The organism is Halalkalibacter oceani, assembly GCF_040544555.1.
Taxonomy (GTDB): Bacteria; Bacillota; Bacilli; order Bacillales; family Bacillaceae_D; genus Halalkalibacter; species Halalkalibacter oceani.
Genome location: NZ_JBEPKD010000027.1, coordinates 1 through 55,617 on the forward strand (window position 1 = coordinate 1; position 55,617 = coordinate 55,617).

52 protein-coding genes, 10 tRNA genes and 1 rRNA gene are annotated in these 55,617 nt (G+C 47.2%); 9 read left to right on the forward strand and 54 right to left on the reverse strand.

The annotated features are described in order from the left end of the window. The 14 genes from ABMB67_RS19745 to ABMB67_RS19810 all read right to left on the reverse strand — a co-directional run. Positions 1-67, reverse strand: a 16S ribosomal RNA gene (locus ABMB67_RS19745); the annotation flags it as partial. Positions 68-264: 197 nt separating this feature from the next. After that, positions 265-341, reverse strand: a tRNA-Ile gene (locus ABMB67_RS19750). 41 nt (positions 342-382) lie between these two features. After that, a tRNA-Gly gene (locus ABMB67_RS19755) sits at positions 383-456 on the reverse strand. Between the two features lie 172 nt (positions 457-628). Then, positions 629-705 (reverse strand) — tRNA-Pro (locus tag ABMB67_RS19760). A 198-nt stretch (positions 706-903) separates the two neighbouring features. Further along, positions 904-1,749: an ABC transporter permease gene (locus tag ABMB67_RS19765; protein WP_354573110.1), complete on the reverse strand. Its 846-nt coding sequence runs from the start codon at positions 1,747-1,749 to the stop codon at positions 904-906. Beyond that, positions 1,746-2,747: an ATP-binding cassette domain-containing protein gene (locus tag ABMB67_RS19770; RefSeq protein WP_354573111.1), complete on the reverse strand. Its 1,002-nt coding sequence runs from the start codon at positions 2,745-2,747 to the stop codon at positions 1,746-1,748. Before ABMB67_RS19770 ends, ABMB67_RS19765 begins: the two co-directional genes overlap by 4 nt. 416 nt (positions 2,748-3,163) lie before the next feature. Next, positions 3,164-3,248, reverse strand: a tRNA-Leu gene (locus tag ABMB67_RS19775). 28 nt (positions 3,249-3,276) lie between these two features. After that, positions 3,277-3,359, reverse strand: a tRNA-Leu gene (locus ABMB67_RS19780). A gap of 8 nt (positions 3,360-3,367) precedes the next feature. After that, positions 3,368-3,444 (reverse strand) — tRNA-Asp (locus ABMB67_RS19785). A 5-nt stretch (positions 3,445-3,449) separates the two neighbouring features. After that, positions 3,450-3,525: transfer RNA gene (locus ABMB67_RS19790), tRNA-Val, on the reverse strand. A gap of 67 nt (positions 3,526-3,592) precedes the next feature. Beyond that, positions 3,593-3,664, reverse strand: a tRNA-Glu gene (locus ABMB67_RS19795). 14 nt (positions 3,665-3,678) lie between these two features. After that, positions 3,679-3,769: transfer RNA gene (locus tag ABMB67_RS19800), tRNA-Ser, on the reverse strand. 1 nt (position 3,770) lies between these two features. After that, a tRNA-Asn gene (locus ABMB67_RS19805) sits at positions 3,771-3,845 on the reverse strand. A gap of 252 nt (positions 3,846-4,097) precedes the next feature. Beyond that, on the reverse strand, positions 4,098-4,568 hold the full coding sequence (locus ABMB67_RS19810) for a SprT family protein (protein ID WP_354573112.1): 471 nt from the start codon (positions 4,566-4,568) through the stop codon (positions 4,098-4,100). An 83-nt stretch (positions 4,569-4,651) separates the two neighbouring features. On the opposite strand from ABMB67_RS19810, the gene cmpA reads away from it, so the two are divergent. Next, positions 4,652-4,804, forward strand: coding sequence for a cortex morphogenetic protein CmpA (gene cmpA, locus ABMB67_RS19815; protein WP_251223439.1), 153 nt, complete (start codon positions 4,652-4,654; stop codon positions 4,802-4,804). Between the two features lie 137 nt (positions 4,805-4,941). On the opposite strand, the gene ABMB67_RS19820 is transcribed toward cmpA, so the two are convergent. The 14 genes from ABMB67_RS19820 to acpS form a co-directional block, all read right to left on the reverse strand. Beyond that, complete coding sequence (locus ABMB67_RS19820) at positions 4,942-7,110, reverse strand: Tex family protein (protein WP_354573113.1); 2,169 nt, start codon at positions 7,108-7,110, stop codon at positions 4,942-4,944. Between the two features lie 566 nt (positions 7,111-7,676). Beyond that, entirely contained in the window at positions 7,677-8,273 is a 597-nt protein-coding gene (locus ABMB67_RS19825) for a SpoIIE family protein phosphatase (protein WP_251223441.1), read from the reverse strand. Beyond that, positions 8,273-9,058, reverse strand: a complete 786-nt coding sequence (sigB, locus tag ABMB67_RS19830; RefSeq protein WP_251223442.1) for an RNA polymerase sigma factor SigB — start codon at positions 9,056-9,058, stop codon at positions 8,273-8,275. The genes ABMB67_RS19825 and sigB overlap by 1 nt, the downstream gene beginning before the upstream one ends. Next, positions 9,021-9,506: an anti-sigma B factor RsbW gene (rsbW, locus tag ABMB67_RS19835; RefSeq protein WP_251223443.1), complete on the reverse strand. Its 486-nt coding sequence runs from the start codon at positions 9,504-9,506 to the stop codon at positions 9,021-9,023. The genes sigB and rsbW overlap by 38 nt, the downstream gene beginning before the upstream one ends. Further along, positions 9,503-9,835: an STAS domain-containing protein gene (locus tag ABMB67_RS19840; protein WP_251223444.1), complete on the reverse strand. Its 333-nt coding sequence runs from the start codon at positions 9,833-9,835 to the stop codon at positions 9,503-9,505. Before ABMB67_RS19840 ends, rsbW begins: the two co-directional genes overlap by 4 nt. A gap of 58 nt (positions 9,836-9,893) precedes the next feature. Next, positions 9,894-10,907: a PP2C family protein-serine/threonine phosphatase gene (locus tag ABMB67_RS19845; RefSeq protein WP_251223445.1), complete on the reverse strand. Its 1,014-nt coding sequence runs from the start codon at positions 10,905-10,907 to the stop codon at positions 9,894-9,896. A gap of 12 nt (positions 10,908-10,919) precedes the next feature. After that, positions 10,920-11,333, reverse strand: a complete 414-nt coding sequence (locus ABMB67_RS19850) for an anti-sigma regulatory factor (protein ID WP_251223446.1) — start codon at positions 11,331-11,333, stop codon at positions 10,920-10,922. A gap of 2 nt (positions 11,334-11,335) precedes the next feature. Next, positions 11,336-11,692, reverse strand: coding sequence for an STAS domain-containing protein (locus tag ABMB67_RS19855; RefSeq protein ID WP_251194400.1), 357 nt, complete (start codon positions 11,690-11,692; stop codon positions 11,336-11,338). 15 nt (positions 11,693-11,707) lie between these two features. Beyond that, positions 11,708-12,526, reverse strand: coding sequence for an RsbT co-antagonist protein RsbRA (locus ABMB67_RS19860; RefSeq protein WP_251223447.1), 819 nt, complete (start codon positions 12,524-12,526; stop codon positions 11,708-11,710). A 368-nt stretch (positions 12,527-12,894) separates the two neighbouring features. Then, positions 12,895-13,245 carry a type II toxin-antitoxin system PemK/MazF family toxin gene (locus tag ABMB67_RS19865; RefSeq protein WP_251194402.1) on the reverse strand — a complete coding sequence of 117 codons (351 nt, stop codon included), beginning with the start codon at positions 13,243-13,245 and terminating at the stop codon, positions 12,895-12,897. A 3-nt stretch (positions 13,246-13,248) separates the two neighbouring features. Further along, positions 13,249-13,533 (reverse strand): CopG family ribbon-helix-helix protein, encoded by a 285-nt coding sequence (locus ABMB67_RS19870; protein WP_251194403.1) that lies wholly within the window; start codon positions 13,531-13,533, stop codon positions 13,249-13,251. A 209-nt stretch (positions 13,534-13,742) separates the two neighbouring features. Then, positions 13,743-14,870: an alanine racemase gene (gene alr, locus ABMB67_RS19875; protein WP_354573114.1), complete on the reverse strand. Its 1,128-nt coding sequence runs from the start codon at positions 14,868-14,870 to the stop codon at positions 13,743-13,745. A gap of 163 nt (positions 14,871-15,033) precedes the next feature. Further along, entirely contained in the window at positions 15,034-16,053 is a 1,020-nt protein-coding gene (locus ABMB67_RS19880) for a LolA family protein (protein WP_251223449.1), read from the reverse strand. A 183-nt stretch (positions 16,054-16,236) separates the two neighbouring features. After that, positions 16,237-16,599 (reverse strand): holo-ACP synthase, encoded by a 363-nt coding sequence (gene acpS / locus ABMB67_RS19885; protein ID WP_354573115.1) that lies wholly within the window; start codon positions 16,597-16,599, stop codon positions 16,237-16,239. Between the two features lie 111 nt (positions 16,600-16,710). Here acpS and ABMB67_RS19890 point away from each other — a divergent pair, with 111 nt between their 5' ends. Then, positions 16,711-17,460 (forward strand): rhomboid family intramembrane serine protease, encoded by a 750-nt coding sequence (locus tag ABMB67_RS19890; protein ID WP_354573116.1) that lies wholly within the window; start codon positions 16,711-16,713, stop codon positions 17,458-17,460. A 97-nt stretch (positions 17,461-17,557) separates the two neighbouring features. Here ABMB67_RS19890 and ABMB67_RS19895 read toward each other — a convergent pair whose 3' ends face one another. Beyond that, a complete protein-coding gene (locus tag ABMB67_RS19895; RefSeq protein ID WP_354573135.1) occupies positions 17,558-17,896 on the reverse strand; it encodes a DUF2325 domain-containing protein in 339 nt (112 codons plus the stop codon). A gap of 220 nt (positions 17,897-18,116) precedes the next feature. On the opposite strand from ABMB67_RS19895, the gene mgtE reads away from it, so the two are divergent. Next, positions 18,117-19,481: a magnesium transporter gene (mgtE, locus tag ABMB67_RS19900; RefSeq protein ID WP_251223556.1), complete on the forward strand. Its 1,365-nt coding sequence runs from the start codon at positions 18,117-18,119 to the stop codon at positions 19,479-19,481. A 301-nt stretch (positions 19,482-19,782) separates the two neighbouring features. On the opposite strand, the gene ABMB67_RS19905 is transcribed toward mgtE, so the two are convergent. Next, a complete protein-coding gene (locus ABMB67_RS19905) occupies positions 19,783-20,199 on the reverse strand; it encodes a universal stress protein (protein WP_354573117.1) in 417 nt (138 codons plus the stop codon). Positions 20,200-20,388: 189 nt separating this feature from the next. Here ABMB67_RS19905 and ABMB67_RS19910 point away from each other — a divergent pair, with 189 nt between their 5' ends. Beyond that, positions 20,389-20,697, forward strand: a complete 309-nt coding sequence (locus ABMB67_RS19910; RefSeq protein WP_251223453.1) for a winged helix-turn-helix transcriptional regulator — start codon at positions 20,389-20,391, stop codon at positions 20,695-20,697. Between the two features lie 129 nt (positions 20,698-20,826). Here the strand turns inward: ABMB67_RS19910 and nirD are convergent, their stop codons facing one another. The 9 genes from nirD to ABMB67_RS19955 all read right to left on the reverse strand — a co-directional run bounded on the left by nirD (position 20,827) and on the right by ABMB67_RS19955 (position 34,834). Then, positions 20,827-21,153, reverse strand: a complete 327-nt coding sequence (nirD, locus tag ABMB67_RS19915) for a nitrite reductase small subunit NirD (RefSeq protein WP_354573118.1) — start codon at positions 21,151-21,153, stop codon at positions 20,827-20,829. A 15-nt stretch (positions 21,154-21,168) separates the two neighbouring features. Then, positions 21,169-23,598, reverse strand: a complete 2,430-nt coding sequence (nirB, locus tag ABMB67_RS19920) for a nitrite reductase large subunit NirB (protein ID WP_354573119.1) — start codon at positions 23,596-23,598, stop codon at positions 21,169-21,171. Between the two features lie 44 nt (positions 23,599-23,642). Next, positions 23,643-25,118 (reverse strand): uroporphyrinogen-III C-methyltransferase, encoded by a 1,476-nt coding sequence (gene cobA, locus ABMB67_RS19925; RefSeq protein WP_354573120.1) that lies wholly within the window; start codon positions 25,116-25,118, stop codon positions 23,643-23,645. A 321-nt stretch (positions 25,119-25,439) separates the two neighbouring features. After that, positions 25,440-26,645, reverse strand: a complete 1,206-nt coding sequence (locus tag ABMB67_RS19930; protein WP_354573121.1) for a nitrate/nitrite transporter — start codon at positions 26,643-26,645, stop codon at positions 25,440-25,442. Positions 26,646-26,829: 184 nt separating this feature from the next. Continuing rightward, the gene (nasC, locus tag ABMB67_RS19935; protein ID WP_354573122.1) at positions 26,830-28,968 is read right to left on the reverse strand and encodes an assimilatory nitrate reductase catalytic subunit NasC; all 2,139 of its coding nucleotides are present in this window, start codon (positions 28,966-28,968) and stop codon (positions 26,830-26,832) included. A gap of 40 nt (positions 28,969-29,008) precedes the next feature. Continuing rightward, positions 29,009-31,360 (reverse strand): nitrite reductase large subunit NirB, encoded by a 2,352-nt coding sequence (gene nirB / locus ABMB67_RS19940; RefSeq protein ID WP_354573123.1) that lies wholly within the window; start codon positions 31,358-31,360, stop codon positions 29,009-29,011. Positions 31,361-31,710: 350 nt separating this feature from the next. Beyond that, positions 31,711-32,259 (reverse strand): LysM peptidoglycan-binding domain-containing protein, encoded by a 549-nt coding sequence (locus ABMB67_RS19945; RefSeq protein WP_354573124.1) that lies wholly within the window; start codon positions 32,257-32,259, stop codon positions 31,711-31,713. 69 nt (positions 32,260-32,328) lie between these two features. Further along, positions 32,329-34,482, reverse strand: a complete 2,154-nt coding sequence (locus tag ABMB67_RS19950; protein ID WP_390188863.1) for a heavy metal translocating P-type ATPase — start codon at positions 34,480-34,482, stop codon at positions 32,329-32,331. After that, positions 34,454-34,834, reverse strand: a complete 381-nt coding sequence (locus ABMB67_RS19955) for an ArsR/SmtB family transcription factor (RefSeq protein WP_354573126.1) — start codon at positions 34,832-34,834, stop codon at positions 34,454-34,456. The genes ABMB67_RS19950 and ABMB67_RS19955 overlap by 29 nt, the downstream gene beginning before the upstream one ends. 261 nt (positions 34,835-35,095) lie before the next feature. Between ABMB67_RS19955 and ABMB67_RS19960 the strand changes: the two genes are divergently transcribed. Both ABMB67_RS19960 and ABMB67_RS19965 read left to right on the forward strand, forming a co-directional pair. Further along, positions 35,096-36,019 (forward strand): manganese-dependent inorganic pyrophosphatase, encoded by a 924-nt coding sequence (locus ABMB67_RS19960; RefSeq protein ID WP_354573127.1) that lies wholly within the window; start codon positions 35,096-35,098, stop codon positions 36,017-36,019. A 262-nt stretch (positions 36,020-36,281) separates the two neighbouring features. After that, complete coding sequence (locus ABMB67_RS19965) at positions 36,282-36,740, forward strand: hypothetical protein (RefSeq protein WP_354573128.1); 459 nt, start codon at positions 36,282-36,284, stop codon at positions 36,738-36,740. 117 nt (positions 36,741-36,857) lie between these two features. Here the strand turns inward: ABMB67_RS19965 and ABMB67_RS19970 are convergent, their stop codons facing one another. From ABMB67_RS19970 to ABMB67_RS20025, 12 genes are all read right to left on the reverse strand, one after another. Then, the gene (locus tag ABMB67_RS19970) at positions 36,858-38,153 is read right to left on the reverse strand and encodes a globin-coupled sensor protein (protein ID WP_251223464.1); all 1,296 of its coding nucleotides are present in this window, start codon (positions 38,151-38,153) and stop codon (positions 36,858-36,860) included. A gap of 116 nt (positions 38,154-38,269) precedes the next feature. Next, positions 38,270-39,118, reverse strand: a complete 849-nt coding sequence (locus ABMB67_RS19975) for an alpha/beta fold hydrolase (RefSeq protein WP_354573129.1) — start codon at positions 39,116-39,118, stop codon at positions 38,270-38,272. Between the two features lie 20 nt (positions 39,119-39,138). After that, complete coding sequence (locus tag ABMB67_RS19980; RefSeq protein WP_251223466.1) at positions 39,139-40,194, reverse strand: Ldh family oxidoreductase; 1,056 nt, start codon at positions 40,192-40,194, stop codon at positions 39,139-39,141. 20 nt (positions 40,195-40,214) lie between these two features. Further along, a complete protein-coding gene (locus ABMB67_RS19985) occupies positions 40,215-40,943 on the reverse strand; it encodes a FadR/GntR family transcriptional regulator (RefSeq protein WP_354573130.1) in 729 nt (242 codons plus the stop codon). A gap of 217 nt (positions 40,944-41,160) precedes the next feature. Further along, positions 41,161-41,826, reverse strand: a complete 666-nt coding sequence (locus tag ABMB67_RS19990; protein WP_251223468.1) for a spermine/spermidine synthase domain-containing protein — start codon at positions 41,824-41,826, stop codon at positions 41,161-41,163. Between the two features lie 21 nt (positions 41,827-41,847). After that, the gene (locus tag ABMB67_RS19995; RefSeq protein WP_251223469.1) at positions 41,848-42,483 is read right to left on the reverse strand and encodes a DsbA family oxidoreductase; all 636 of its coding nucleotides are present in this window, start codon (positions 42,481-42,483) and stop codon (positions 41,848-41,850) included. Between the two features lie 109 nt (positions 42,484-42,592). Further along, on the reverse strand, positions 42,593-43,357 hold the full coding sequence (locus tag ABMB67_RS20000; RefSeq protein WP_251223470.1) for a sulfite exporter TauE/SafE family protein: 765 nt from the start codon (positions 43,355-43,357) through the stop codon (positions 42,593-42,595). A gap of 46 nt (positions 43,358-43,403) precedes the next feature. Continuing rightward, positions 43,404-44,498 carry a GerAB/ArcD/ProY family transporter gene (locus tag ABMB67_RS20005; protein WP_251223471.1) on the reverse strand — a complete coding sequence of 365 codons (1,095 nt, stop codon included), beginning with the start codon at positions 44,496-44,498 and terminating at the stop codon, positions 43,404-43,406. A 14-nt stretch (positions 44,499-44,512) separates the two neighbouring features. After that, positions 44,513-44,728, reverse strand: a complete 216-nt coding sequence (locus tag ABMB67_RS20010; protein ID WP_251223472.1) for a hypothetical protein — start codon at positions 44,726-44,728, stop codon at positions 44,513-44,515. Beyond that, on the reverse strand, positions 44,728-45,936 hold the full coding sequence (locus ABMB67_RS20015; protein WP_354573131.1) for a Ger(x)C family spore germination protein: 1,209 nt from the start codon (positions 45,934-45,936) through the stop codon (positions 44,728-44,730). The genes ABMB67_RS20010 and ABMB67_RS20015 overlap by 1 nt, the downstream gene beginning before the upstream one ends. Then, on the reverse strand, positions 45,933-47,492 hold the full coding sequence (locus ABMB67_RS20020; protein WP_390188862.1) for a spore germination protein: 1,560 nt from the start codon (positions 47,490-47,492) through the stop codon (positions 45,933-45,935). Before ABMB67_RS20020 ends, ABMB67_RS20015 begins: the two co-directional genes overlap by 4 nt. 288 nt (positions 47,493-47,780) lie before the next feature. Next, positions 47,781-48,632, reverse strand: a complete 852-nt coding sequence (locus ABMB67_RS20025; RefSeq protein WP_349775617.1) for a sulfurtransferase — start codon at positions 48,630-48,632, stop codon at positions 47,781-47,783. 185 nt (positions 48,633-48,817) lie between these two features. Between ABMB67_RS20025 and ABMB67_RS20030 the strand changes: the two genes are divergently transcribed. Further along, complete coding sequence (locus ABMB67_RS20030) at positions 48,818-49,774, forward strand: hypothetical protein (protein ID WP_251223480.1); 957 nt, start codon at positions 48,818-48,820, stop codon at positions 49,772-49,774. Positions 49,775-49,932: 158 nt separating this feature from the next. Here ABMB67_RS20030 and ABMB67_RS20035 read toward each other — a convergent pair whose 3' ends face one another. Then, positions 49,933-50,214, reverse strand: coding sequence for a hypothetical protein (locus tag ABMB67_RS20035; RefSeq protein WP_251223481.1), 282 nt, complete (start codon positions 50,212-50,214; stop codon positions 49,933-49,935). 53 nt (positions 50,215-50,267) lie between these two features. Continuing rightward, positions 50,268-50,960: a sporulation protein gene (locus tag ABMB67_RS20040; protein ID WP_354573132.1), complete on the reverse strand. Its 693-nt coding sequence runs from the start codon at positions 50,958-50,960 to the stop codon at positions 50,268-50,270. Between the two features lie 419 nt (positions 50,961-51,379). Between ABMB67_RS20040 and ABMB67_RS20045 the strand changes: the two genes are divergently transcribed. Continuing rightward, a complete protein-coding gene (locus tag ABMB67_RS20045; RefSeq protein ID WP_354573136.1) occupies positions 51,380-52,210 on the forward strand; it encodes a protein-glutamine gamma-glutamyltransferase in 831 nt (276 codons plus the stop codon). A gap of 95 nt (positions 52,211-52,305) precedes the next feature. Here ABMB67_RS20045 and ABMB67_RS20050 read toward each other — a convergent pair whose 3' ends face one another. Next, positions 52,306-53,952 carry a thiamine pyrophosphate-binding protein gene (locus ABMB67_RS20050; protein ID WP_354573133.1) on the reverse strand — a complete coding sequence of 549 codons (1,647 nt, stop codon included), beginning with the start codon at positions 53,950-53,952 and terminating at the stop codon, positions 52,306-52,308. Between the two features lie 247 nt (positions 53,953-54,199). Here ABMB67_RS20050 and ABMB67_RS20055 point away from each other — a divergent pair, with 247 nt between their 5' ends. Beyond that, complete coding sequence (locus ABMB67_RS20055; RefSeq protein ID WP_354573134.1) at positions 54,200-55,447, forward strand: ATP-binding protein; 1,248 nt, start codon at positions 54,200-54,202, stop codon at positions 55,445-55,447. Positions 55,448-55,617: the final 170 nt, after the last annotated feature.

A 55,617-nucleotide genomic window follows, 5' to 3' on the forward strand; every position in this document is an offset into this window, starting at 1 on the left:
GCTCGACTTGCATGTATTAGGCACGCCGCCAGCGTTCGTCCTGAGCCAGGATCAAACTCTCCATAAAAATGGTGAGCTGATTAAGCTCTTACGTTTTAAAACATTATTGACGAGATTCCTATTCCTTGTTAGCAAAGTAACAATTCTTCTCTTTTTTTCGCTTGGCTTTTGTTCAGTTTTCAAAGAACTCGTTGTCGTTTATGGCGACTTTATAATAATACAAGCCTCCCACCAAAAAATCAAGAACTTTTTCAAGTTATTTTCTGGTGGGCCTGAGTGGACTCGAACCACCGACCTCACGCTTATCAGGCGTGCGCTCTAACCAGCTGAGCTACAGGCCCTAAAAAAGGCATAAAAAAAGCACCTTGCTTTTATTTCATATTGGAGCGGGTGATGAGAATCGAACTCACGACATCAGCTTGGAAGGCTGAGGTTTTACCACTAAACTACACCCGCATGACAATTCATAATACTACACTTTGCTGAACACGCTACTTTATGCCTCTTCCTCTGCTCGTGATCAATGAAGTTCAATGCGTCGAGGCAACTCGATGCTTTTTCTTGGATGTATGGCTCGTGGCTGAGGTTTTACCACCAAACTACACCGACATTCACACTAATTCAGAGATGGTCGGGAAGACAGGATTTGAACCTGCGACCCCCTGGTCCCAAACCAGGTGCTCTACCAAGCTGAGCCACTTCCCGTTTAGATTTTCCAGTTGCTATCCAGCACATTATTCTTTCGACAAGAATTAATATAGCACGCTTCCCGCTCGAGATGCAAGCTTTTTTTTATTTAAATTAAAATCGATTTTGTTGCGCCGCTCAAAAGACTTGCCTGGCGCTTATTAAAAAGCAAGAAAGTGTATGAAAGACAGCTGCCATTCATACACTTCTTGTCAGCTATTTCTTATTCCTATATAGATACATCGTCAGTGGCGCAAATAAAATAATCAGCACAGCCGAAGCTAGCAGCACCCAGCTAATATCCTGCAGCGTAGCCGTCCCATGCATCGAACCACGAACAGCAGCGACCAACAGTGAAATCGGATTGATAGAAACAAAGCCCTGCAGCCAGCCTGGTAACGTCTCCGGCTCCACGAATACATTGCTGACAAACGTTAAAGGAAAGAGGACCATCATGCTCGCCATCATCAACGACTTTTCCGAGCGCATCACGATCCCCAGAGTCGTCCAGATCCAAGAAAGGCTGAAGCAGAAAACAATGATGAGGGCGATCGCTCCCAACACGCCAACGATCCCCCCTTCAGGCCGAAATCCCAGAATCAGCCCGAGAACAATCATGATTGATGATGCCATAATATAGCGGACGGAATCAACGAGCAACGACCCTGCCAATGCAGACGGGAGCCAGATTGGCAACGTCCGAAAACGGTCAAATATTCCTTTGCGAATATCATTATTAAGGTCAACACCTGTGTACATTGTAATTTGACAAACCGTCATGGCGAGGATACCCGGAAGCAAAAACTGCAGGTAATCACTAGTCGATCCGGCAATCGCACCTCCAAATAAATACGTAAACATTAGTAAAAAAATGATCGGAAAAGCGGTAACGTCAAATAGCTGTTCTGGAATATGCTTGATCCGCAACAATGCTCTGGTTGCAAACGCCATTGTTGAAGCAGCCGGGTTTGGCGGACTTGGTCGCTTACTTGATGCGATTGCCTTATGCAGCTTTGCGCTGTCGACACGATCCTGCAAAGGAGCAGTAGTCGGTTTGTTCAATTTGACCCCTCCTCATTTGAGCGCTCAGCCTGAAGGACTGATTCTCCAGTTAAGGTTAGAAAAACCTCATCAAGGCTTGGCTGTCCTAATGAAAAATCACTTACTCCAATATTTTCGCGAATCAAATCATTCAGTGCTTCCGCGGCAAGAGAAGGTTCATCAAGCTGTGCAAGCAATGCCGACGCGTCCGCTGTCTCGTGAAGCGTCGTGCCGAGACGTTTTTCTAAAATCGCAGTAGCGCGATCCCGCTCTGATGAATCAAGCAACCGGACATGCAATGTTCCGGAACCGACAGACGCTTTTAATTCTCCACTCGTTCCTTCAGCAATAATTTTTCCTTTGTTGATGACTGCAATCCGATCGGCAAGTTGATCGGCCTCTTCCAAATACTGCGTAGTCAATAGCACGGTCGTTCCAACCTGCGTCAGCGCCCGGACGATATCCCACACTTGGTTGCGGCTGCGAGGGTCAAGCCCGGTCGTCGGTTCATCGAGAAACAACAAGTCCGGAGTGACAACAATACTGGCAGCAATATCAATCCTTCGTCTCATTCCGCCAGAGTAGTTTTTCACCTGGCGTCTGGCAGCCTCCGTTAAATTGAAAGCCGAAAGCAATTCACGCGCCCGCGCTTTCGCTTCACGACGTGAATAACCCATTAGCCGCGAAATCAAGACCAAATTCTCCATGCCCGTTAAATCTTCATCAATAGAAGCATATTGGCCGGTCAAACTGATTCGGCTGCGAATGGCTGCGGTTTCCGTCGCAAGATCATGGCCAAAAATCCGCGCGCTTCCTCCATCTGGGGTCAGCAACGTAGCCAGCATCCGGATTGTTGTCGTTTTACCAGCGCCATTCGGTCCTAAAAACCCGTATACTGATCCTTTTCGAATCTTTAAATCAACTCCGTCCACCGCCTTAAAATTACCGAATATTTTGACAAGTCCTTTTGCTTCTACCGCCCATTCTTCTGCCAGGTTTCTTGCTTGGTTAGTTGTCATCCTTCATCACCCTTCACTTTGACATTCGCCCACGATGATGGCCTTTCCTTTCATCAAGCAGCATAATACACTCGCACCAAAAGTCAGAAACCGCGGTTTCTGTTTGTCGAAGAGACATTAAGCAAACACGTCAGATCGCCCCATTCACCCTTTCTTCCCTGCTATATTAAAAAAGGGATCCGTCAACTTTGCGGATCATCTTCCGCAACCCACTTCCCCATTATAAAATTTAACATTGAACCGAATCAATGAGAGATGGTCATTTCACACATCTTCTTTACATTCCGCCTATATTTGAGCCAATTACAGGCATCCCAATCCTAAGTCATCTGCCATAAAAAGACAGCCTTTCTCTATGCAGACAACAAAAAATACCAACGCTCAGAAAGCGTTGGTATAAATTCTTAAAAAGATGATGCGGTTGAGAGGACTTGAACCTCCACGGGATTTAACTCCCACTAGGCCCTCAACCTAGCGCGTCTGCCATTCCGCCACAACCGCTTATTCAATTCAAAAAACTAAAAACAAGTGCGGGTGAAGGGACTTGAACCCCCACGTCACAAGGACACTAGATCCTAAGTCTAGCGCGTCTGCCAATTCCGCCACACCCGCAAAAGTGTTGGCGGTCCGGACGGGACTCGAACCCGCGACCTCCTGCGTGACAGGCAGGCATTCTAACCAACTGAACTACCGGACCAAATATGGTGGAGGATGACGGGATCGAACCGCCGACCCCCTGCTTGTAAGGCAGGTGCTCTCCCAGCTGAGCTAATCCTCCATCTACTTTTCAAGGCTTGTCTCTCTAAACGTTTTGCTTATTTCTTAGCCGATCTAAAAAATGCAAATGACCCGTACGGGATTCGAACCCGTGTTACCGCCGTGAAAGGGCGGTGTCTTAACCGCTTGACCAACGGGCCAGATTTTTTAAAAGTGGCGGAGAAGGAGGGATTTGAACCCTCGCGCCGCTCGCGCGACCTACACCCTTAGCAGGGGCGCCCCTTCAGCCACTTGGGTACTTCTCCGTGGCTCCACAGGTAGGACTCGAACCTACGACCGATCGGTTAACAGCCGATTGCTCTACCACTGAGCTACTGTGGAATATATCATTGAAGTTGTTCATTCATGCGCTTGTGGTTCCTGTCTCTTCCTCTTGACAGTCTCGCTCCAATGCTAGCTGCGTCGAGACAACTCGTAGCCTCTCCAAACGAGATTTCCCTTATCACCTAGAAAGTCCAAATATCGACTTTATGTATTATATAAAATCAGTAGAAACAAGTCAACTATTTCTTCTCTCCGTTCAGCGACTTCTATAATATAGCATAGGCGTATCAAAATAGGCAATAGGTTTTTTTATATTTTTTTCAGCTTGCTGCGACATCTCCCACACACATATTTTTGTAAATTTATCCGTCGTTTCCGTTCAAAAACAAGCTCACATTTCGTGCATTGATAAATATGAGTCGTTTGCTTCTTGTTAAGAGTACCGGGGATCACCTGACAATAGCGAGGTGCTCCAACCTTCTCCAATAACTGTTTAAATTCAGGATCGCGATGCTGATAGCCCTTCCCTTGCAAATGGAGATGATAATGGCACAGTTCATGCTTGATGATCCCAATCACTTCAGCCAATCCAAAATGTTTCAGCTGCTTCGGGTTAATCTCGATATTATGACTTTTCAGCATATATCGCCCCCCTGTCGTTCGGAGCCTGTTATTAAAGAAGGCCCGGTGCACAAAAGGAAGGCCGAAGTACTCCAATGATAGTTCCTCCACTAATGACTGAAGCTGTTCATTCTCTAAATGCAAAAAATTTTTATCCATAATTTTCACCGTTTCTTCAACTTTGACAAACCTTGCTTCATATACTAACGAAAATAAGGCATGTTATAAGGAGATGGACGCTTATGCCTACTTGGCTAAGACAACAATTGAAACGTGCATACCTCCAAAAAGACAGCTACCAAATCAAAATTTTGAATCAATGCTGGTTTTATTACAAGCAAAAGTACACCCACACAAACACAAACACCAACAATAAAAATAAAGCCGGGAGATGACTCAAAAATCACCCTTTCACGCGAAAAATCCCTGCCAGGTCATCTTCCGGTGAGGAAGCAGGCAGGAATTAGAGGCCTGCTCTGCTTGCTTTGCGCCTGTCTTTTGAGCCAATCCGAACGGCTTCCCTTACTAGAGACTACGATGACTGCTTCATTGTCAGGGCTATTCTCCCCTTTTGTACATCGACCTGTTCCACCCAGACCGTGACAATTTCTCCAACAGCGACGACCTCAAGCGGATGCTTCACAAAACGATTCGTCAGCTTTGAAATATGCACGAGGCCATCCTGTTTGACGCCGATATCAACAAAAGCGCCAAAATCAACAACATTGCGAACCGTCCCTTGCAGTTCCATGCCAACTTGCAGATCCTCAAGCTGAAGCACTCCTTGCTTTAACAGCGGCTTGGCTGCTTCATCACGTGGGTCGCGCGAAGGACGGATCAGGGAATCAATGATATCCTTTAATGTTGGAACGCCAATCTCCAGCTTCTCTGCCATCTCCCTGATGTTGACCTTTTGCAGCTTTTCTTTCAACTGGTCCGTGCCGAGTTCCTTGACCGAAGAGCCGATCTCCTCCAGCAGCCGTTTTGTATCCTGATAGCTTTCCGGGTGGATCGCTGTCGCATCAAGCGGCTGACTTCCATCCAATATCCGGAGGAAACCAATCGCCTGTTCATACGTTTTCGCCCCAAGGCGCGGAACTTTCTTTAGTTGGGCACGGCTCGTCAACCTTCCCTCTTCTTCCCGGCGCTTTACGATATTTGTCGCGACCGTTTTCGAGAGCCCTGCTACATACTGCAATAAAGCGACAGAAGCCGTATTCACATTAACACCGACCTGGTTAACGACCGTTTCGACGACAAAGGTCAACGACTCATTTAAACGCTTTTGGGACACATCATGCTGATATTGACCGACTCCGACAGACTTCGGATCAATCTTCACCAGTTCCGCTAATGGGTCCTGCAGCCGTCTCGCAATCGAAGCAGCGCTTCTTTCCTCCACCTGAAGATCCGGAAATTCCTCCCGTCCTAATTCCGAGGCTGAATACACACTGGCTCCCGCTTCATTAACAATAAGATAATAAATCGAGCTGTCCAGTTCCTTCATTAGATCAGCGATAAATTGTTCTGTCTCTCTTGAGGCTGTCCCATTGCCGATTGCAATCATTTCGACGCCGTGTTTCTTGATTAACCCTTTTATCGTCGTCGCTGCTTTTTCCTTCTCATTGCGGGGAGGCGTCGGATAGACTACTGCAATATCCAATACTTTTCCGGTTTCATCAACGACTGCCAGCTTGCATCCAGTTCGGTACGCCGGGTCAACGCCGAGGACGACCTTGTCCTTCATCGGCGGCTGGAGCAATAAATGGCGTAAATTCTCCGAAAAAATATGAATCGCCTGCTCTTCTGCCTTCTCAGTCAGTTCATTGCGAATCTCCCGTTCAATCGAAGGTTCAATCAGACGCTTATAGCCTTCCTCGATCGCCTCCTTCATGATGGACGCAGCAGGGGAATGGGGCACTGATATGTACCTTCTTTCGATTTCACTAAGAATACGATCGACTGGAAAGCTGAGGCTGACACGCAAAACCCCTTCCTTTTCTCCACGATTCATCGCCAAAACCCGGTGGGGGACAATTGCTTTGATCGCTTCTTCGTATTCATAGTACATTTCAAAAACGCCTTTTTCATCCTGTTCCTTTTCCTTAACGGCCGTTTTCACTTTTCCTTCCTTGACACCAGTTAAACGAATCATTTTGCGAATGTCGGCATCATCGGAAACCCATTCAGCGATAATATCCTTCGCTCCTTGAATAACCGACTCCACATCCGGCAGCTCGTATTCTTCCGAAAGATATGCCTCAGCTTCTTTTTCAACCCTGCTTTCGAGCGGGAATGTAATCAGCCACTCAGCAAAAGGCTCCAACCCTTTTTCTTTGGCAATCGTTGCTCTTGTTCTTCTTTTTTGTTTGTACGGCCGGTATAAGTCCTCAATTTCCTGCAGCTTTTGCGCCTGCTCAATCGCCTGGCGCAGCTCAGGCGTTAACTTTCCTTGCTCATCAATTAACCGAAGCACCTCCTGCTGTCTCGTATACAGCTGGTTTGCGTACTCCCACTTCTCCATAATGGCGCGGATTTGCACTTCATCCAGTCCACCAGTCATCTCTTTCCGGTAACGGGCAATAAAAGGAACCGTATTCCCTTCCGCCACCAGTTGAATAAGCTGCTTTATGTATGTTTCCTTTATCGTAAGCTCGTCAGCAATCATTTTTACAGTCTTGCTCTCCAATTGGCTATCCATCTTCCCACACCTCTTTTAAACGGAATAAATCTATCATAGCACACAATAAGAAAGCCGCGCAGCGGCTTTCTTAGAAGCGGCGGGTGGTGCCGTTACAAGCTTGTGGAGGAGGGATGAAAGCGTTCTTCTTTCAGCCATCCGTGTAACGCGCGGTGCCGCCGCTCTTCCTCGATTCAACCCGGCATTCTTCTACCTCAAGAGCCGCGCAGCGGCTTTCTTAGAAGCGGCGGGTGGTGCCGTTACAAGCTTGTGGAGGAGGGATGAAAGCGTTCTTCTTTCAGCCATCCGTGTAACGCGCGGTGCCGCCGCTCTTCCTCGATTCAACCCGGCATTCTTCTACCTCAAGAGCCGCGCAGCGGCTTTCTTAGAAGCGGCGGGCGGTGCCGTTACAAGCTTGTGGAGGAGGGATGGGAGGGCCACTCCTGCAGGAGGGGAAGGGCAGGTTGAAATCCACCAGCGTGCCCCCATCCGGGAGTGAGGTCGAAGAGTCGAACCCTGACTACTAAACAAAAAAAAGAGTTTGTCTCAAAAGGAAGATGCCAGCGTCCCTTTGAGACAAACTCACCTTATAATTTCCCAACAAGCAATGTAACATCGTCAATCGCGTATCCGTCGGCCGGAAACAGCTCATTTGCCACCTTTTTTGGAGAAGCCATTTTCAACAGAAGATGTTTCGGCGGGGGATTTTGAATTCCGTCCGAAAACAAGAGGAAAGCACTTCCTTTTTGATACTTGAAGCACTGACTTTTTATCGTTTGCTTCTTGCCTGACAAATACCCTCGTGACGGGATCGGCTGAATGGTTTTTCCATCTGGAAAATGAAAGATAAACCCTATATTCCCGACATTGCTATAGCAAATTTCGGACTGGACGTAATCCACTTTTATAATCGTCATAACCGCTCCTCTCATAAAAAGGAGCGACTCGTTACAGGCTTCCATCATTTCTTCGACAGTAGCATGATGATTCATCTCAATCGTCTCAATTGCCGCTTTTGCCGACTGCAGGGCCCCTTCCCCGCTGCCAAGTCCGTCGGCGACAGCACACACTGTGTAATCCTCCGTATGAATCACAGTATGCGCATCTCCGCAGCAGGTCTTCCCCGGCTTGGCTTGCTCTAAAATAGCGACTTCAATTTTCCCATCATCGTAATAGCTAATCATTATAATATCTCCGTCGGTTCCATTCGAATCGACTCTCTCAGCTTTTCCAGCGCTCTTCGCTGCAGGCGGGAGACGTGCATTTGCGAGATTCCGAGCTTTTCTCCCGTTTCCTTTTGACTAAGATTGTCGAAATACGTCAAATAGAGAATCTGCTTTTCTCTTTCATTTAAAATCTGAAAAGCTTTTTCCAATAGAATTTTACGATCGGTCATTTCATATCCGGATTCTTCTTTTCCAACGAGGTCGAGCAATGTTACTTCCCCGCCCTCCTGATCCGCTTCTAAAGATCGATCAACAGATAGCGCTTGATAACTCTTGCTCATTTCCATCGTTTCGAGGACATCTTCCTCGGAAACATCTAAATAAGTCGCAATTTCATGCACTAAAGGGGAACGCTGATACTCGACCGTCAATGCTTCGACCGCTTTCTTTATTTTCGGTCCTAGTTCTTTTATCCGCCGCGGGACATGCACGCTCCATGTCTTATCGCGAATAAATCGTTTAATCTCCCCGACAATCGTCGGAACAGCAAAAGACTCAAAGCTGCGGCCAAAGGTTTCATCATACCTTTCCAAAGCAGCCAGCAACCCGACCATCCCGACTTGGAACATATCCTCATCGTACTCTCTTCCTTTGGAAAACTTACGGGCCAGCGAGCGTACTAATGCTTCATAGTGCTTTACTAAATAATATTGGGCATCTTCGTCCTTCGTATCCTGGTAACGCTTAATCCATTCATAGATTTGTTCATTGTTCTGGCTGTGCTGAAGAGACTCCGCTGACATTATGTTCCACCTCATCTCCTTGTAGGAACTTCGTCATCATTAGGACCACACCTGACTCATCATTAATCTCCACTTTATCCATGAGAGTATTAATGAGAAACAAACCGAGCCCCCCCTCTTTTAAATCCCCGACAGGCTTTGTCGAGTCTACCGGTCCTAAACGATCACGCAAGTTGTCTACATCAAAGCTTTGCCCACGATCAGCTACAACAATCTCCATTCTGTCAGGATAGAGATAAAAAGAGACATTCATCGTCCCGCCCTCTTGATAAGCATGGTCGACAACGTTCGTACATGCCTCGGCGACAGCGATCTTCATATCTTCAATATCGTCATAGGAAAACCCGAGACGATTCGCCACTCCAGAAACAGTCAAACGAACAACACCTACATACTCAGGTTTAGCAGGAATGCTCATCTGGATGTGATCGGCTTCGTGCTGCTTCATTTCATTTCCTCCTCTTCAACCTTTTCAATAGCAATGACTTCATCTAAACCCGTTATTGTAAAAAGGCGCTGCACACGCTCTGACATGCCTGTTAGTTTCAATGTTCCGTTATGGTTATGAGTCGCTTTCAACGCGCCGATAAAAATGCCAAGCCCCGTACTGTCGATATAACCGACGTCAGATAAGTCGACTGTAATATGCTGTCCCGGCTGTTCTGCCAGCGGGATAAGCGCCTCACGTAGTTTTGGCGCTGTATAGGCATCTATTTCTCCCTCTAAAAACAAAATACTGAGCCCCTCTTTATCTTCATGACGTATAGATAAATTCATCATCGATCTCCCTTCTTGCGACCTTAATATAATGAACAATACCACAATAAGCCGTAAACTAAACGTCTCTCCGCATGATCATCAGCGTAAAATCATCTCTCAGAATGAAGCCTTGCAGCTTAACAAGCTCCTGATACACATTTTCAACAAGCTGCTGGGCCGATAAGTGCATATACTTGCGAATTAAGGAAATAATTTCACTGCGTTCAATAAAATTATCCCCAACCCGGCATTCGGTTACGCCATCGGACAGAAAAATAATAAAGTCCCCTTTTTGGACTTGTACGTGATATTCAGTAAATTTTGTTTTCCGTGATACACCGAGCACAAGACCTTTCGCACGAAGCTCCTCAAATTCGTCGCGATCAGCGTGATAAAAAAAGCCCGGCTCGTGTCCCGCTCCCGAATAGCGGAATTCATGGGTACGCGGATCATAGGACCCGTACATCATCGTAATAAACATGCTATCGTCAACATTCTGCTCAACGACACGGTTTAAATTCTCTAATAATGCCCCTGGCTGCAAACGCTGCTCAGGAAGGCTGTCCATCGCATATTTAATCATCGACATACATAAAGCTGCCGGCACACCTTTGCCGATAATGTCGGCAATCGCCACTCCGAGGCAGCCATGATCATCAAGAATATAGTTATAATAATCTCCGCTCATCTTATTTGCCGGCACACTGATGACGCCAATGTCAAGCGAATCAATGTCCGGGATAGCGGCCGGCAGTAATGTCTGCTGCATATTGGCAGCTACATCAATCTCGGATTCCAGTTCCCGCTGTCTGTTTCGCAAACTTTGATGCTCTCGGTAAGCCAAGCCGTAGCCCATCATCACTTCAAGCAATAAATCAAATGAATCAATCACTTTATCCGGGACGGTTGGAAACAGCTCCTCCAACACGGCCCGATGGATGCTGACGAATTCTTCTGGTGAAATTTGATGTTCAAGAAGCACTTTGCTAAATTGTTGAGCTTGATATAAACCTTGCTCCGTTTTGCGATGAAGAAAGGTTTCTAATATATGTTTATATGCTTGTTCGAGATTTTGAACAGTCTGCTTCACAGAAGCCCTCCTTTATCGGAGCCATTTTGTTGCGGTGACGGTTGTACCTTCACCGGTCTTTGAGTCAATCGTAAATTCATCCATTAATCGCTTTACACCTGGCAGTCCTGCTCCCATTCCTCCAGATGTCGTAAATCCGTCAATCATCACCTGTCTAATGTCTGGAATACCAGGCCCCCGGTCACGCGCGACAATTTGTATCCCTTTTTTCAATCCTGTTTTTGTTGTCTTTTCTACGACTTCTAAACAGATTTCCCCAGGCTTTGCGTATAAATAAATATTACGCGCCAGTTCTGAAATTGCTGTGGTAATCCGGGCCTGGTCTACACTTCCAAAGCCAATTTCTTTTGATAACGTCCGCCCGGCTTGTCTCGCCGCAACAATTCCCCATTCATTCTTCACTTCTACACAGGATTGGGTCTCCATGTTTATCCCTCCAATTCCTGTTGTAGCTTCTCTAATCCCTGCTCTAAATCCAACGCTGTTGGCACTGAATCAAGTTTGATACCCATATCAATAAGCGTGATTGCCACAGCTGGCTGAATCCCAGTCAGAACAACTTTCGCCCCCATCAAGTTTGACATATCAACAACATCGCCCAGTACCTTGGCAATAAACGAATCAATCATATCGACAGAAGTCAGGTCAATCACAACCCCCGAAGAGCCCTCCACATGAATTTTCTGCAGAAGATCCTCCTGAAACTCCAAGGCGGTCTGATCATCTAATTCAACTTGAATACTGATCAACAAATATTGATTTAATTTCAAAATTGGAATTCTCATTTTTTTCCCTCCAAACTACAAATCCACCATTTTTTTATTCGTCATCTCCAACGCCGATTCAATTCCCTTTTTCAATGTGCTCTTTGTCGGAAACTTGCTCAGATCAATTCCCAGATTGACGATCGTCTGGGCAATTTCCGGACGAATTCCAACAAGGATGCACGTCGCACCGACAAGCCTGACAGCCTCCGAAGCCTGGATAATATGATGAGCGACCATCGTATCAACGACAGGCACACCGGTAATGTCAATTAACACGACTTGTGAGCGGTGCTTGATGACGCCATCCAGTAAATTTTCCATAATAAGCTTTGCACGCTGGGTATCAATCGTACCGATCAGCGGCATGACTGTTACCCCCTGAAAAACCGGGATGAGCGGCGCCGACAACTCCAAGAGCGACAATTTTTGCATTTCAAAAATATCTTCCCAGGATCCCGTGTAATCGTACACGAGTTGATTAATCACGCCATCAATCCAATTTTCCAGTTCACTGAAGGTTTTAACAAGCTCGCTTACCTCGCTCTCATTCTCTGAAAGAGCGACGAGAAGGACCCGGCGAAAAGCTTGCAAGCCCTTTGTGAAGTAGGCAAGCGGCCAGCCGCTCTGAATATAGCGGTCTGCAAATGCACTCAACCGTTCCTTGGCCTGCTCTTGATCCATTTCTATGATTTCTATAATAAACTGCATAAAATCATGGCTCGTATTTTCAAAGACTGATTCAGAAACGGAGCCCAGGTAATTCTCGTCCCGGACAGCCCCCAGCTCTTCTTCCCAGCGCTCAATCAAGGTTTGACGGTTTTTTAAAATAAAAGAGACGATATAAGGTTGCATGCGTTTTTTTCCTCCAATTTAATCTTCTTCTATTATTATTTCATGAGTAATTTACAGTTGCAAAGATTATTTAAGAAAACCGCGCGGCGGCTTTTCTTAAATGCACTAGCTGAACAGGCATTCTCGCTCCTTCTTGCCCCCAGTAAAGAGTCGAGTATACTTTATCCATTCTTATTATCTTAAAAAATGACTGCATCCTTACTCATTACCCTTTATCAGTCTGCTAAAAACCACATATAGCAAAGAGGATGTCCAAAAAGCTAAGGCTTTTTGGACATCCTCTTTGTCATGCACGGAGCCGTGAGCGAAGGGCCGCTGTTTTGCCGAAAGCAGAAATCTTCCGGCAAAACACGTTAACGACGACTCCACTAAAAATCGATCAATCCCAAGCTAATGAACAAGGCATCATTCACTCGGTTCATCATATCATCATCCAAGTGAGTGATCTTATCGGTTAATCTTTGTTTGTCAATCGTTCGTACCTGTTCAAGCAAAATAACTGAATCACGATCAAATCCATAACGCTTTGCATTGATTTCAACATGAGTCGGTAATTTTGCTTTTTGAATTTGCGCAGTGATCGCTGCGACAATCACAGTCGGACTAAAGCGGTTGCCAATATCATTTTGAATAATGAGGACTGGCCTCACACCGCCCTGCTCAGAGCCAACCACAGGAGAGAGGTCGGCAAAATAGACATCGCCTCTTTTGACAATCAAAGGCTACACCCCGCTCACTAAGCGATCGAGGGTATTCTCTGCTTCCTCCTCGGCAAGAAAAGATTCTGAGGCAATGTTCAGGTTGATTTTTGCCATCTCCATATAGCCTTGCTGCATCGTTTCGCGAATATGACGTCTTTTTCGTTCACGTAAATACATCTTTGTTGCCTGTGAAATAAACTCACTCCGATTGACGTTTTCCTGTTTGATCACACCGTCCACCTCGTTCAACAAATGTTGTGGCAAATTTACTACAATGCGCTTAGTGCCTTGCTCCGTCACACACATCCACCCCCAGCATCAACCATGAAATCTCTCGTTAGTCGCTTTGTATTGCTTACTAAATACAACTCTTATATCCACCATTAATCATAGCATTTGCAACTCTCAATTGCAAAGGGCTTTTCAGCGTTCGGGATCATTATTTTTTTACTGTTCCAAAGCTTTGGCCGACACTCGTTTTTTGCCGCAAAATGAACCGCCTTTTTCATTCTTTATCATATATATATTCGCGGCACCCGTTCACTAATGACACATGGAATTTCGTAATTGATCGTCTCCAGCCGTGCCGCTACTTCATCCATCGTAATCTCGTCATCGCCGTCTTTGCCGATTAACGTCACGACAGTTCCCTCTTCCACCGGTCCGGGCAGCCGAATCATGCATTGATCCATGCAAATGCGCCCGACAAACGGCGCTCTCTTGCCGTTGACAAGAACTTCACCGCCGCGTTGACTATGGTAGCGCAGCCAGCCATCTGCATATCCGATCGGAAGGGTGCCGATCCACTCTTCTCCCGTCGTCCGGTATGTCGCGCCATAGCTGATCGCTTCTCCGGCTGGAAGCTTTTTCACCTGCACAAGCCGGCATTTCAGCGAAAAGGCGGGCTTTAACTCGACCGGCAGCTGTGCTTTAATCGCCGGCGAAGGCGTCAAACCGTACATTGAAATCCCGAGACGGAATAAGTCAAATGCCTTCTCCGGAAAACGCATGCCCGCCGCGCTATTGCCGGTATGCAAAAGAGGCGGCGGAACATTCCACTCCTCCAGCCAGCTTACCATTTCACAAAACCGTTTATGCTGTTGCTCATAATAGCCAAGGTCGAGTTCATCCGCCGTCGCAAAATGGGTGTAAATTCCTTCTATAGTAATTGCCTTTTGTTCCTTCGCGTATTCAAAGAAGGCGGCTGCCTCCTCCTTCGTCCGCATCCCGATCCGGCCCATTCCTGTATCAAATTTCACATGAATTGAAATCGTCCTGTTCGGCCCGATATAGGACGGCGCCTCTTCAAGCCATTCCTTTTGAAACACAGTAAGGCTGATCTTTTGCTCGGCTGCCAGGCCGGCATATTTAGGGCTGACCCGGCCAAGCACTAAAATCGGCGCCTTAATCCCCGCTTCTCTCAGCTGAATGGCCTCTTCAAGCAAGGCAACCGCCAAATAAGACGCACCGGCCTGTAACGCTGTTTCAGCGACCTGTAACGCCCCATGACCATAGCCGTTCGCCTTTACGACCGCAATAACCTCTACTTTTTTTTTGTCGTAGAGACGCTTAACTGCTTGTACATTATGAGCAATCGCCGCAAGAGACACTTCTGCCCATGTATCACGAAAATGCTGCTCCATCTCATTCATCCCTTCACTCTCACTCCACCGATTACCTCTCTTATTTTAGCACACCACCAGAGCGGATGATATGGGACGGACCACCTTGAAAGCAAGAAAAGGATGGACAAAAAGGTCTTCTCCCTTTTGACACATCCTCCACAAAACGTTGCATGAAGATACATTATTTTTCCTGCGTACCGTAAACTGAACGGGCAATCGCCATCATCTCATCCTCATTTAAAGCGGCGGATGCCAATAAGAAGTCGACTCCATTATAGGACCAGCTTAACGATTCTTCGGTCATCACGCCAATCGTAAAGCCAAGATCCACCGGCTCTCCTTCATTTACGCTCATTGGCGTCGAAACGGTCGAGGCAGGGACGACCTGGCTCTGTTCCTGAATTAAAGTAAACGGCTGCTCTCCCATATATTGCAGCACAACGCGCTGTCCGGTTTCAGCTTCAATCGTCTGGGAGGAATCAAACTCTGTTCCATCCGGAGTATACATCGGATAATGAACAGTCAACGCCTCGGACGGCTCAGCCATCGCCGGCTCTTCCGTCATCTGCGCTCCCGTCATATTCCGTTCCATATCGAAATCACCCTCATTGAAGCTTGTATTCCATTCAAAGCTGTTGAAATCAAGCTGGACAAGCACTTCCAAATCAGTATTCATGATTTTCACTTGCACCGGAGAGAGATCCTTTTTATTCAACGTAATTTCCTGGGTGCTTAAATTCTTGTTTTGGTAGTTGGTGTTTGTTTGAAAAACATAGTGATCATCCGTCGCCTGGAAGGAGCGTTCGGGATCCATTAAAATATCCTGGATGAGCGATTCATACAAATACACTTGGCTGCTGTTTGTCGGCCAATCACTTTGAAAACGGAAACTCTTGTTTAAAGCGGGTGTTAACACGAAAACCCCGTCATCGTTTCGTAATATGATCTGGCTTTGGTCTTTTTCCTGGTTTTGCAAGGCAACGCGATAATAGTTTTTCGCCTGATACCACACCTCCACTTCATATGTCTGTGATTCATTCCCCGTTTCCAGCGTCATCGTGGAATTCGTCTTATACCCAGTCATTTCGGTAAGCTTTCCATCTAGGTCACTCATAATGTCTTCCTGTGATTTTTCACCGCAGCCTACGAGCATAATGGCCAATATAAGCGTAAGAGCGGCTACCCATCCTGCTTTTTTCATGCTTTCACCCCTTTGTCTCATTTGACGCCAAAGAAGAGAGCGAACTCATTTGAAAAGAGTATCAGAGTGACAGGGCAAGCAAACAGACTGGGGAGTTTGCCTACCGTCACCTCCTCTTCTCAAATGGGAAGCCTCTCTTATTCGCACTACAACTATATGAGACAACCTGGGGCAATATGCAGACTAGCTTTCCAAGGTTTCAATGATGACCTGGGCGATCGCCTGCGTCTTACTATGAGAAATAGACAAATGTACCTTTTGATCATAGTTCCTGGCAACGAGATACGGTTTGCCTGTCTCTTCCTTTCTCACTTCAAGATCAAGCCAGCTAAACGTTGCTGAAATTCCCGTGCCTACCGCCTTGACAAAGGCTTCCTTGGCGGCAAAACGTCCAGCGAGAAACTCTGTTTTTCTGCCTGCTGACAGCAGCGCATATTCTTTCTGTTCCGCTTCGGTCAAAACCCGGGTAATGAAACGCGGCTGACGTTCTGCCAGCTGTTGAATTCGTGCTAGTTCAACAAGATCGATCCCCGTGCCAATGATCATAAGTTAAGACCTCCTTTGCCGTCATGTTTTTCTATATCGTTCATAGGTTTTCTAAAAAAGGAAAAACGGCGATTCTCTGTTATAATAGCAAATATTGAAGGAGGGTGAAGCATGTTTATCCGAAATGAAAGCTTCTATTCATTTAGAAAGCAATATCCTGTTATTACAATTCTTGTGGCCATCCATCTGATTCTCTTCGTTTGGATGAACTTTTTGCCATTTGGCGATCTCATCCTGACATTCGGAATCGGATTTAATCTTGATGTAGCGAATGGAGAATACTGGCGGCTTGTTACGCCAATCTTTATGCATATCGGTATGGGCCATGTGCTATTCAATTCTTTTTCCCTCGTTATTTTTGGACCGGCTTTGGAACAGATGCTTGGCCGGTTTAAGTTTATTCTTACCTATTTACTGACAGGGATTGCCGCCAATGTGGCAACTTTTTGGGTTGGCGGTTTAATGTATGGTCCACACCTCGGTGCTTCGGGAGCGATTTTCGGGCTGTTTGGGCTCTATGTCTACATTGTTCTTTTCCGGAAAGAGCTGATTGATCAGGCAAATGCCCAGCTCGTTCTGACGATTATCGCGCTCGGCTTAGTCATGACCTTCCTCGGAACGAATATTAATATTTTCGCCCATTTGTTTGGATTAATTGCCGGGGCGGCCCTCGGGCCGATTATTTTAACCGGCGTTCGCCCCTATTCCGCCTATCGGCAGCGTGTATTTGACGAAGGAGAAGTTGCCTTTGATCCAACCCGCTGGCAAAAGAGGCAAAACATGCGAAAGCGCCTTAAGCCGGTCATTTGGTCCATTCTCATTCTGCTCGTCGTCATCGGCCTTGCCTCCCGGCTGTTTTAAAAAAGTCCGTATCGAAGATGGATTTCTTCGGTACGGACTTTGTGCAGAACGGAGCCACTGCCATTTTTTTATGGCAAGCTCAGCTTCTGACCCATTCTTACGTTTTGCCAGCTTTTGAAGCGAACTGGCATTGCTCTTTGTTCACACAATTATATTCACAATTGCCAATTGCCTGATAAATTGAACACCACGAGCGCTTCGCGTAACATATCGGAATGTCTTGTTCAGCCGCTTTCTTTTTCAGCACAGATGTCAAATTATGATTGATAAAATCTGTCAGAACAAGAATTAAATCAATATGAGCGGGAATTTCCTTCTTTACCATTTGCACCTTTCTTCCACTAACATGATTAATCTCACTAAAACCCATTTGCTCCAGTTTTTTAGGAATCGATCCTAGCCGATCTGCGCCAACAATTAATAGTGATGAAGACATCCATAACAGCTCCTTATATTGATAATAATTCTCATTATCAATATTGTAATTGTAATTCATTCTCAATGTCAATGCTATTTCAACGATTCGTTCCACTCTGATTCCATTCACCTCTTCTTTCCTATTTCTCAAGAGGCAAAATCTTTAAAAAAAGAACATTTTACTTAGTCGGATTTTTTTTGTAAAGTGGTAGAGGATGATCAGAAATGAGGTGAACGAGATGATTGCCAATATGACAGAAGACCAATTGCTTGTATTAGTCATTAAGTATATAAAAGAAGCAAAAAGAGGAGCCTTGCAGCAGCTTTTAGATGAACTTCATCCTTATGATTTTGCGCAAATCTATCGGGGCTTGCCGGAGAAGCATCATCATAAATTCTTAACTTTTTTAACCCCGGGACAAATCGCCGATCTCATTCAGGAATTGGAGTACGACGTCCAGCTGGAAATTCTTCAGCAGCTGGGAATTGAACGTTCCTCAAAAGTTATGGACTTGATGGATAATGATGACTTGGCCGATTTATTAAACGAGCTGTCAGTCGATAAAATAAAAGAGTTTCTTGATGTCATGAAGAAAGAAGACTCGCAAAACATCCAGTCTTTAATGAGCTACCCGGCCGAAACAGCCGGTGGTCTCATGACCAACCAATTTGTCTGGATTCACGCCGATCAAACCGTTCGCCAAGCCGTTGACAAATTAAAGGCTTACGCGAGTTTTTCCGAAAACATTTATTATTTATATGTGATTAACCATGAAAAAAAACTTGTCGGCGTTGTTTCCTATCGCGACCTGTTGATCGCCGAAATCGATGATAAAATTGAAGATTTAATGTTTAACCGGGTCGTCGCCGTCCATGTTGACGCCGACCAGGAAGAGGTCGCCCGGACGATTGAACGCTATGACTTCATCGCGGTGCCGGTCGTCAATGATGATAACGTCCTTCTCGGGATTATTACAGTCGATGATGCCCTTGATGTTGTAATTCGTGAGGCCAATGAGGATATTGAAAAGCTATCGGCTTCCGGTAAGGACATCGACTTTAACACAAAGGCATTAACGGCTTCATTCCGGCGGTTGCCGTGGCTTATTCTTCTGTTGTTTATCGGGCTTGTTTCAGGCAGTATTATTAGTGGATTTGAAGAAACATTGGATCAGGTCGTCGCTCTTATTTTCTTTATGCCTATGATTGCAGGAATGACCGGTAATACCGGAACTCAATCGCTTGCTGTGGTCGTGCGCGGGATTATTTCTCATCACATCGACCGCCGGACGGTCATCAGTCTCGTTTTTCGCGAGCTGCGGGTTGGACTGATTATCGGCCTCACTTGCGGACTGTTGATTATGCTGATCGCCTTTGTTTGGCAGGACAATCTCATTCTCGGACTTACAGTGGGGATCTCCTTATTGATTACGCTAATTGTCGGAACGTTGGCAGGGACTGTTATCCCGTTGCTGTTATACCGTTTGGGAGTTGATCCGGCCGTCGCTTCCGGGCCGCTCATTACAACAATTAATGACATTTTTTCCTTAATGATTTATTTTGGAATTGCTACGATGTTTTTGTCCCGGTTAACCGGTTTGTAAATGTAAGGCCTATTTCCCCGGAAATAGAAAATGGCTGTCCAAAAATGTCGATTAACACATTTTTGGACAGCTCACATCCTCGAATCATGACAGGTACTTCCCCATCCTTTTTCTTCTATCACGTTGTCACAAAATGCCCAATTATCCAAAATGCAAGTCCGTAAATGATCGTAATCAAGGCAATAAGTGCGAATAATTTTTTATTCGATAACTTCATTATTTAGCCCACCTTTTCTCATCTTCCTCATTAGTATACTACATTTGCAGAAAGATAAGCCTTGACACTCTCTTGAACAAACGTTTACTTAATCACGAGAACCGGGCAGAAAGCGCGCTTCACTACTTTATGACTGACGCTGCCAAGAACCATTTGCTGAAGCGGGTTTAGCCCGCGGCTGCCGATTACGATTAAATCCGCTTCGGCTTCTTTGGCAAATTTGACAATCGAGGCGGCCGGCTCCCCGCGGACAATTTTCACTTCATATTGGATGCCTTCCGCTTCCGCCCACTTTTCCACCTGTTTCAGTTTCTCCATCCGTTTTTCCATGATTCCCTGCACGTTCCAAGTACTGATAATATCGGATTTACTCGTCGTTCCATCAACGACATAAACGACAAATACATACGACTTATATTTTTTTGCCAGCTCGATCGTTTGCTCTGCTGCCTTAAGTGATTGCTCCGAACCGTCCGCTGCGACGACAATTTTTGCAAACATGCTATCTCCTCCCGACCTTTACTATTACTATTTTATCATTATTGTCTAAACTTGTTACGCTAAACAACGAGATTCCCAAAAAGGTACCGCTTGCCGCAGTTTTTAAGCTCTCATTTCGACAATCCATAAGGCTCATCTACTTTCTGCCCGAGCATTATGGTAAACTTAAATGTGAACGAGGTGAGAAAAATGGATTACAGTACAATGTGCCCTAAGTATGAGCAGGCCATCGACTTACTTGGGAAAAAGTGGACTGGCTTAATTATTCGTGTTTTATTAGATGGCCCGAAGCGTTTCAAAGATATAAAGGCTCAAATTCCAGATATGAGTGATCGTATTTTAACTGAACGTATGAAAGAACTTGAGCAGTTGCAGGTCGTGCGCCGGACGGTTTACCCGGAAAAACCGACGCGGATCGAATATTCTTTAACAGAAAAAGGCCTTGCTCTTGAACCGGTGATTGAATCGATTCAAGCTTGGGGTGAGAAATGGACTTGACGGCCCGAAATGGAAAAAGAAGAGGCTTGGCAAAAGGTTGGTTTTTTACCTTTTGCCAAGCCTCTACGTATTGAGGAAGCCATTGCCTTTGTCTCAAGCTCCCTAAATCAACAAAGACGCAGTTTTTTCTTAAAAAAACCTTATATAAATATCTTCCCCCACAATGTCTACTTCATAGCGTTTGACGCAGCCCTCATCCGGCGCCTGAACGATGCCATCCCGAACATTAACCTTCCAGTCATGAAGGGGACAAAAAACATGCTCCCCACTGACAATTCCTTCTGATAGCGGCCCACCCTTGTGAGGACAACGGTTTTGAATCGCATGAACGCTTTGGTCCTCCTGCTTAAATAGCGCGATTTCTTCACCGGCGATTTCGACTTTTTTTCCGAGGCCGATCGATAATTCATCAAGGCGGGCCACCTTGACTTTTTTTACACTATTTGCTGTTTTCATTGCTTCCGCCTCCTCTTATACCAATGATTCCACTTGCTTCTTCTCGAACAGCTCTTTGCGCTTTTCCTCGCTTTCAATAATTTCCTTCCAAGGGTCCTTTCCGGTTGATAAGGCAACCTCCAAACGTTCAACTAATTCCTTTCGTCTCTTTGAATCATCAAGAACGACCTTCTTCATATGATCCAGACCGACGCGTTCGACAAAATGAGACGTCCGTTCTAAATAGCGGGCGTTCTCCCGGTAATATTGCAAAAATGCGCTAATAATCTCAATAATCTCTTCTTTTGTTTTCACCTTGCAGAACAGGTCGCCCGCACGCAGGTCGACGCCGCCGTTTCCTCCGACATAAAGCTCCCACGCTCCTTCCACGCCAACGACTCCGAAGTCTTTAATGCCTGATTCAGCACAGTTGCGCGGACATGCCGAGACGGCCATTTTTACTTTGTGAGGTGTATTAATGTATTCAAATTTCTTTTCCAGTTCAATGCCAAGGCCAATTGAATCCTGGGTTCCGAAGCGGCAGAACTGCTCACCGACACATGTTTTTACCGTGCGTAACGCTTTCGCATACGCGGAGCCGGATCGCATGCCAAGCTCCTCCCACACTTTCGGCAGGTCCTCTTTTTCAACACCGAACATATCAATCCGCTGCCCGCCGGTCACCTTCAGCAATGGAATGTTATATTTATCGGCGACATCGGCAATTTGCCGAAGCTGGGCCGGATTCGTTACGCCGCCGTACATTCGCGGTACGACGGAAAAGGTGCCGTCGTTTTGAATATTGCCGTGAGCGCGTTCATTAATAAAGCGTGACGTATGGTCATCTTTATTTTTAAGTGGATCCACCATTCCTAAATAGTAGTTGATCGCCGGGCGGCACTTCGAACATCCTTCCTCCGTCCGCCAATGTAAAACATTCATCACTTCACGCGGATAGGATAAACCGAGCTCGCGAATGTTGGCCACGACTTCTTCATGCGTATAGTCGGTACAGCCACACATCGGTTCCTTCGAGGTATCGGCCTGCTCTCCTGTTGTCAATGCCAGAAGGTCAGCCACTAAAGGCTTGCAGCCGCCGCAAGAGCGTGAGGCGTTCGTACACTGCTTAATCTCCTCAACCGACGTTAATCCTTGATTCGTAATCGCCGCCACGATTTCTCCTTTCGAGACGCCATTACAGCCGCAAATCGTTTCATCCTCAGCCATCAGCAGGACAGGGCTTTCCTTTTCGCCGGCTGACTGCTCCGTTGGCAAAATCGCCACTTTGCTCATTTCTGAAATATCCTGCTCTTTTTTCATCATGTCGAGAATGCGTGGTGAATCGCCGGTATCGCCGAACAATACAGCGCCGATGACTTTATTGTCCTGGACGACGACCTTTTTATAGATTCCCTCAAATTCATCATGCACGCGAATCGCTTTCGTTTCCTTGCTATCCTGAAATTTCCCGGCCGAAAACACATCAACGCCTGATACTTTCAGCTGCGTATAAACTATTGATCCCTGGTAGCCGGAAACCGCCGCTTTGTCTTCCGCGCAAATATGTTCAGCCAATACTTTTCCTTGCTCGTACAGCGGTGCGACAAGCCCGTAAGCGATGCCCCGGTGCTCTGCACATTCTCCGACGGCGTAAATATTTTTTTTGCTCGTCTGCATATAATCATCGACGATGATCGCCCGATTTATTTCCAGGCCGCTCTCTTTCGCCAGCTCGACATTCGGCCGAATGCCGACGGCCATCACGACTACATCAGCTTTTGTGCTCGTACCGTCCTTAAAGCGCAGCCCTTTCACCCGTGTATCACCGGTAATCTGCTCCGTCTGCTTGTTTAACAGGAAATTCATCCCCTGCTTCTCCAGCTCCTCACGCAGCATCGAGCCTGCCTGTTCATCCAGCTGACGCTCCATTAAATAATCGGCAATATGGACGACATCGACCTCCATATTCAAGTTAAGCAGACCGCGGGCTGCTTCAAGTCCAAGCAAGCCGCCGCCGATGACAACAGCCTTTTTGTAGTGCCTTGACGCTTCAATCATCGTCTCGCAATCTTTAATGTTACGGAAAGCGATCACGCCTTCTTTATCCGCTCCAGGCAAAGGCAGCATGAACGGATTAGAACCTGTCGCAAAAATCAATTTATCATAGCTGCACGTCCGTCCCTGCTCACTAATAACAAGCTGTTTTGACTCATCGACTTTCACGACCGGGTCCCCCGTGTGCAGCGTAATCCCGTTGCTTTCATACCAGTCATAATCATTCAGGACAATGTCGTTCACATTGGCGTCTCCCTGCAGTACAGAAGAGAGCATGATCCGGTTGTAATTTGGATGCGGCTCTTCTCCAAAGACGGTGATAGCGTAGCGTTCTGGATCTCTTTTTAAAATCTCTTCCAACGTCCGGATACCTGCCATCCCATTTCCGATCAATACTAGTTTCTCTCGCACATGTATCGCTCCTTTTTCACGAAGTTCGTTTCTCTCGATTCGCTTTACCCTTCCATCACAACGCGCTCTTCTATATCAAAAATATCGAGAAGCCCCGCCAGTTCATCGCCTTCGATCAAACTTTGCACCGCGATCTTCTGCGACTCGAGCAAAAGCTTCACATCTTTTCCTTTGCAAATCAGCTGCAAGCCGTTACAAATCTCAGCTTCGATACCGCTCAACGTTAAAAACGTCAGCAATTGCATCGCCTCGACTCGGCTCGTAATGAGCAGAGCATTTACATGTTGCTCTCTGATTAACCGTTGAAACGCCTCGATGTTTTTTTGGCTCACCTGTTGCTTTGTTAAAATCAGTTCCTCCGCCGGGCGCTCGTACTGATGCCTCATGCTTTCGACCTCTGCTTCTTTACCGATGAAGACCGGGAGCTCGAGACGCGAATCCTCCAGCAATTCAGCTTGAATGCCGACCGAGCGCAAAGTCTGCCTGACGGACGGGTCGACGGCATAGATTGGGGAGTGGACGTGCCGGAAATCTAGCTTATGTTCGCCGAACGCCTGTAAACATAACTGAACACTTTCTGCTGAAAGGAAGACGAGCTCTCTCGGTTTATTGCTTCCAAGCAAGCCCGCCAATTGATGGCGGTCGGCCGTTGCTCGCTCGGTCAAAAGCGGAAAGGCGAATACATCGGCACCTTGCTGTTTTACTTGATCGATAAGCTTAAGGTGCTTTTTCTCCGGACCAGGTATGAGAATACTTCGGCCCGACAGGCGTCTATTGTCATACCAGGCCAGCTTCGACCTTAAAGCAACGACCTCACCAACGACGATAATTGCCGGATTCGTTACCCCTGCCTGGGCCACTTTACGGGCAATGTTGGCAAGCGTTCCTTCTATCGTTCTTTGTTTGCTGTACGTTCCCCACTGAACGACGAGCACCGGCGTTTCGCTTACTTTCCCCCGGCTCATCAACTCAGCTGCGATTGTTTTTAGATGCTTGATCCCCATATAAAACACGATCGTTTTGACCCCTTTTGAGAGGGCCTGCCAATTGATTTCCGGCGTACCACTCTTTTTGCTGCCGTGTCCTGTGACGACTGCAAATGAATCCGAATGAACCCGGTGAGTAAGCGGCACACCGGCATAGGCTGTTGCGGCGATGCCCGCCGTGATGCCGGGCACTATTTCATACGGAATATGATGCTCCGCCAACAGTTCAGCCTCTTCACCAACCCTGCCAAATACCGCCGGATCACCTCCCTTAAGCCGGACGACGGTTTTGCCCTTCCTGGCATGAATCAAGATTTCCTTTTGAATATCCTCCTGCCGCAACGTATGGCGGCACGGCTGTTTGCCACAGTAAATGAGCTTGGCATCTTCCTTCGCATACGTTAGCAAAAAGGGATTGATCAATCGATCAAAAATGACGACCTCCGCCTGCTGTAAAGCCCTTTTTCCTTTAAGGGAAATCAGCTCTGCATCCCCCGGGCCTGCTCCTACCAAGTAGACCATTCCCCTTTCCATTCCTCACTCCCCCTTTTGCTTCTGCAAAACCATGATTTTAAATGTAGGTTAATCGTAAACTATGATTTGAAATACATGTTATCTTGTGTCATTTTATCTGACATGGTTTTTCCGGACTGGTGAAAAAAAGCGGGGTTCCTTTTTTGCAGCTTCTACATTATGTGCCCAGCCGTGACAAATTTTAAAAAGCCTTGCCACGAGGAACCACTCGTAGCAAGGCCACAAAATGTACGAAACGATCACTCTACCCTTGGATTCGTCTTTCGGCTTTGAGAGGACGCCGTGAGTTCGTTTAGTGCTTCGATCATCCATCGCTTCCTCTCAAATCCGTACCTGCTTGCCCGAAACGGACCATTCCTTTCTCCATCCAGCCTGGGCATAGAGCAAAATCGCAAAAGCGACTAAAGCAACGATTGAGCATGTAATAAAGCCGGTTGCATACGTGCCTGTTACGTCTTTTAATGAGCCGAGCACATTCGGCAGGACAAAGCCGCCGATTCCGCCGGCTGCTCCAACAATCCCGGTCACCATGCCAATCTCATTTTGAAAACGTTGCGGAACCAGCTGGAAGATCGCCCCATTTCCCATACCGAGACAACCCATGCCGACAAAGAGTATCGTTACGACGAGTGCCAGTGGCGGCAACAGGCTGACCGCAAACATGCAGAGCGCCACGCCCAAAAATAAAAATTGCAGCAGCTTTACTCCGCCGATTTTATCTGAGATCAGCCCGCCAACCGGACGGAGGAAGCTGCCCGAGGCGACGATGAGCGTCACAATTTCTCCAGCCCGTACTCCCGATACGCCATATTGACTGACGAAAAAGTAGCTCAGAAAACTGGTCAACCCGACGAAACCACCGAACGTCACACTGTACAGCAGACAGAAATACCATGTATCTTTTTCTTTGAAAACGGAGAAATACTGCTTTAACGGTTTCGGGGCCGGCTGATTTGGCGGCTCCTTCGCCATGAAAATGTATAAGCAGAGGACGATGCTCAACGGGATCAGCGCCAGCCCCATGACCCCGTTCCAGCCGACAACTTCAGCAAGACGCGGGCCAAACAAGGTCGCCAGCAGCGTTCCGCTGTTTCCGGCACCGGCAATCCCCATCGCAACACCTTGAAGATGGGGGGGATACCAGCGGCTCGCCATCGGCAGCGCCGCGGCAAAGCTTGCGCCGGCAACCCCAAGTAGAATTCCGATCATATAGAGCTCACTCAGTGTATAGCCAAATAACCAGCCCCATAACAGAGGAACCATCGTTACGATCATTCCGCCGATCGCTGTCTTTTTTGGCCCGAAACGATCTGTCAACACGCCCATAATGACCCGGAACAGCGATCCGGCTAAAATCGGGATGGCGACAATCATCCCGACTTGGCCGGCTGACAGATCAAAGTCAGCAGTCAAATAAACGCCCAGCGCCCCTAGTAACACCCAGATCATAAAGCTAATATCAAAATATAAAAAAGCCGAGAAGAGCGATGGAGCATGCCCACTTTTTTTCAATTCAGAAAGCTTCATTTCAAACACTCCTTTTCTTTATCATAGGCCCATTATGCCAAAGCTTCTGGAGAATAACAGGATCCGTGTAACAATTTCTGACAGTCTTTTCCTATATTTAAAATACTTCTTTTCAACCTGAAAAGAGAGGTTACCCCAAAAGGTATTGGAACAACCTCTATCGAGTTCCGGGATGCTGCCGGTACTACTGATCGACCGCTGATATCTTCACCGCACTTACTTTAAAGCCCGGCATCCCACAGGACGGATCAAGAGTGCCGGCTACCAGACGGTTGACATTTTGCGACTCCGTCCAATGCAAAGGCACAAAGACCGTATCCTTGCGAATGGTTTGCGACCATTTGCTTCTGACGACAATGCTGCCCCGCTCCGATTCGACCTTGACCAGGCTTTGATCGTTTATCTGAAATTTTTTGGCCGTCGCAGGATGGATTTCCATATACGATTCAAATTCACGCGCAGCCAGAGTCGCGCTTTTTCTCGTCTGCACGCCGGTTAAATAATGCGACATGATCCGGCCCGTCGTCAGGAAGAGCGGATACGTTTCCGATGTTTTCTCCTTGGCGATTTTCGCTGTATTGGACACCGGCACCATCCGCGCCTTTTTATCTGGATGAGCAAAACCAGCTTCAAATAAGCGCTCGGTTCCGGGATGCGTTTCGTCCGGACACGGCCATAGCAGACCTTTTTCCCGGCGCAACCGCTCATAGCTCATGCCGGAATAGTCGGCAATGCCACCACGCGACGCCACACATAGCTCATTAAAGACCTCCTCCGGTGACGAAAAGGAGAAATATTCGCCTTTACCGAGAGCGTCGGCGACTTCACAAATAATCTTCCAATCATGCTTGACCTCGCCGCGTACCGGAAAGCTTGCTTCACGCAATAGGACCCGCCCTTCGACATTGGTCATTGTCCCTTCCGTTTCCAAATAAGAGGTCGTTGGCAAAATCAAATCGGCTAATTGCGCTGTTTCAGAAATAAACATATCGACCGCCACGAGGAAATCGAGCTTAGCCAATGCCAGTTTGACAAACTCGGCGCGCGGATGGGAGACAACCGGATTCGAGCACATCAGGAACATCGCCTTAATCTCTCCCTGATCGACCTTCTGTATCATTTCAAAAGCCGATACCCCTTTGCGTGGCAACTCATTGACATCAACTTTCCACACATCGGCGATATACTGGCGATCAGCTTCATTTTCAATCGAGCGGTAGCCTGGCAGCTGATCGGCTTTTTGCCCATGCTCTCTTGCCCCTTGTCCGTTTCCTTGCCCGGTCACCGCGCCGTAGCCGGAGTATTTCTTGCCGATCTTCCCTGTCGCTAAAAGAATATTAAGAAAATTGCGCACCGCACTTGAACCGTCCGTTTGCTGCTCCACTCCCCGAGCTGTAAAGATCATCCCCGACTCTTCTCTGGCAAAGACGGAAGCGGCCTTCCTGATTTGACTGAGCGGCACCCCTGTCATTTCAGCAATTTCATTAAGGTCGAGCGCCGAAACATACTCCCGTACTTCCTCAAAGCCGACAACATGGCGCGCCAGAAAGTCTTCATCGATTAAATCTTCATCAAGGATCACCTTCAGAAAGCCGTTCGCCAATGCTGCATCCATTCCCGGCCTTACTTTCAAATGAAGGTCGGCCAGCTTTGTCGTCGCTGTTTCCCGCGGGTCGATGGCAATGATAAAGGCTCCGTTTTCTTTCGCTTTTTCAAAATACGGCATAATCGTCGGCTGACATTCCGCCATATTTGTCCCGGCCAAAATCAGGCATCTGGAATGGGGAATTTCCTGAATCGTATTCGTAAAGCCGCGGTCCATGCCAAATGTCTTCGCGGCGGCAGAGGCCGCGGCCGACATACATAAGCGGCCATTGTAATCGATATACCTCGTCCCGAGCGCGACACGGGCAAATTTCCCGAGTAAATACGCCTCTTCATTCGTGATCGTCGCGCTGCCATAGACTGATAACGCATCTTTGCCATGTTGCGCCTGAATCGCCGTGAATTTTTCGCGAATCAGCTCCAGCGCTTCGTCCCAGGAAATCCGGACAAACTCACCGTTCACTTTGCGCAGCGGGTATTTGAGCCGCTCGGAATGAAGGGCGTGCTGATGGGCATGCATCCCTTTAATACACAGCCGGCCTTCTGACGTTGGATTATCGACACCGACTGTTTTGTATTTCTTACGTGTCACCGTTACCTGCTCGATTAGCTGCATTTTACACTGCATGCTGCAAAAAGGGCATTGCGATGGATAGACGGTTTCCTTTTCCACTTCCTGCTGCTTCGTTCGAAAATACCTTAATAGCATCTCAGTCATCGTCTCTCATCCTTTGCTACGTATTTGTCTCTCCGACATCCTAGAAGGTTTTCGCCAATCTCGCTTTGATCTGTAAAGCATCCTGCTCCAAATTTCCGCTTAGCTGCTGCCTTAATTCCGGTGCAAACAGGACCTCACGAATGTGGAGCAAATTGACCCGGTTGATCCAATCCCAGGTCCGCTCGCCATACTTGGCCGTTTCCCGGTAATATTGAACGAAGGCAATCACCAGCTCGCAAGCTTCCTCTGCCGTCTCCACGACAGAAAGCAGCTGCCCCTGGCGGACATGTCTCCCGCTGCTGCCGCCGACATAGAGTTCCCAGCCGCGGGCGAATTGGATGATCCCTACATCTTTCGTTGTGGAACCGGCTCCGTTATGACTGCAAGCCGACACACCCATTTTCAGCCGGTACGGCGCCGGCACAGAATCAATCCGCTTCTCAATCTCGACCGCCAGTTCCAGCGCCTGCTCCTTATTACACGTACAGGCTGTTTCCCCAAGGCAGGTTTTTATCGTATGTCCCCTGTTGCCGGTTGCACTTCTTAATGGCAAGTCCAGCTCACGCCAAATAGCCTCCAGCTGCTCTTTCGGAATGCCGTACAAATGAATTCGCTGATCGCTCGTTACGGCAACGTTCGGAATGCGGTGCTTCTCAGCAATATCAGCGATTCTTCGCAGCTCGTCAGCATTCGTTATTCCCCCGTACATTTGCGGCGTGATCGCATAGGTGCCATCGCTCTGCACAACCGCATTCATCCTCTCATTCAGGAAAAGCGCTTCCTGCTCCGCTCCATATTCGGGATAAATCATCCCGAGGTAATAATGCAAAGCCGGCACACAAGTCCGGCAGCCATCTTTCGTTTTCCAGCCGAGCTGCTCGATCACGTCATGAACAGAGCTTAGTCTACGGATCTGTATCTCTTGGACAATCTCTTCATCAGTCAGCGTTGTACAGGCGCACATCGCCTCTTTTTCGACGACTTCATCAAAGTCCTCACTTTGGATATAAGACAGCAGCTCGGAGACAAGCGGTTTACAGCCCCCGCATGCACTGGACGCCTTTGTACAGTTTTTAATTTCTTCGACACTCGCCAGCTCACGCGCCTGACAGGCTTCAATAATTGCGCCCTTTGACACGGCATTACACTGACAGATCAGCTCCGTCTGCTCCATCGTCACTACTTCCGGTTCCGCGCCAGTGCTTTGCAAAAGCAGCTGCTTTTCTTCATCGGTGATCACTTTCTGCTTGGCTATCATATCCAACAGCTTATTGCTCGCCTTCGTATCGCCGAACATGACGGCGCCGATCACTTTCTCATCGCGCAGAACAATTTTTTTGTATGTCTGGGCCAGTTCATCAACGCTCATCATCGTTTTTGCCGGCGCATCGGCCTGAAAATTCCCGGCCGAAAAGACATTCACCCCTGATATCTTCAATTGTGTTGCAAGAGTACTTCCTTCGTATCCGGCTGTCTCTTTGGCGCATAGATGGGCGGCCAGCACTCTTCCCTGTTCATAAAGCGGCTTAACAAGGCCGTACACCATTCCGCGATGCTCGACACATTCTCCAACGGCATAAACATCAGGCACGCTCGTCTGCAAGTAATCATTGACGAGGATCGCCCGGTTCGTTTCAATCCCGCTTTCTTTTGCCAGCTGGACGTTAGGACGGACGCCAACTGCCATAACGACCATATCTGCTTCCACCGCTGTGCCATCGGTAAATCGAAGCCCTTCGACCCGTCTGGCGCCGATGATCTCTTCCGTCGTCTTCTCCAACAAAAACTTCATCCCCTGGCTTTTCAGCTCCTGTTCAAGCATTAGCGCGGCGGTTGGATCAAGCTGTCTTTCCATCAAATGGTTGGCGATATGAACGACATTGACCTCCATCCCGAGATTCAGCAACCCTCTGGCGGCCTCCAAACCGAGCAGCCCTCCACCGATGACAGCCGCTTTTTGATAATTGCCGGCGATCTCGATCATCTTTTGACAGTCCTCAATCGTCCGAAAGCTGACAACTCCTTCCTTGTCAGCTCCGGGAATCGGCAGCATAAACGGAACGGAGCCTGTCGCGATAATCAGCTTGTCATAAGAAACCTTTCTGTTGCGATCCGTGCTCACTGTTTTTTCGACCGTGTCGACCTGAATGACCGTTTCCCCCGCATAAAGACGAATATCGTTGCGCTCATACCAGGCGCGGTCATGCAAGGTAATATCATCAACCTTCGTATCTCCTTGTAAAACGGTCGATAGCATAATGCGGTTATAATTATAATGAGGCTCACTGCCGAATACAGTCATCTCATACAAAGATGGGTTTACCTTCAGGATTTCCTCCATGCAATTTATCCCTGCCATGCCATTTCCTATTAAGACCAGCTTTTGTTTCATTTATAACCCCCCTCATCATCGAAGCTGCTGAAAAAGAAAGTTTTTTCAGTGGCCTCTCATCCTCTGGGCTGATTATCAGCTCTGCCACGTCAATTAAAGTCATATTAAAATTACTTCTTATCTAGTCATTTTCATTTTAGTAATAATAACGGTTCAATTCCTTAACCATGTCAGATGTGCTGACAAAGAATTCTTTGAAACCGCAACAAAAACAGGGCTGGAAAAAAGGTTGTTTTTTCACCTTTTTCCCAGCCCCTAAGCAATGAACGGAACGGCCCCAATCTATTAAAGCCCGCTATGAGTCGCTTTCTCACAACGGGCTTTTGGCGAGTGACGCTATGGCAAGCTAACTAGTTTTGTCTCTTCCTCTTAACGCCAATCGGATTCTCCATTTTTTTATGGAGACATCGGGGAAGGAGTAACGCATAGCCCGGATAAATCACGTCACCCGAGAAGCTATGCCTGTTTGCATTCACATGCAGCAGCGCCGACACAGGAAGATCGCGTCTCTCGGCAATCCGCCATAAGGAATCCCCTTCTTCCACGATTTCAATTTGCACCGGCAATTCCAGCAATTGATTGGCGACGATTTTGTTTATATCGCTCAATTGCGGATTAAGCGCCTCCACTGCCTGAAGATCAAGACCGAACGAACCTGCGATCGAAGGAAGGGTTTCACCCGGCTGGACAAAATAAAGTACCTGTGCCTGCGGGGTAAAGGAATAAGGTACGATCAGCTGTCTTCCCTCATACAGAAGCCCTGGATCTGTAAAGGGAGGATAAAGGGAATTCAGCTGCTCTATTTCGTCAACCGTACTTCGAAGCATCGTCGCAATACCAAATACCGTATCATTTATCTTCACTGTATAAACAAAGTAAGTTCCTTCGTTTGCCAGCACATCACTTCCCCCTCGTACCCGAATAACCCCTCTTGTATACTATTGGCCGAGGCGAAAAGATGTGCCTACCTATATCTGATCGCTGTTCTTTTTTCGATTCAGCAGGCGCAAGCCATTCCCTGTCACAAGCAAGGTTGCCCCCATGTCGGCCAGAATCGCGATCCAGAGAGTCAGCCAGCCCGGAACGACCAGCAACAGCGCGAGCAGCTTCAGCCCGAGTGAAAAGGCGATATTCTGCTTAATAATTCGCAATGCTTTCCGGCTAAGAGAAATCAAGTAAGGCAGCTGCTTCAAATCATCGCTCATCAAGGCGACATCCGCTGTTTCGAGCGCCGTATCGGTACCAGCTCCCCCCATCGCGATTCCGACCGTCGAAGCGGCCAATGCCGGCGCATCATTTACCCCGTCACCGATCATCGCGACTCGCTCATGCTCATTTCTTAATTGCTTCATATAGGCCAGCTTATCTTCAGGTAAAAGCTCGGCTTGAATCTCCTTCACGCCAACCTGCCTGCCGACCGCTTCAGCCGTAAGCCAATTATCCCCCGTAAGCATCACGGTCCGTGATATTCCAAGCTGATGCAGGCGCTCAACTACTGTTTTACTTAGCTCCCTCACTTCATCAGCGACCGCAAATAGAGCAAATACTTCTTCCTCCGTTCCGAAGAGCATCACGGTTTTCCCCTGTCTCTGAAGCCGGAAGACTTCCTCTTTTATTTCAGCACTGGCCCCAGGAAACAGCAGAAGATTTCCAATCTGGTATGTCACTCCGTCAATGCTGCCTTTAATCCCTTTTCCGGTCAAAGAGACAAAGTCATTGACCTCCACTTCATGATACGGAACCTGTTCCTCATCCGCCTTGCGGATGACTGCTGATGCAAGTGGATGAGCGGAGCGTGACTCCAAGGCGGCGATGGCAGCCAGAGCTTCTTTGTCCGTATAATCTTTGTCGCAGGTAATCAGATCCGTAACATGCGGGCTGCCTTTCGTTAACGTTCCCGTCTTGTCAAAAGCAATGGCCTTTAAGCCACCCAGCTCCTCTAAATAAACTCCGCCTTTGATCAATACTCCATTCCTCGCCGCATTGCCGATTGCCGTCACAATCGCCACCGGAGTGGAAATAACGAGCGCGCATGGACAGCCGACGACAAGGACGGCCAATCCTTGATAAATCCATGCCTCCCAGCTTGCCTGGAAAAACAATGGCGGGATCAGCGCAATGAACAAAGCAACGAGCATAATCGCCGGTGTATAATATTTGGCGAATTTATCAATAAAAGCTTGAGATGGAGCGCGCTCGGCCTGCGCTTCTTCAACGAGATGGATGATCTTTGAAATCGTCGTATCCTCGACGCGCTTTGTCACCTCTACTTCAAGCAGTCCTTCCTCATTTAACGTTCCGGCAAACACTTCATCCGCTGCGTGCTTTTCCACAGGAACGGATTCTCCGGTAATGGCCGCCTGATTGACCGAGGAACGGCCGCTAACGACGGTTCCATCCATAGCGATTTTCTGTCCGGGGCGCACGATCATCCGATCGCCAATTTGAATGTCGTCAACAGACACCAGCACCGTCTCCCCGTTCCGCTGAATCAATGCTTCTTTTGGCGCGATGTCCATCAACGAACGGATCGATTGCCGCGCCTGATCCATGGAAAACCGTTCCAACGCTTCACTGATCGCAAACAGGATGACGACAATCGCTCCTTCCGTCCATTCACCGATAATCGCCGCTCCAATAACCGCGATCGTCATCAATGTTTTCATATCAAATTGTGCTTTCATTAAATTCGCCAGGCCGACTTTAAAAAGCGAATAGCCGCCGACGACAATCGCTACGAGAAAAGCGCCGATAACCGCTCCGTTTCCTTCTCCAAGCATTGATTGGCCGATGATGCCAAGCACAAGGAAGATCGCTGAAATAAACACATGAATATGCTTTTTGAAGAAGGAAAGAGGTGTTGTCCGTTCTACTTCTGCTCTTGTTTCGTGCTCCGGCGTCAGCTTCAGCTGTTCAAACGCGCCGGCTTTTTCGAGCTGCTCAAGCGTTGCCTCTCCATAGACGGATATTTTCGCAGCACCGAAATTCACCCTCGCATCGTGTACGCCCTCAAGCTCCTTGACATTGCGCTCAAACTTCCCAGCGCAATTTATACATGTAAAGCCTTCTACCCGGTACACTTTCTTTTCCGCTTCATTCACGCACCCCCACCTCTCTTCCATGTACGACAGCCGACGCGACAAGCATTTCGACATGGTCATCATCCAGCGAATAAAAAACAAGCTTGCCTTCCCTCCGGCTTTTGCAAATGCCGAGGCTGCGCAAATGCCGTAAATGATGGGAGACGGTCGCCACCGTCGCTCCAATAATCGTCGCGACATCACAGACGCACAGTTCCTCCTCCTGACAGAGGGCGTAGGCGATTTTCAAACGGGTTTCATCAGCCAGAGCTTTAAAAATCCCGGCAACCGGGCTAAGATTCTCCGCTTCTATAATAGAGGAGACTCGTGTCACCTTCTCCTCGTCATAGCAAAACACATCACATGTATCTACCTGATTCTTCACTTTCGTCATTCTTCATCCCTCATTCAAATAATCATTTGATTATAGTCTATGCCAGCAATCGAAAAACGTCAATCAACATCCGGTAAAAGGGCTCTGCGTGAGGGGGCAGCAACTGGAGAAGGATAATGGCTCTGCACACTGCACACATTGCTTCAGGTTTGTTCTGAAATTTCTGGACAAGCCTGCAAAAATTTAAAAGACAATATTTCGCTTGCGTTGCTACTTATGTTAAGTTATAAGATGTAGAAGTTTACATAAAGGAGTGTTATTATGGAAAAAGTTCTCGTATTCGGTCACAAAAATCCCGATACAGATTCAATTTGCTCTGCTATTGCTTACGCTCACTTAAAAACAAAGGTGAACATCCCCGCTGAGCCGGTCCGTTTAGGCGACATTAACGGCGAAACACAGTACGCACTCGATTATTTCCAGGTGAATGCACCACGCTTGACAGAATCAGTTGCCGAAGCAAAAGAGGTCATTCTCGTCGACCATAATGAGCGCCAGCAAAGCGCCTCTGACCTCGATCAGGTTCGCGTCATTGAGGTCATTGACCATCACCGGATCGCTAACTTTGAGACAAGCGACCCGCTTTATTACCGGGCTGAACCGGTAGGCTGCACGGCGACAATTCTTTATAAGCTATTCAAAGAAAATGAAGTTGACATTCCAAAGGAGATTGCCGGACTGATGCTTTCCGCGATTATCTCTGATTCATTGCTGTTCAAATCACCAACATGTACGGAAGAAGATGTGGTGACGGCAAAGAAGCTTGCCGAGATTGCCGGGGTTGACAGCGAGGAGTACGGTCTTGCGATGCTTAAAGCCGGAGCCGATGTCAGTGATAAATCGGCGAAAGGTCTACTCAATCTCGACGCGAAGGAATTCCAAATGGGACAGCATAAAGTCGAAATTGCCCAGGTGAATACGGTCGATGTGGAGGAAGTGTTTGCAAAGCAAACAGAATTAGAAGCGGAAATCGAAGCCGTCATCGCCGAAAAAAGCCTCGATCTCTTCCTGCTCGTTGTAACAGACATTTTAAACAACGACTCGAAAGTTCTCGCCCTCGGCTCACAGGCTGAAGCAGTCAATAAGGCCTTCCAGGTCACACTTGACGGGAAGACAGCTCTGCTAAAAGGCGTCGTTTCACGCAAAAAACAGGTCGTTCCTCAGCTTACAGAAGCACTAAAGTAACAATCACAATGGCGTAGCTCTATGCCCGGGCAAAAGGGAAAAATCAACCTTTTATCCAAGGCTGCTGAAAAAGTACAATTTTCACTTTTTCAGCAGCTTTTTCGTAATGAGCGAAGCCGTTGCCTGATTTTGAAAGCCTGCTACGAGCGGGTTTCTCGAAGCAAGGCGCGCAACGCGTGGAGCCATTACTCTTCTTCGAGTTACGAAAAAGGAAGGTTTTTCAGTGGGCTCTTTTTTCCATGCTATGAAAGGGGAGGTACTCTTGAAAAGAAATTTGTTGATGACAACTTTATTGGTGCTGACCGTTCTTCTTTTAAGCGCGTGCACCACGGAACGGTTTCAGCATATTGAAGTGTTTGTAGCGGAGACATCCGAACAAAACGAGGATGGTTTTTATGAGCCAACCGGCTATAAGAAGATAAACGCGATTACGACTGTCGAAGAAGGGGAACATCATGTAGCCACCGATGTGAAAGCGATTGAGGACTTTTTCGATACAGATGGCAACTACTTAAAGACGGAAATCATCCATTCAGCGTTTAGCAGATCAAAAGTAACGAATACAGAGGATGGAGACGAACATAAAAAAGAGCTTCAGGAACCGGCAACAATCCTCATCCCGGCTGAAGCACGAGATCCCTTTCACTTGGAAAAAATGACGGAGGAAGAAAGGGAAAGAGTCAAGCAGCATGTATTATCGTTTACCGACACACTCGGCTAACGCGTAAAAAACGTAAAAAGGCTGGACAAAGGTTCGTTCCCCTTTTGTCCAGCTTCTACACAATGAGCGCAACCGCCTACTCAAGCTTCTGGCCTTTTACCGGATAAAACAGACCTTTTAGCCTTTCATCATTTCTGTCAGCTGGTCAGCTGTTGCTGAAAGCTGGGCTGCCGCTTGATTAATTTCTTCTGTCACGCGGGAAATATGCTCCATTTCTTTTTCAACGCTGACATTTTGAAGATTGCTTTTTTCTGTTGATTCGACAATTTCATCAAAGAAATCACTCGTTTCCTTCATCCCTGATGACGTCTCTTTGATTAGATCGTTTATGTTGGCGATGTAACTTGACATGACACCAATTTGATCATTGGTACGGATAATCAAATCAGATACTTTGCTGACTGAGTTTTGCGTTTGATCGGAAAGCTTGCGAACTTCCTCTGCTACAACAGCAAACCCTTTTCCAGCTTCTCCTGCCCGGGCCGACTCAATCGCTGCATTTAGTGCAAGCAAATTGGTTTGCGCCGCAATCGATTGAACAAGGCCGACAATTTCATTAATCTGTTCCGCATTTCCTCTCAAAATCCCCATTTCTTCGGAAATTTTGCCGATCGTGCCATCTATTTCGCTCATTTGCGCAGACTGAGCCTGCAGCTTCTCGGCGCCATCCTTTGAAATCTCTTCCACCTTCTGGGAATGCTTAGACACGGTATGTGTGTAGGCGAGGATTTCATCCGACCTCGACTTCAGCTCATCTGTTGAGGCACTTGTTTCCCCGGAAACAGCCGCCAATTCTTCCACTGTGGCGCTAACCAGTTTGACGAGTTCATTTTGTTTTTCCTGATTTTGTTGAATGATCCGTTCTATTTCTCTTTCATAGGCTTCCAGAACGAGCTGCTGCTCCAAATTAAACATCTTGGCTACCGCTTTTATGTACATTCTGCAAGACTTGTTATCTTCATAATGCTCATAAATTAAATCAATCATCGACTCTAACAAATCCTGAAAAGCACCGACATACCATTTGGAGTCGAGACCGATCCGCACGTGTGTATGGGCAATCCGGATTCGCTGTTCAATGTAAGCGCCATCTATCGTCCCGTTAAATATCTCTTTTATATGCTGCCTCAATGTTACCCGCAATCGTTCGACAGCGCTATTCGTATCAATAATTGTTTTCAGCTCACTGTTTTTTTCAAGGTTTTCATAAAACCGCTTGACGATTTCATCTACATGCTTTTCCACCAAAGGCTGAAGCTCTTTCACGGCAATTAAATCAGCCGTCGTTAAATGAATCATCGCAAGCTGCTTTTGCACCGCCGGTGAGACACGAATGGCAACATTATGTACTGGCTGCTGGGCCTTAATTGTGGAAGGAGCTTCCTTCCGCTTCGTCCGAAACCTTAATTTCATTGAAATCCCCCTTATCTCGTCACACGATGATTTAACACCATTGTCGCATGATAAATAACCTATTTTACATGTTATCACAGAAACAGGAAGGGAGTTCAATTAATTTTTATTAAACATTAGTTTTCTTGCATAATAGTATCGGCAAAGTCTTTCAGCTCCTGATTAAATCTCTGTTCCTGTTCCCAAAAAGGCATATGTCCCGTCTCCTCATACGAGGAAAGCGTAGCATGCGTCAGCTGGTTCCTGTTATATAACGCATGCGACGGCAGAACGACCTGATCTTCTTTTCCATGGGTAATTAAAAACGGGGTACTGAGCTTTGTCATGATGTCCTCGTTCGACAGAGTACGCTTCATTAAAGCCTGTCGGACATATGGAGGAATCATCGCATTGAACCCAAGAAAATAGTAATACTCTTCTGGTGGAAGCCGTCGTTTGCTGCACAGTGCCAGAAAGGTCGCAATCCCCTCGAGTGCAGCCGTCATCTCATTTGCCAGCAGCTTCGGTTTCAGCGCATGATAGTCTTTCCCCGTCTCTGCCGCAGCCTCCGTCGTCCCAATCCGCGAGCGTGCCCCTACCAAATTGACGCCGCCGATCGCTTTCTCCCCGATAAAACGCAAATAGTCAAAAACAACTAATCCGCCGTATGACCAGCCAATCAGAATCGGCTTCTTCACTTGCAATTCAGTCAGCACCGCATCCAGGTCTTTTGCCCACCATTCTGACTCCTGATACGCTTCAACCGGCTTCTCCGACCAGCCATGACCGCGATTATCGAAGGCAATGAGTCGGAAGTCCTGCAGCAATTCAGACTGAAATTGCTTAGCCCATACGTAGCGGCTCTGGTTGAAGCCATGAATAAAGACGAGCGGCTGGCCGTCAGGATTCCCGCCTTCCTCGACATACAATTTCGTTCCTCCGCCTCCCGTAACGATATAGCTCTTAGCAGCCCGAAGTCCCTTCATGCCTCTTTCCCTCCTTACCATCAATCTTGCAGAACGACTTCCTTCAAAGAAACACCAAGCTCATCTGAAAGCTGATAGAGCTCCTGTAAAACGTTCTCTTCCATCGCGATTCCCGACTCCTTGTTCTTTCTCTCTCGTTCAAATTCAATTTCTCCCGGCATATAAAGGTCATCGACACCTGGCGCCTTTTTTGACTCCTTGACGAATGACGTCAATGTTTTGATCCGATTGCCGTATTCCTCTCCGCTGACAAACTGTGATAAATCAATCGCCAGCATAAAATGGGAAATCGACTGCTTTTCTTTCATGTCGTACATCGACGGAATCGATTTTGAAAACTGGCTTCCGGTCAGGATTCCTGTTAAAATTTCCGCGAAAATCGCGAGACCGAATCCTTTTGGGCCGGCGACCGGAGAAAGAAACCCTCCATCCAGTACTTGAGCCGGATCAGTTGTTGCTTCGCCGTTTTTATCAACACCCCACCCTTTCGGAATCTCCTTTCCCTGCGCCTGGGCAAACAGAATTTTCCCAAGCGGGGCATTGCTTAAAGCCATATCAAGCACGATTGGATCCCCTTCTGCCGTTGGGCTGGCAAAGGCGATCGGGTTGTTGCCAATTACTTTTTCCGCTCCGCCGATAGCCGGCATCAATGGCTCCACATTGCTCATCACGATGCCAAGCATATTCTGCTCAGCCGCCATGAGCGCATAGTGGGCGGCAATGCCGAAATGATTGCTATGCTTGGCAGTCGCCATGCCGATCCCGTGATTTCGAGCCAACTCCATCGCCTTTTCCATCGTTTTCTTTCCAACAACCTGCCCTGCTGAATAATGACCGTCCAACAAAGCCATCGCTTCTGTTTCCATTTCTACCGTTACCTTGGATGGAACCTGAATAAAGTTTTTCTTTATTCGTTTGACATAGATCGGCAAGCGTAAAAATCCATGACTATGGATCCCCCGGTAATCCGCTTCAAGCATTGTCGTTGTCACCGTATCGGCATCCTCTTCACTCATCCCCAGCTTCGTGAAGCTCTCTCTTGAAAAACGGCTGATTTTAGCAGCATCTACGATCATGGCTACACTCTCCTTCTGTCCTATTCAAAGGTTTTTTCTGTTATCTCCCTGAAATTCGTCAACGATTGCAGCCTCTTTTGCACATCAACCAAATGGCTTTCCATCGTCTTTTGCGCAAGCTCGTCCTCTTTCGCCACCAGCAGCTGATAAATTTGTTGATGGTAGTCATGCGAGGCCGCCAAAACCGTACTGTCATAAGCGACCTGCTTTTGCACCTTGAAAATCAAGTGGGAAATCGTATTGTACACATACATCAGCACTGAATTTCTCGCCGCTTTGGCAATCAGCTGGTGAAACTCCATATCCGCCTTCACAAATAAGCGCTTATCATTTTGTTCCACCGCCTCACGCAAAGTGGCCAGCTGCTCCTCCATCGCCTGTAAATCCTCGTCCGTTCGCCGCTGCGCTGCAAGGGCGGTCAGCTCCTTTTCCAGTGCCAGCCGCGTCTCCTGTACTTCATCGAACGTCGCTTCGTTTAACAGAATTTGCATCGTTAACGAATCCTCAATTACTTTAGAAAATTCAGCCGTCACATACGTTCCCGACGTGATCCGGGTAATCAGACCTTGCTGGGCAAGGACCTTTAACCCTTCACGCAAGGAAGATCGGCTCACTCCAAGCAGCGTGCATAATTCTCTTTCATTTGGCAGCTTATCACCGATTTTGAGCTTGCCCTTTACAATGAGATCCTTTAATTGAAGAATGACATCGTCTCCTAGGTTCGTTTTCTTAATTGGTTTAAAATCCATTCTCTGTACCTTTCTCATTCATTTTTTGTTAGCGCTTACATTTTTACTTAATGGAATGATGGTCTGACCATATACTGCTTTTATTATACAGATTACCGCTCGAGAAATCAATGAGTATTTGCAACAGTCTGATTTTTTGAAAGATTCGTCGCGATATGAGACTTGAGGAAACCTCTTCATGCTGTCTAGGTCCCGGTGTCAGAGGTTCCATCGTCTCCTAATCCTTACAGCCAATATATACATAATCAGGTGGCAGCTGAGAAGTGGCTGAGACTTTCACTGGGTACTCATATACTCGATCAAATTTCTCCTTCAACAGTTGGAAAAAAGCTTGAGAGCGGGACGCACTCCAAAAAGAAACGGCTCCTCCCTGCGTCACTCGATGATAAAGCAAATCAAGGCCTTCATTCCGGTACAGTTTGGCGTTACGATCGGCTACTATCCAGTCTGGCCCATTATCGGTATCGAGGCAGATCAAATCGTAGCAAAGAGGGTTCCGTTCCAGCCAGAAGCCAATATCGGCAATGATCAACGAAGCTCCCTCGCGCTGCAATATCCCGTTGGAGAATGGATAAAGATATTTATATTGCCACTCCACAATTTTCGGTTCAATCTCAACAATATGAACATTTGCGTCATCCCCCTCACGCAACACCTGATCGGCCGTGTGCCCCACGCCAAGACCTCCGACCAATACACGATGAGGGTTCCGCTTCATAACGGCCTTCGCTTTCTTTACCATTTCCCGTTCCGATTGTCCATTTTCCGTTGACATCAGAAAAACGCCATTGCTAATAATCTCAAAGTCTTGTTCGCGTTGCTGCAGCTGGATTTCGTCACCAAACACACTTTTTCCCCGCTCAAGCACGACGACCTTTTTCATTTGCTACACCTCTTTTCCTGTTTACCGTTCTTCCGCCGCCTTATGCAATGCCTGCAAAAACGCTTCACTCGGTTGAGCGCCGGAGACCGCATATTTTTCATTAAACAAAAAGAACGGAACTCCTCTTATTCCATACTTTGCCGCCTGTTCGATATCGCTCTTGACCTCGGCTCCGTAGTCATCGCCCGCAAGCACTTGCTCAGCAGCCGCTTTTTCAAGTCCGACTTCTTCTGCCAGTTCAAGCAGTCTCGCCTTGTCGCCGATATTGATTGAGTCGGAAAAATGAGCCTGTAACAGGCGCTCGGCCAGCTCTTTTTCCTTCCCCATTTTAGCAGCAAAGTGATGTAAACGATGGGCATGAAACGTATTGGCGGAAACGGCGGTATCAAAATGGAACGTTAAGCCGGCTTCCTTCGCCTGACCCGCTACACGCTCGCACATGTCCCGCGCTTGCTGAATCGTCGTGCCGTATTTCAAGGCAAGACCTTCATACACCGTTTGCTTTGATCCCGGCGGAACATCAGGATCAAGCTGAAAGCTGCGGAAATGAACCTCAACCTGCTCTCTTTCCGGAAACAGCTTTAATGCCTGTTCAAATCGCCGTTTGCCAATGTAACAAAAAGGACAGACAAAATCAGACCATATTTCGACTTTCATTCTCTTCCTCCATTCGCTCATTTGTTAGATCCTACCATTACTATACCACATTTGCTCCATTGTCCGGTCATTTGAAACGGCGGCCTCCTGTCTCCTTTTAGAAAACCGCTTATGTAAATACAAGTAAGTTCACAGCCGCCAGAAACACAATGCACATGGCAAACAGTTTGATCTTCTCCTGCGGCAGCTTTTCAAACAGCTTCATCCCGACATTGGCTCCGACAAACACACTGACAAGTCCGACGGCAAAATAAAGGAGGAACGAAGAATCAAAGTCACCATGCAAGCCATGCAAAAACATGCTAAACAAGCTTGTAACGGCAAATGTCGTTTGAAGATTGGCGTTATAACGATGCTTCTCCTTGTAAATCATTAAAAAATAGAACACAAAAAAAGGACCGCCCACCGCGAAAATCCCGCCGATCAATCCGCCGATAAAGCCAAAGGTGATCGGAAAGATCGGCTTCAGCAAAAGCTTCGACGGCTCTCCCTTTTTTTTCGTTAAAAGATAAATAACCATGCCAATTAAAAAGAAGCCAAGCACCTTCTTGAGAATGTCCATCTCTCCATAAGAGGTTAAGAAGAAGAAAGAGACCACTCTTCCCGATAAAGCAGCACATAAAATAACAAGGAATCCTTTCAATTCAATATAACGATAAATACGAAAAACAATCGTAAGCGAAATAAATAACGTTAAGGAGAGGACAAGCAATGTGCTGTCCTTCAATGTAAACATTAGCGGCAAAAAGCCCATCGCAAACAAGCCAAAGCCAAAACCGCTTACCCCCTGAATAAAGCTGCCAACCAAAAAGATCAGAAAAATAAAAAGAAATTCTATCGGCATAACCATCAACCCTTCCCGCTGCTTATCCATGCACTCTTTCTTATTATAACATGCCTGAGAGAAGGGGCGTTCTTGATCAAGCCCTTGCTTTCTTTCGGATCAAGCCGACGATATAGAGCAAGAGCGGAACAAACAAGCCGAGAAACAGAGAAACGGGAATCCAGGTTTCCCCCGCAAATTCCCGAATGGAGCCGGTATTAACCGGAATCGCATGAGACAGCGCCAGGACAATAAACGACATCGGCACGACAAAAATATGATAGCGTTGCAAATTGGCAAGCTGCTTAAACAGAAAGAGGGAAATATACATCAAGATCGCAATTTTGACGAATGACGTAATAATCCATTGGACGGCGATCACCGCTTCGATTCTTTGTAAAAAGTCCCCCAGTCTGATTTTCTTGGCGGCAAAAAAACTTGGAAAGTTGAGCGCGGCAGACAAATTGGCGCCGATCGTTAACAACGTCACCATCGCAATCGTAAAAATAATCAAACCGCCGACCAAAACACCAGCAATGAAATAGGTTCTTTTTTTCTTCGTTTTATTGACGACGGGCAAGAGCGGAAGAAATAAAACAAGCTCCAAAAAGGGAATCGACAGCATTAGCAGAGAACCGTCGACAACTTGACGTGGGCCATTGCCGAGAAACGGCTTTAAATGGGAAAAGTCGATATTATTAGCCGTTAACAGAACAGGGGCGATCACGACAAGCACGACGATCGGAAAGAAGATCTCCGCCCCCCTGGCCATCGTTTCAATGCCGTACAGCAGGGCGACAATAACAGCGGCGAGAAGTAAAATTTGCAGCGCGTACATCGGTGTCTCAGGCATCATTTGCGTTTGGAGGAAATCACTCGTATCGCGCAGCACCATGCTCGTTAATAAGATCGAAAACAGAAAGTACACGATAGCAAGGAAGGTTCCGAGCCACGTCCCGAGTATGCTTTTTATCATGTCGACAAACATAAGCTGAGGATACAGTTCATGCAGCTTAAGATAGAGGTACACAAGCAGCAGGCTACAGCTAATCGCGATCACCCCGGCAAGCCAGGCATCCTGCTTTGCATATTCGGCAAGAGCGGATGGCAGCACCAAAATCGTGCTGCCCATAATAAACAGAGCGACGAGAACGGTAAATTGATAGCCATCTATCTTTTCTGTCTGCTTCATGATCATTTCCTTTCTCAATTGAACAAGTGTACTAGCCATTCAAGTCCTTTTAACGGATCAGGCAGCTTCCCCTGTAGACTAAGGATTAGATTAAGGCTTATCCCGCCAACGGCCAGCAGGCCAAACAGAACCCATTCTTTTTTCGTGAACTTGTTTTTCACCATATAAGGGATAGAAGCACCAACCATCATAATCGCCAGCGTGATTACCATTGCGAGCGGCCACAGCATTATTCTTCCTCCATAAGTTTTTTCACCGATTGATTCGTGTTTCCGGTTCCGATCAGCGTCACTTCAACATCTACCTCAACATCCATCGTCGCAAAACGCTCATTCCAATCGCTTTCGACGCTTTTCCATTCCTTTGGCCGCTGCTGATACAATTCCTTACCAAATCCAAAAACATCAGCCTTCAGCTCCTGTGCTTTGGCGATTGATTGTTCGACCTCCGTTGCAATTTGCTCTGATGTTCGCTTTTCGATTTCAGCCAGGCTATGTCCTGTAGCTGTATCGATACTGCATTGAACGTTGCCAAGTTGTGCTTCCGCCTTGATCGTCACCGTTCCGCTTGGATTGCCATTATTCATTTCGGTACGAAGCTTCGCTTTCGTACGAAGCAATTCAACGCCGATAAAGGAGTCTTCCGCGGTCGGACAGGCGACGTTCACGATTGTGCTCGTTATATTATTCTGGGCATAATTTAACCCGATGCTTTCCCGCTCATTTAACCAGCCAATCAGCCTGTCCCGGGAAAAAACCGCCATTTGCTTAAACGAAAGCAATGCAGGAAGCTCACTTTCCTCCAGAGCTTCAAGTTCCCCGCCGACATCCGGATCTCCTTCAATGATGACTCCCGTGATCGCTGCCTCGATTCCTTTGCCGGCGAGCTCGGTTAGCAGTTGATCAATTTCAATTGTTTTCGATGCTCCCCATGAGCTTTGCGACGCCCTTAATGACTGGTGCATCTCATTGGCCGGCAGCTTATCAATAACGGTCAGCACTTCCAGCACATCACTCGGTCTGGCATTTCTCGCTATTAAAAAATAAAAATCCGTCCGAAATTCATGATCTCGAACCAGGAAATCAAGCGCTTCAATAATGCCTTCCTTAGCCAGCTCCTCATCGATCACAACAACCTGGGTGTAGGATTCATATATTTTACGCGGGACCGTCATCGTTAATCTGCGCAACGCTTCAAACATCGTCATACCCGTCTCTGAATAAACGACAACCGGGGTATACGTTCCGGTACCCGGCTCCTGCATCGCAATCGCGGAAGGATTAATGACTTGGACGGTCACCCGGAATTCCCCGGCTTCCGTTTTTTCAATTCCCATTGCATGCGAGATCGCAAGTTCATTTAGCTCGCGGCGATTCCAGCAACCAGACAGCATGACGAGTAAAATCAGAAGAAGAATCATCATCCGTTTTTTCTTCATGTCTCTGGGTCACTTTCTCTAATTTTGTCGGCATGGTTTAACAGCTTCGGCCGCCTGATCATATCCCACATCGGAACACGCAATAAATTATCTTTCTGATCGTTTATGTTAAACGGCGCCATCGGCGACATATACGGAACTCCGAATGAGCGCAGGCTGCACAAATGTAACGACAGGACGATACAGCCAATCGTTACGCCGAACAAGCCGAAGCTCGCCGCCAAACCCATCATCGGAAAACGCAAAATCCGAAATGCGACTCCCATATTAAAAGCAGGAATGACAAAACTGGAAATCGCCGTAATTGCGACGATAATTACCATCGCTGCTGAAACGAGCCCTGCTTCTACAGCGGCTAATCCAACGACCAGTGTGCCGACGATCGACACGGCCTGTCCTATCGCCCGCGGCATTCGCAATCCGGCTTCCCGAATAATTTCAAACGCCACTTCCATAATCAACGCTTCCACAAAAGCCGGGAAAGGAACACCTTCACGTTGCGCATACAAGCTAATAAGCAATGTCGGCGGCAGCATCTCGTGATGGTATGTCGTAATGGCAATGTACAAGGAAGGGCCGAGCAAAGAAATCAGTAACGTCAGCAATCGCAAAATACGTAGTAGCGTAATATAATCAGAACGCTGATAATAATCCTCCGGTACTTGATAAAACTCCGTAAACAACGAAGGAACAACTAAAGCAAATGGCGTCCCGTTGATCAGAATCGCCACTCTGCCTTCCAGAAGCTTCCCGGCAACGGCATCAGGCCGTTCAGTACTTGAAACGGTTGGAAACGGTGTAAATGTCTCGTCCTGAATCAGTTCTTCGACATACCCGCTTTCTAAAATAGAGTCAACTTCAATCTTTTTTAGTCTTTCAAATACTTCTTTTACAATTTGCTTCTCAGCGAGATGGTCAATATAGACTACTGCGATATCGGTATTCGTTCTCGTTCCGATTTCCATGGAAACGATCCGCAGATCGGTCGTGCGCAGCCGCTGGCGGATTAATGCCGTGTTCGTCCGCAAAACCTCCGTAAACGCATCGCGTGGACCACGAACAAGCACCTCCGTCTGTGATTCCGTAATCCCCCGCTCCTGGTAAGACTTTGAATGAAGCGCGAGCCCTTCAGCGACACCGTCTATTAACAGAAGCGTATTTCCGGCCAGCAAAGAGCGGTAACAGCTTTCAAAATCTCGAACAGCCGTGACGTTACTGCTTGCCAGCCTCCCCTTGACCTCACCCAGCGGAGACTGTGGCTCCCTGTCTTTCTTCTGTTCAAGCAGCGGAGTTATCATCGACTCTTCAATAAGCTCAGTATTGGTCAGCCCCTCGATATACATCAGCATCACCGGAATTGAAGTGGAAGCGGTCATCATTATTTTCCGGAACACAACATCACTGTCATGACGAAACGTCTCCCTGACCTGAGCTACATCCGCTTCCAGATTGCCCGTCAATGCCTGAGGAAGCTGTTCCGCGCGCTCAGCAGGCCCGTGGGCTGTTTTTAACGTATTTGTTCGCTTTTTTTTCGAAAACAGCCGCACGCTTCTCATCCTCCTTCGCACAAGTTCTGTGACCGTAGTTTGTTCTTATACATACTAAATTATTCCTTTCCAGCACAAAAAAAGATGCGTTTAAAAAGAAGAAAAAAATTCTTTTTGAACGCATCGTTGAAGGGCTGGCAGCCTGTTCCACCTGGATGAATATCCGGATAAATGACAGAACGTGTACCTTATACCGCTACTTGCTCCTTTCAAAAAGAATAGCGGTATTGTTGAAAGATTGATTCTAGCGACTTTTCAGCTTACATGTAAACTGAAGCACAGCACACTCTCCTCCGCTCACGATTCTCCTTTTGCAACCGGATTGTCTTGATAGGAAATCCAGTCGCTCCAGCTTCCCGCATAAAGCTTTACATTCCTAAAACCGGCTTTTTTCAGGGCGAGCACATTGGGACAAGCGGAAATGCCCGATCCGCAGTAGACAACAATTTCTTTTTCTGACGGCAATCCGGCAAAATGTGCCTTCAGCTCATCCTCTTTTTTCCACGTCCCGTCATCAGCTAATACCTCTTTCCAGAAATAGTTCAAAGCACCCGGGATATGGCCGGCAACCGGATCAATCGGCTCTTCCTCGCCCCGGTATCTTTTCGGCTCGCGCGAATCAATTAGCAAAACATCCTCATTCTCAAGCGCGGCTTTCACATAGTCGACATCGACGATTGGCCAATCTTCCGAATTTTGCTCAGCTTGAAACGGGCGCGCTGCCGGCTCAGAAATGTCTGTTGTCACCTCATAGCCCGCTTCCTTCCACGCGGTAAAGCCGCCATCAAGGATTGCCGCATCCCGATGGCCAAGATGCTTAAGCATCCACCATACTCTCGAAGCCATCATCCCACCCTGATCATCGTAAATGACAACCTTTTTATCAGCGGAAATTCCCGCCCCGCCAAATACTTTTTCCAGCTGTTCACGCTCAGGCATCGGATGACGTCCGCCATGCTCCTTAGCAGGAGCCGCCAGCTCTTTGCCGAGATTAAGAAAAACAGCGCCGGGCAGATGTCCTTTTTCGTAGACACGCTTTCCTGCCTCACTGTCTGCCAAATCATATCGTGCATCAATCAGAACAAATTGATCTGCCTCTTCCTGTAAGCGGTCATTCAACCAGCTTGCCGTTACAATTTCCTCCATCATCTTTCACTCTCCTCTTCAGCTTATATGTGATAGTTCTCTTTTTCCTGCTTAATCTCCTTTTTCATTTCTTGTCATTTCTTATCGATTATAAGCTCATCGCTTCCGCTGCTAAAAAGAAGTTGAAACATTCTCCACATTTGCAGCGTTGTATAAGAGAAGACGATAAATGCTACGGGAGGGGTACCATGACTTACAAAAAAATCGTCGCAGCCGCTATATTAACTTCTACTTTCGCGTTGGCCGGCTGTGCGTCAGACAGTGGGACGGCAAACAGCGCAACGGAGGAAGAGCAGCTTCCAAACGGCAATGAGGCGGATTCCACCACGAACGAGACAGTGGAATCTGACATTGGCCAAACGTTTGACGACATGCTTCTTGCGGAGGCTCCCCCGTCTGAGGTCGCAGCCTACTTGCAGCAGCATCTTTCTGAAATTCCTGTGGAGACTGCTTCCGAGATCGTTTACAAATTCGAGCAGTATCAGCAGAAGTACCTGCCTCACTTAGAAGAGAAATTTCACGACAGTGAGATTCAAGTGAAAATTCAGGAGCAATTTGGCTTTACGCCACCAACGGATGAGCAGATAGAAGAGGTTGAAGACACGGAGCTAGCGGGGCTTCTTACCGAAATGAACGAGAATGGCTACAAGCTGGAAATGGCGGAAGGAATGTATTTTCCGATTATTGATTACCACTTTTACCGTCCGTTTATGGAGGATACCGCCGCAGACGCTCAAGCCTATATCGAGCTGATGATGGCCGAGTCCGATCAAGTACCGGCAAAGGACGCAGCGCTCGTCATCGGCTGGGAGACGATTGTAGAACGGGCTGTTACCCAGGAAAAATTCCTAAAGGACTTTCCCCAGTCGGTCTTTGCGGGAGAGGCAGCCGATTTATATGCGAAATACGTTACGTTTTTGCTATTCGGTTTAAATAACACTCCGCTCTTTGACTACGACGCGAATACGATCGACAGTGAGGCTCACGCCGCCTTCTTGTCCGCTGTTGAAAACGGTGAAGACAGCGAAACGATTACGCTATTAGATCAATACCTCACCATCATTGAAGCGAATGGCGGTCAGTTAACGGAAGAAGTCGAGGAGTTCCGCACGGATTATAGCGAAGCGTTGAAGGAAGGAATTTGAATCAATACGCAGAGCTGTTAGAGGTTTTGTCAGCGAAGATACAGAATTAGTAGCGATGGCTTTTTTCGCTACGCACGCCCGGCGAGGAGAATGTTATGCCTCTCCGGGCTTTATTTAGAGTAGCACATCTACGCCCCATGCTGTATCCGCTTCCAAATTTACGTAGCGGCCCGCCTCTTCGTAATAGCTGAAGTGACCGCGATTCCAATCATGGCAGTAATAAATAAAAAAAGAGGTGCCTGCCAGCCGACAACGACAAAAGCAAAGAGATACGTCACCATATTGAGCAACGTCGTCCCAAGAATATACTTGTTCTTTTTCTGCTGGTCAGATCCCGTGTATTCACAGTAATACCCTTTTACAATAGAGGACACGGCAATGACTGTGAAAAACGGCCAAAACAGGCCTTCATATAAAATAGCAAGCATAAAATTAATCAAGCCTCCTCCTCTCGTGCCTTTTGTTTCTGTATCATCGTAAAAATAATGGCTGTTTACTTTTCAAGTAATTCACGAAGCTTTTCCACTTGTTCACCGAGCTCTTTGTTGCGGTAAACAGGGCAGTGGTGAACGAGCCCTTTATCATATACATAAATATGAAGATCCTCTTCATTTCCGACAAAATGAACTTTGACCCCATCCTGATTGACCAGTTGGAAGGTTTGCAGGCAATGGGTCGGGTTCGTTTCCGCCGTTCGCCGATGGCGGCACAACCCGCTTTTCGCCGTATGGCTAAAGCCGAGTCCTTCAATATAGGAAAGCACGTTTTCAATCGTTTGATCGGTGACCGTCACATCATGATGATCGATCGGATGGTTAAGCAGGCTGATATCAACCTCGGTTTGAATCGTCACCTTTTGATCCCCGAATGTGACCGGCAAATAGTACGGCAAGTAGACAGTAAATGGAACGACTTTTTCTTCATTGGCCTTTACTGTCAGTTCATCGGTAATTTCTATTTCCAAAATCGGTTCGGTGATGTCCCGGAATTCCGTTGTATCATCTTCATCCTTATGAAATTCTGAATCGATATGAATATATATTTTGGAGATTTTCTGGTCTGTTTTCCCTCCAAATATATGGACTTCCCCTTTCATTTCTTTTCCGCGTTCAATCCGCTCTTCCAACAGCACTGTATTCACTTTTGCCGAACCAACGCCGAAGCTTGACAATAATTTCTCAAACATCTTTACTCCTCTCCCTCGCCTGTGACAAGTCAGCATTTTTTTGTCGCAACTCTCCCCGAATTTGTGACAATAAAAGATCAATCCATTTTTACCCCTTGACTTTTTCGGTGGTTTGGACGTTCCTTCTGAACCATTATACCCCATCTTCCTGATTGGATAAAGCCACTCTCTGACGAATACCCGCACTATTTTTGCATTTTTCGAAAAAGGTGACCGAAACATGGCCTTGTCCCCACCTATCTGAGTAAAGTCCGCTCTCACGTCCTTTTGCGACAGCTCTCTTACATACTATGCCGGCTTAGTCCGACCTGTCTGGATGATTGGACCAGCATACAAATGGAGAAATCGGTTCAGGTTTGGCAGTTGATTCATATCTATAAGAATGAGAAAAGAAAGGAGAGATTAGAGCAGTGATTGTCATGAATGGGCAAGCCGTTGACATAAATCAAGTGCAATTGGCAGGTGTCGATAATCAGCAGCTTAACATTTTAGAACGTTTAGGGGCTTCAAGCAGCGTTTATCGCTATGATTCCTACGACCAGCTTGCGTTCGAATTGCATATGAGGGTAGCTACCGTGCAGGCTGCTCTTCTCCTTCAGGAAAGTAACGCCAGCTTCGCCACGTTTGAAACAGCCAGATGCAATGAGCAATATTGGCAACTGACGCGCCAAGGAGGCTTCCGACTGAAGCCGAATGTCCTGCCGCAAATCGGGATTGACGATATTTTTCTTCAAGGTCATCAGTACGCCTTTGAATGCGCCGTCGCGATTGTCATTATTTTTTATAAAGCGACGTTAGGATCGATTGATAAATCACTATTTAATCTGCTTTTCGCCAACCTTTATTTGTTTTCCTGGCAATATGACGAAGATCTCGATTTGCGCACTCACGAAGGAGACGATTTTATTCCCGGCGACTGTGTGTATTTCCGCAACCCGGATTATGACCCGGCCAGTCCCGAGTGGCAAGGAGAAAATGCGATTGTCATTGATCGCAATCTCTTTTTCGGCCATGGAATCGGCCTTAAGACACAGCAGGGAATGATCGACATTTTAAACACAAAACGGAGAAGGCTCTCCCAACAATCCGCCTATTTGGACCGGCACATTACCCGACCGAACTACAACTATTTAAGTCAGTTTCGCTCGCTCGCTGACCGTCCACCTGTCCGCCTGTCCTTCTCGTCATCTACTTCGCCTTTAGCTGAGCTGATTTTTGCCCAGGTTGGCTCGCGCCTGTTTCTTGCGTAAGAAAAGCCGCTGCGCGGTTTTTCTTCTTTCTTATCTTTTATAAAAAAGAAGGTGTCCCGGGGTAGTTCGTTTCCCCTTCAAGACACCTTCCCTTGCTATTCGACCCGGTTCAAAATTGGCGGCACCTCATCAGGATCGACGATCACCTCAATCACGGTTGTTTCCTTGTTGGAAAGAGCCTGCTTGACGGCCGACTCGACCTCCGCCGCCGTCCGGCAGCATATCGCCGACGCGCCCATTGATTCGGCGAATCCCGTCACATTCAGCCCGTGCTCGTAGATCGCTCCTACCGACTTGCCGAGCCAATGCTTCATCCCTTTTTCCACCATATCCAGCCGCTGATTATTTAGGACGAAAAAGAGGACCGGAGCCTGTTCGTTGACAGCGGTTGACACCGCCGTGCCGTGCATGAACATGCAACCGTCACCCGTTACACATACGACTCTCCGCTCAGGCAAAGCGAGCTGGGCGCCAACGGCGTAGCCGATCGCATTGCCCATAGCGCCAAAGACATCGTCGAAGTGAAAGGTTCCCGGCTCCAAAATATCAAAATGCTTAATCGCGTAAAAGGAATGACTCCCATCATCGCTAAATAAAATTGCGTCTTGAGGCAATTGACTTCTTAGTGCCTGAAGCGCTTCTGCCGCCGAAAGATAGACGGCGTTCTCCGGCACCGCCCCGCCTTCGATCGTTGCCGCAACAGAGGCTGGAAGCTCATACTCCCGGGCGACCTGTTGACTGGCTGAATCAAGTTCCATTAAAGCCCGGATATTCGTCTTAATATCTCCTACGATTGCCAATGTTGGTACAGGCAATGACTTTCCGATAAAGGTTGGATCGTAATCAAACTGAATGATTTGCTCCGGATACATATGCGGCTTAAAGCCTGCCAATGACATATCGCTCAGCTTCGTCCCGACGACAATCATCAGATCGATGCCCCCTTCAAGATAAGCATGAGCTCTTTCATTGCCGCCAAGGCCAAAGCTTCCGAGCGAGAGCGGATGAGTCGTGACAAACGCTCCTTTTCCGCCCGGCGTTGTCATCACCGGAAGCTGCCATCTTTCAGCGAATGACCAGATTTCTTCATAGGCCCGGGAGGCATGGACCCCTTTCCCAATGCACAGCACAGGCTTTTTCGCTTTGCCGAGAATCGGCAGGATGGCTTCCAGGTTAGAGGATTGCATATGCGGACTGTCAGCCGGGAGCTCCAGCTCAAATGGGGATATTTCTTCAAGCAGCACTTCAAACGGAAGTGATAAATGGACAGGACCTCGTTTTCCAGTGAAAGCTTTTTCGATCGCATGTCTAAAATAGAGAGGGAATTGCTCGCTTCGCTCCACAGAAGCACTAAATAACGTAACCGGTTCAAACATTTTCACCAGATCCGTACCAAAGAAGCTCGAATCCTGACCTAGCGCCTTTCCACTTCCATTTACGGAAGGGTGACCCGTAATAAAAAGAGTCGGGCTGTTAAAAGCCTTCGCTTGTCCGGCCGCAGTCAGCATATTCGTTCCACCAGGCCCGGAGGTTCCAACCGCTACCCCTAACGTGTTCTTCTTTAAAGCATAGCCACCAGCGCAAAATCCAGCTTCCGCTTCATGACGTGTCAGCACGAACGAGAGTCCTTGTTCTTCCATTTCGATCAACAACGGAACAATCGGTTTACCAGGAATACCAAACGCATGAGTCACGCCCCATTTCTTTAAATGAGCCGCTACTATTGAGGCAACTGTCATCATAGCACTTTCTCCTCTCTGTAATTTGTTGAATTTTGTCCTGCTACATAGATGGTACCACGAAATTGGAAGTAATTAAGAAAAAAACGCCAAAAAATGATAGTATTATGTTATTATTTGCATTATGGATAATTATTTCCATATGGTTTTACAGGAAAAAGTTCTGTTGACGCCCTTTCCGTTTAAATGCGACACTAGATTTACACCATGCTGACGGTGTTTAATGGAATAGATGAAAGGATAGACGACCTTGACTGAAACGTTACTGTTAAATCTCTTATTTTTATTAATGCCTGTGTTTATGTTCTATGTCTTTTTCGAAAATAAAACAACTTTTTTTAATAGAGCCATTCTCGTATTGCTTTCCGCTTCTTCGATGATTCTATGTATGACGTTCCCGATACATTTGCCGATCGGCTTTATTTATGATTTGCGCTACATCCCTTTTATTATCGCCGGATTGTTTGGCGGCTACCGGGTGATTCTGCCTCTTTATGTCCTGTTAAATTTCTACCGGTTTATTATTGCGGGAGACGGCACCTATCTTTCTCTCATCTTCTCGACCTTTATATTAGCGGTCATTTTATTGTCTCATCACAAATTTATCAAACTCACCCCCCGCAATCGGGTGATCTATGCGAGCGGATTGTCGCTGTTCACATTGATTTTGTATTTAACGATTCTCGGACTGTTCTATTATGAATTGACTCCGGAATTTTTGCTGCTGTGCTTATCTTTTTTACTGACCCAGGTTGGAGGCGTGATGTTTATCATGCTGCTGATCGAACAGTTATTAAAAAATGTAAAAATACGCGAAAAGCTATTCGACACAGAACGCTTAAACACGATCAACCAGCTTTCAGCCAGTGTCGCTCATGAGATTAGAAATCCTTTGACAGTGGCCAAAGGATTTCTGCAACTGCTGCAGCAGTCGCCTTCTTTTTCAGGGGAAGAAAAACGGTATTTAACGTTTTCGCTCGATGAAGTGAAACGAGCCGAAAAGATCGTCAGTGATTTTCTCACATTGTCTTTGCCTCAATCAGAGAACATGGTGCATTCCACGTTGAAAGAGGAAGCGGAGCAAGTAAAGGAACATATCCTGCCATATGCTTCCTTTCATCAAGTCGAAGTAAAATTGAATTTCACCAATACGCTTGAGACGACCTATGACCGTAATCAGATGGAACAATGTCTCCTGAATTTATGTAAAAACGGGGTTGAAGCGATGACGGAATCCGGCGGCACGTTAACGATTTCGATTTTTGAACAAAAGAAAAATATCGCCGTGCAAATCGAGGATACCGGGGTTGGGATGAGTAAGGATCAATTAAAACGGCTGGGGAAGCCGTATTATTCCACAAAAGAAAAAGGGACGGGCCTCGGCATGCTCATTGTGTACAACACGATGAACAAACTCGGAGGAACGATTGAAGTGAGCAGTCAAAAAGGAAAAGGAACGACCTTTCTCCTTACGATTCCCCCGAATCCCACTGGTTGACCTGATGGAGACATGACTCCACTTGCCGCTTCGGGGGTATGCCCAAAGGCAAAGACCAAGCCTGAGACCATGGCTTCGCTCGCCACAATCCCGTTGTGAGAAACCCGCTCACAACGGGATTTTAAAAGATCGTGGCGGCTTCGCACTCTAGGGCGGCCGTTCCGTTCTGC

Bases quoted from the DNA above. Each gene is read 5' to 3' on its own strand.
- acpS (WP_354573115.1), bottom strand. From the start codon at position 16,599: ATGATCATTGGCACGGGGATCGATCTTGTTGAACTAGCACGAATTCAA.
- cobA (WP_354573120.1), bottom strand. From the start codon at position 25,118: ATGGAAAGGGGAATGGTCTACTTGGTAGGAGCAGGCCCGGGGGATGCA.
- ABMB67_RS20010 (WP_251223472.1), bottom strand. From the start codon at position 44,728: ATGCTGTGGCCGCTCGCAATGGTAATCACGCTGGCGATTATGATGGTT.
- nirD (WP_354573118.1), bottom strand. From the start codon at position 21,153: ATGAAAACAGCAAATAGTGTAAAAAAAGTCAAGGTGGCCCGCCTTGAT.
- ABMB67_RS20030 (WP_251223480.1), top strand. From the start codon at position 48,818: ATGACTTACAAAAAAATCGTCGCAGCCGCTATATTAACTTCTACTTTC.
- ABMB67_RS19955 (WP_354573126.1), bottom strand. From the start codon at position 34,834: ATGACGAAAGTGAAGAATCAGGTAGATACATGTGATGTGTTTTGCTAT.
- ABMB67_RS20040 (WP_354573132.1), bottom strand. From the start codon at position 50,960: ATGTTTGAGAAATTATTGTCAAGCTTCGGCGTTGGTTCGGCAAAAGTG.
- ABMB67_RS19820 (WP_354573113.1), bottom strand. From the start codon at position 7,110: ATGGATAGCCAATTGGAGAGCAAGACTGTAAAAATGATTGCTGACGAG.
- ABMB67_RS19890 (WP_354573116.1), top strand. From the start codon at position 16,711: ATGTTTATCCGAAATGAAAGCTTCTATTCATTTAGAAAGCAATATCCT.
- ABMB67_RS20005 (WP_251223471.1), bottom strand. From the start codon at position 44,498: ATGAAGCAGACAGAAAAGATAGATGGCTATCAATTTACCGTTCTCGTC.
- ABMB67_RS19980 (WP_251223466.1), bottom strand. From the start codon at position 40,194: ATGATCGTAGATGCTGCTAAAATCAGCCGTTTTTCAAGAGAGAGCTTC.
- sigB (WP_251223442.1), bottom strand. From the start codon at position 9,058: ATGTCAGCGGAGTCTCTTCAGCACAGCCAGAACAATGAACAAATCTAT.
- ABMB67_RS19870 (WP_251194403.1), bottom strand. From the start codon at position 13,533: ATGTGTGTGACGGAGCAAGGCACTAAGCGCATTGTAGTAAATTTGCCA.
- cmpA (WP_251223439.1), top strand. From the start codon at position 4,652: ATGCCTACTTGGCTAAGACAACAATTGAAACGTGCATACCTCCAAAAA.
- ABMB67_RS19840 (WP_251223444.1), bottom strand. From the start codon at position 9,835: ATGAATTTATCTATACGTCATGAAGATAAAGAGGGGCTCAGTATTTTG.
- ABMB67_RS19910 (WP_251223453.1), top strand. From the start codon at position 20,389: ATGGATTACAGTACAATGTGCCCTAAGTATGAGCAGGCCATCGACTTA.
- ABMB67_RS19825 (WP_251223441.1), bottom strand. From the start codon at position 8,273: ATGATTAGCTATTACGATGATGGGAAAATTGAAGTCGCTATTTTAGAG.
- alr (WP_354573114.1), bottom strand. From the start codon at position 14,870: ATGGAGCAGCATTTTCGTGATACATGGGCAGAAGTGTCTCTTGCGGCG.
- ABMB67_RS19985 (WP_354573130.1), bottom strand. From the start codon at position 40,943: ATGGATTTTAAACCAATTAAGAAAACGAACCTAGGAGACGATGTCATT.
- ABMB67_RS19770 (WP_354573111.1), bottom strand. From the start codon at position 2,747: ATGACAACTAACCAAGCAAGAAACCTGGCAGAAGAATGGGCGGTAGAA.
- ABMB67_RS20020 (WP_390188862.1), bottom strand. From the start codon at position 47,492: ATGAGAAGCGTGCGGCTGTTTTCGAAAAAAAAGCGAACAAATACGTTA.
- rsbW (WP_251223443.1), bottom strand. From the start codon at position 9,506: ATGAAGCAGCACGAAGCCGATCACATCCAGATGAGCATTCCTGCTAAA.
- ABMB67_RS20025 (WP_349775617.1), bottom strand. From the start codon at position 48,632: ATGATGGAGGAAATTGTAACGGCAAGCTGGTTGAATGACCGCTTACAG.
- ABMB67_RS20000 (WP_251223470.1), bottom strand. From the start codon at position 43,357: ATGGATAAGCAGCGGGAAGGGTTGATGGTTATGCCGATAGAATTTCTT.
- ABMB67_RS19930 (WP_354573121.1), bottom strand. From the start codon at position 26,645: ATGAAGCTTTCTGAATTGAAAAAAAGTGGGCATGCTCCATCGCTCTTC.
- ABMB67_RS19960 (WP_354573127.1), top strand. From the start codon at position 35,096: ATGGAAAAAGTTCTCGTATTCGGTCACAAAAATCCCGATACAGATTCA.
- ABMB67_RS19810 (WP_354573112.1), bottom strand. From the start codon at position 4,568: ATGGATAAAAATTTTTTGCATTTAGAGAATGAACAGCTTCAGTCATTA.
- ABMB67_RS19855 (WP_251194400.1), bottom strand. From the start codon at position 11,692: ATGAGAATTCCAATTTTGAAATTAAATCAATATTTGTTGATCAGTATT.
- ABMB67_RS20015 (WP_354573131.1), bottom strand. From the start codon at position 45,936: ATGAAGAAAAAACGGATGATGATTCTTCTTCTGATTTTACTCGTCATG.
- ABMB67_RS19880 (WP_251223449.1), bottom strand. From the start codon at position 16,053: ATGAAAAAAGCAGGATGGGTAGCCGCTCTTACGCTTATATTGGCCATT.
- nirB (WP_354573123.1), bottom strand. From the start codon at position 31,360: ATGAAACAAAAGCTGGTCTTAATAGGAAATGGCATGGCAGGGATAAAT.
- ABMB67_RS20050 (WP_354573133.1), bottom strand. From the start codon at position 53,952: ATGATGACAGTTGCCTCAATAGTAGCGGCTCATTTAAAGAAATGGGGC.
- ABMB67_RS20045 (WP_354573136.1), top strand. From the start codon at position 51,380: ATGAATGGGCAAGCCGTTGACATAAATCAAGTGCAATTGGCAGGTGTC.
- ABMB67_RS19895 (WP_354573135.1), bottom strand. From the start codon at position 17,896: ATGTCTTCATCACTATTAATTGTTGGCGCAGATCGGCTAGGATCGATT.
- nasC (WP_354573122.1), bottom strand. From the start codon at position 28,968: ATGACTGAGATGCTATTAAGGTATTTTCGAACGAAGCAGCAGGAAGTG.
- ABMB67_RS19860 (WP_251223447.1), bottom strand. From the start codon at position 12,526: ATGCAACCTTATATCGTCTCTTTTATTTTAAAAAACCGTCAAACCTTG.
- ABMB67_RS19995 (WP_251223469.1), bottom strand. From the start codon at position 42,483: ATGAAAGTCGAAATATGGTCTGATTTTGTCTGTCCTTTTTGTTACATT.
- ABMB67_RS19905 (WP_354573117.1), bottom strand. From the start codon at position 20,199: ATGTTTGCAAAAATTGTCGTCGCAGCGGACGGTTCGGAGCAATCACTT.
- ABMB67_RS19950 (WP_390188863.1), bottom strand. From the start codon at position 34,482: ATGGAAGAGAGGTGGGGGTGCGTGAATGAAGCGGAAAAGAAAGTGTAC.
- ABMB67_RS19850 (WP_251223446.1), bottom strand. From the start codon at position 11,333: ATGGAGACCCAATCCTGTGTAGAAGTGAAGAATGAATGGGGAATTGTT.
- mgtE (WP_251223556.1), top strand. From the start codon at position 18,117: ATGATTGCCAATATGACAGAAGACCAATTGCTTGTATTAGTCATTAAG.
- ABMB67_RS19970 (WP_251223464.1), bottom strand. From the start codon at position 38,153: ATGAAATTAAGGTTTCGGACGAAGCGGAAGGAAGCTCCTTCCACAATT.
- ABMB67_RS19975 (WP_354573129.1), bottom strand. From the start codon at position 39,118: ATGAAGGGACTTCGGGCTGCTAAGAGCTATATCGTTACGGGAGGCGGA.
- ABMB67_RS19990 (WP_251223468.1), bottom strand. From the start codon at position 41,826: ATGAAAAAGGTCGTCGTGCTTGAGCGGGGAAAAAGTGTGTTTGGTGAC.